We start from the raw sequence: 57,671 nt of genomic DNA on the forward strand, positions 1-57,671 counted from the left end.
ACGCTTTTCAGGAAGTCATCGGAAATCAGGTTAAAATCCTCAGAAATAAACCTCGTCGGCAAATTGACAGTTGTTAATTATTTGCCGGAAACTTGTAAAGATTCATGTTTGCTTATGCTTGCTCAGCTGCAAAGAATAAATAACCTTGCAGCAGAAACCTCGGGCCTTTCCATTATAACATTGACAGGGAGTTCTCTTGGAAAGAATCCGGATTATCCTGAGGAATTGGGAAAGCAGAACTGGGAAGTACAATTGGCAGATAAAGAGGAAGCAGCCAATGCATTTAGATTGCTGTTGGGACAGGAATCCGGCACAATAGAAAATAAATTGGTATTAATAGACAAGGAAGGTTTTACAAGGGGATTTTATAATGGAGCCGATCCGGAGGATGCAGATCGGCTGATGGCAGAAATTAAGATTTTACAGTACGAATACAAAAACAGTGCACACTGAAAATATGGCAACTTTGATTTTAGAAAAAAAACCAAAATACGAACGCATCATCAACATTCTGGCAATTGTAATTCCGGTTGCTGTTGCTATTTTGCTGGGTATCCGCCAGAAAATTGATCTGGGTACATGGACGAAAGTTTTACCGCATGTTATAGGCGTTATCAATACACTTACAGCCGTTTTACTGCTGGCCGGTTACTATTTTATCAAGCAAAGAAATCTGAATGCACACCGGCAAACAATGACCGCAGCATTTATTCTGGGCGCAGTTTTTCTGGTATGCTATATTTTATATCATATTTCAAATGATTCCACACCTTACGGAGGGCAGGGATTTATAAGGCCGGTATATTATTTTTTACTTATTTCACACATTGTATTGTCAGTAGTAGTCGTTTGGTTTGTGTTGAGAGCCGTTTATTTCGGATATACAAACCAATTAATTTTGCATAGAAAAGCAGTTAAATGGGCTTTGCCGATCTGGCTGTATGTAAGTATCAGTGGAGTTATTGTTTATCTGATGATCAGTCCTTATTACGTATGAAAAAAATATTGGTTATTACCGGTTTAATCATTTCATGCATTCTGACCAGTTCGAATGTATGGGCGCAATGCGCCATGTGCCGCGGTACAGTAGAAAGTTCAATGGGAAATGGTCGCAATAATGTAGGTGTCGGACTAAATACAGGAATTCTGTTTCTGTTTGTCATGCCTTATTTACTTGTAGCAGTTATTGGGTATTTATGGTACCGCAACAGCAGACGAAACATGCAGGAACGTCAGTTTGTAACTTCGCGCGTGAAGTCTGCATTCCAAAGCTGAGTTACTCACATTAATCTTTCTAAGAGCGAAGCCCACAGGGTTTCGCTTTTTTTATGTAAAATCAAATTAATAATTCCTGTTCAAAGCGTAGAAAAGTACATCCCGGACTTTAATCAGAAACCTGTATTATGCGATTTATACGTCTACTGCTGCTATTTATTATTTCAGTGCAACTGGATGCACAGACAGTTTCAACATCCAGGCCATGGACATATTGGTGGTGGATGGGAAATGCAGTTACTAAAAAAGATATTTCAGCTCAATTGGAATATTTTAAAAAAGCAGGAATTGGGGGTGTACACATCATTCCAATTTACGGAGCAAAGGGCTATGAATCCGGCTACATTCCTTTTCTAAGCCCCGAATGGATTGATGTAATGCAATATACCATTCAGGAAGGCAGCCGGATGGGAATTGGCGTAGACATGACAACGGGAACAGGCTGGCCATTCGGAGGACCAAATGTATCAATAGATCTGGCAGCAAAAAATATGAAGCCAGTAAATGGTAAGTTGGTTATCACGCCGACGCAACAAAAGGTAAAACGGGCCGCACCCGGCGGTGAAGGCTACGTGCTTGATCCTTTTCATTCTTCTGCTATGGCACAATACCTTTCAAGGTTTGATTCTGCATTTAGAACCGTAAAGTATTTGCCACGGTCCATGTACAATGATTCCTATGAAGCATATGGTGCCAACTGGACCGATGATTTTCCGGAAGAATTCAGAAAAAGAAGAGGGTACGAGATTGAAAAACAACAATCGCTTTTAATCGATTCAACAAATAACGAAGACGGAGTTCTTGTAAAAATAGATTATCATCAGACTTTGGCGGAGCTGCTGAGAGAAAGGTATGCTTTACCATGGACGCAGTGGAGCAAAGCGCATGGATTTCTGACGCGTTATCAGGCACACGGTTCTCCGGGCAATTTACTGGATCTTTATGAAACAGCAGATATTCCGGAAACCGAATCCTTTGGTACAAGCCGCTTTGCCATTCCCGGACTCCGCATTGATCCGGATTACAGTATTGATCAGTTTGGAACGCCAAACCCGCTTGCCATGAAGTTTGCTTCTTCAGCTGCCCATTTTTCAGGAAAAAAACTGGTGAGTTCCGAAACGGGAACTTGGCTTGCCAATCACTTCAAAGTTTCCCTGTCGCAGATTAAGCCGCAGATTGATGAGCTTTTTACAGCCGGAATCAATCACATTTTTTATCACGGAACAACTTATTCACCGGAGAACGAAGCGTATCCGGGCTGGCTTTTCTATGCTTCAACCAATTTCGGAAAGAACTCACATTTTGCTGAACACTTTCCTTTACTGAATGATTATGTACAGCGTACGCAGGAACGGCTTCAGAACAGTATTTCCGACAATGATATTCTGTTGTATTTCCCGATTCATGATCTTTGGGCAACGCCGGCCAAATCCGCCGGAAATGTGCATTTGCTTGAAGTGCATCATGTGGATCGCTGGCTTCTCGATTTGCCCTTCGGGCAACTTGCACAATGGCTCTGGAAAGAAGGCTTCACTTTCGATTACGTTTCCGATTTACAGCTCAGCAGATTGAAAGTTGATGAAAAAGGTAACCTTTTTACAGGAAAGACATCCTATAAGACGATTCTGATTCCGGCCGGCACCTTTATGCCCGAAGAGACACTGGCAGAGCTGAAAAGATTGTCAGCAGCGGGCGCCAGCATTATTTTTGATCAACATATTCCAGCCAAAGTAACCGGCTATCAGAACCATGAAAACAGGCAGAAAAGCTTTGCTGATGACCTTAGTCAGTTGGTGAAAAGCAATAAAATCACAGTTTCAGGTGATCTTACAAAAGACCTGACTGCAAGTGGCGCTATGCAGGAAGAGTTATCCAGAAAGGGACTTACGTTCATCCGGAAAAAAACCGCTGACGGAAAAACATTTTACTTTGTAGCCAATCTCGGAAGCACATTCAAAGAAGGCTGGATTGCAGTAAGTAAATCAGAAGTACTCTCAAAGTATGATCCATTGCGAGGTGAATCGTCATTGTCTTATCGAATCAGCAAAGACAAAAAGAAAGAAATATTCTTGTCTTTGCTTCCGGGCCAATCCTGCTTTTTACAGGAACCCGCAGGAAAGTCGGACACTTCGGTTGAAAATCGGAAATCAGAAGAATTTACAATAAAAGGAAACTGGGAACTGACGTTTCTGAAAGGCCGTCCAAATGTTCCTGCCGCTACGAAGTTGAATGAGATGAAATCATGGACAATGCTTCCGGATTCTGCAATTTATTTTTCAGGAACGGCATGCTATAAAATCACTTTTGATGTACCTCGGCAATTGCTTGGCAGCAAATCCGTATTACTTGATCTTGGCGACGTCAGAGAAGTGGCTACGGTTCGATTGAACGGGAAGTCTGTCGGAACGGCATGGAGCATTCCGTTTCAGCTTCCTTTGAGTAAAGACCTGAAAGAAAAAGGGAATATCCTGGAAATAGAAATAACCAATCTTTCAGCCAATTACATGCGCTTGCGCGATCAGCAGAAACCGGAATGGAAAAAGTTCAACGACATCAATATTGTTGATATAACCTATCAAAAATTTGACGCAGCAAAATGGGAACCCATGCCCTCGGGTTTGCTCGGACCGGTTAAACTGATTTATTACTGACCGGTTATTCCCAAAGCGGATAATGTTCAAGCTGTATCTGACGACCGAAAAAAATGTTTGTGGATTGCTCGAAAGACAGCGTGTAATCTGAAACATAAAACGCCCGTTTTCCTTCACCTTTTTCATTGACAAGATAATGCTGTTCAAGCCAGGCTCGCAATGAATTAGCAACGATTTCGGAAGTATCCAGTATTTCAACAAATTCACTGTAAAAATTACTGATCTGTTTTTTGATAAGCGGGTAATGCGTACAGCCCAGAATCAATGCTTCAATATCGGACAGAGATACATCTGAAAGATAACTTGCAATGATACTTTCACTGATGTTATTGTCAAAAAAACCTTCCTCGATCATAGGCGCAAGCAAAGGTGTTGCAAGGGATTTCAAATGAATGCTTTTTCCAATCGCGTCCACTTTCTTTTTGTAAACATTGGAAAGCACGGTCTGTTTGGTTCCGATCAGACCGATTGTTTTCCCTTCATAATGCTCTTTGATATAATCAACAACCGGATCAATTACATTCATGACTTTTGCCTTGCTTCCGACATATTCCCGGACAAGCTCGTAAGCTGCGGCCGAAGCTGAGTTGCATGCAATCAGGATCAGTTTACAATTTTGCTGTAAAAGCATATTGCATATTTTGATAGAATAAGCCTGAATGGCAGCAGTGGATTTATCCCCGTAAGGAAGATGCGCAGTATCGCCGAAGTAAATGGTATTTTCCTGAGGTAAAAGCCGGGTTACGGCGCTGGCGACAGTCATACCGCCAATACCGCTGTCAAAAATCCCGATAGGTGCTGATGAATCAAACATATTGAAATAAAAAAGGACTTTTCATGATTGTCAAATATATTGCTCAAAACTAAAAGAACGGGTTTAATAAAGTTTTTATATCTGAATAAATATAATCGGAAACGGGCAGCCAAAAAGCGGTAGTATCTAAGAGTCTATAAATGAATACCCTGCTCATTCGGAAAAAGAGATGTTTTAAAATAAAAAAATCTGTACTGAAAAAAAACGTAAAATTTTAATGCAGCATGCAACCTCGGGAATCGGAATAAGCATCTTGCTGTTGAAACCACCAAAATAAATGGGTCGACTTCTATCATTTTTCAGTAACGAAGCACAGCTTGTAAAGGCGCTCAGGAAAGACGATCCGAAAGCGCAGCGGCAAGTCTATGATAAATACAGCGCTCGCATGCTGGGTTTGTGCTTTCGTTATATATGCGATGATATGGCAGCCGAGGATGTAATGGTGGAAGGGTTTTTGAAGGTATTTGGTAAAATTGATCAGTATAGCGGCGAAGGGAGTTTTGAAGGATGGATCCGCAGGATTATGGTCAATGAAGCACTTGGTTATCTGAGAAGGCAAAAAAGGATACTTGAAGATACTTTATCCGAAGAGGCCGTTAACGTTCCGGATTACGCAAGTGCAGACCAGCAGCTGGAAGCGGAAGAACTGCTGAAACTGATTGAAGAGTTGCCGGTGGGTTACCGCACCGTTTTCAACCTGTACGCCATTGAAGGATATGCGCACATTGAAATAGCTCAGATGCTGGGGGTTACGGAAAGTACTTCCAAGTCACAGTTACACCGGGCAAGAGCGATGTTGCAGAAAATGGTTTCTGATTGGGATAATGATTTTAAAAAAAAAGTAGCATATGAAAAAGCATCCTGTTGATGATCTTTTTAAACAGAAGCTGTCGGAATGGGATAAAAAACCTTCTTCTTCGGCCTGGGAAAAGATTCAGAAGGAAAATAGAAACGATCGGAAAGTGATTATCTGGCCCTGGTATGCAGCTGCGAGTGTAATAATAACCTTGATTGCAGGATATGCAGTCTGGAAATACAATGGCCATGCAACGATACCGGATAAAAATACAAACAGGCTGGCAGTTACGGCCAGAAACATGCCTGCTGATGCGGTAGTCAGCCAAGTTGAACAAGACAGTTCTGATCATAAACTGGCTATTTCTGAAAAAAAGACAGAGATCAGAATAAGCAGAAAAGAGCCAAAGAGAATGCCGCATAAGGTTGATTTACCGCAAGAGTATCCAGGTGAAAAAGAAACTATTCTTGCCTTGAAAGAAGCGGAACCTGCCATTGTTGAACAGGAAATTGTTCGCGAAGAAATTACTGTAAACATAAAACCAGAAATCCAGCCTCTATCTGTTGAAGCTGTTGCAAGTCAACCGAAAACAAAAGAAAACGAGCCTTCAAGAACAATCGTAATAGCCGTTGAAGCCCAGAGTAATGAAGAAGACAAACCCAAGATTTCAAAGTTTTCACGTGTATTTCGCCAGCTGAAAAATGCGAGAGCCGGCGAACAGGTGAACTGGGAAGAAGTTGGTTTTAATCCTAAAAGTCTCGTTGCAAAAGTAGACGACCGCTTGCGCAACGGAGAAGAAAAATTGTCAGAAAAGTACCATCATCTTAAAGAAAAAACAAAATTGTAATCTGTATTGGCCATGAAAACGAAACGATATTTTACATTTATTCTAATCCTGTTTTTTATAAGCGTGAACGCCTATGCTGCAAACCGGCAAATGGACAGGCATTCTACGGAAAAGGACTCCATCATTGTCACATTCGGCGATAAAACACGTCTGATCATTTACGGAGAAAATAGAAAAGAGTTGGACAAAATCATGAAATATGATCTAAATGCCTTGCTGAGTGACCTGAAAATACGTCTGGATAGCACACAATCGGACACGACGTACTTGCGGGAAGAAGTTAATGGAAATAAATATCTGAAAGATAAAACAGACAACGATAAAGATTACGTACGGATTGGACTGCGGGGCATCCATATTAAAGACGGTGATACCGAAGTAACGATCAATGCAAAAGGCGTGGAAGTACATGATGATGGCAATTCCGTATCGACTGATTCGACTTACGAGCGAAAAGGAAAACGATTCTATAAAAAGAACTGGAATTCCAGTCCGCGTAAAGGTTTCAACATTGCCTTAGGCCTGAATACCTATGGAACAAATGAAACAACGACGGGTTACACAAAATCGGATTATGACCTGCGGCCATTCGGATCACGTTTTGTAAGCCTGGGTTATATTGCAAGTACAACCGTTATCCGTGGTAAAAATGCCAGATTACATCTTGATTTCGGAGTAGATTTTTCATGGTACAACCTGATGTTTGACGGCAACAACACCATTACAAAAGATGCTTCACGAGTATATTTTCCGTTGATCACCGATGATGAAGGAAATGAAATCAACATGAAAAAGAGCAAACTGACTGTTCCTTACGTCAATCTTTCCATTATGCCGACGCTGAGTTTTTCAAGGTCTTTTGTTTCTTACATCAGTGCAGGTGTTTATGGAGGTTATCGTTTGGGAAGTTATACCAAACTGCGACAGGAAGGAAGCAAAGATGTTGATCATGTTCGACAGAATTTCCATATAGAGGATTTGAGGTATGGATTGGGCGCTGAAATTGGTTTGAGGAATTTCCCGGATTTATTTGTGACTTATGATCTGAACAAGCTTTATGAGGAGAGCAAAGGCCCTTCAGTCAGAATGCTGAGCTTTGGAGTAAGGTTATTTTAAAAATAAAATAGTGCTTATAATGGCTGCAAACGGCATTTTTTGTTTGAGCCACTAATTTTATTTATTTTTTTTTCAAAAAGAATTTGAGAATTTAAGAAAAGGGTATAATTTTGCGACTCCAAAAGTGAAACAAGCGGTTTTCACGGTTGTGTTGAAATGTTGTCTGGGGGTGTACCAGAGTGGCCAAATGGGGCAGACTGTAAATCTGCTGGTGTATGCCTACGGTGGTTCGAATCCATCCGCCCCCACTGCCTATATGAAGTTGCTCCTGTTGATTACCAGTTCAGGAGAAGGCAAAACAAATGCGGAAGTAGCTCAGCTGGTAGAGCGATAGCCTTCCAAGCTATAGGTCGCGAGTTCGAACCTCGTCTTCCGCTCATATAGAAACACCATCGAAGCGATTAGCGAAAACATTCAATTGAAACTTTTTCGCTAATCGCTTTTTGGTTATAGTTTAATTTTGCCGTTGTAGCTCAGGGGTAGAGCACTTCCTTGGTAAGGAAGAGGTCGGGGGTTCAAATCCCCCCAATGGCTCAGAAAGGAGCATTTTTCTGATTGAAAATATCGGATTAAAAAAAGGTACGGTTTAAACCCGTTAAATGCCCCGGAGATTTTGGTTCTATGTATTTGGTGGTTGATTTGAAGCGCTTGGTATAATAAAGCTGAACAGAATCAATAATTAGTGTTTAATAAATTCGTAATAACTTTTAATTTTAAGCGTACTTAAGTCATGGCAAAAGAGACGTTTGACCGCTCGAAACCCCACGTAAATATCGGTACTATCGGGCACGTTGACCACGGTAAAACTACCCTTACAGCTGCTATCACAACTGTGTTGGCGAAAAAGGGTTTAGCAGTACTTCGTGATTTCTCATCAATTGATAATGCACCTGAAGAGAAAGAACGTGGTATTACAATTAACACATCCCACGTTGAGTACGCGACAGCAAACCGTCACTATGCTCACGTTGACTGTCCAGGTCACGCGGATTATGTAAAGAACATGGTAACTGGTGCTGCTCAGATGGACGGTGCTATCATCGTAGTTGCTGCGACAGATGGTCCAATGCCACAAACTCGTGAGCACATCCTTTTGGCTCGTCAGGTAGGTGTTCCTCAGCTTGTTGTATTCATGAATAAAGTGGATATGGTTGATGATCCTGAACTTCTTGAACTTGTTGAAATGGAAATTCGCGAGCTTTTGAGTTTCTATGATTACGATGGTGACAACATTCCAGTTATTCAGGGTTCTGCTCTGGGTGGACTGAATGGCGAAGAAAAATGGGTTAAAACGATAGAAGATTTGATGGATGCTGTTGACAGCTACATTCCAATTCCTCCACGTATGACAGATCTTCCTTTCCTTATGCCTGTAGAAGACGTATTCTCGATCACTGGTCGCGGTACTGTTGCAACTGGCCGTATTGAAAGAGGTGTTATTAACTCTGGTGATGCAGTTGATATTCTTGGTATGGGTGCAGAAGGTCTTAAATCTACCGTTACTGGTGTTGAGATGTTCCGCAAAATCCTTGACCGTGGAGAAGCTGGTGATAACGTAGGTCTTTTGCTTCGTGGTATCAACAAAGAAGATATCCGTCGTGGAATGGTAATTTGCAAGCCAGGTTCCGTTAAGCCACATGCTGCATTCAAAGGTGAGGTTTATGTTCTTTCAAAAGAAGAAGGTGGACGTCATACTCCATTCTTTAACAAATACCGCCCTCAGTTTTATTTCCGTACTACGGACGTAACTGGCGAAATTTCACTTCCTGCAGGTGTTGAAATGGTAATGCCAGGTGATAACATCACAATTGATGTGAAATTGATCAACAAGATTGCTATGGAAAAAGGTCTTCGTTTTGCGATTCGTGAAGGTGGACGTACCGTAGGTGCTGGTCAAGTAACTGAAATTCTAGATTAATTGCAATAAGAATATTAAACAAGTGCATTTCTTTAGAAATGCACTTGTTTTTTGTAAATATATTGTATCTTTGCAGCCCGAAACTTAGGGTTGTGTCAAACACGGGTGTAGTTCAAGGGTAGAATAGCGGTCTCCAAAACCGTTGATGGGAGTTCGAATCTCTCCACCCGTGCATATTTAAAAAGGAAAATGGAAAAATTTACTTCTTTTTTGAAAGCGTCTTGGGAAGAAATAACCCAGCATGTTACATGGCCTCCTTTTAACGAGCTTCAGGCTAATACAACTTTGGTGCTTGTGGGATCTCTTATTTTTGCCTTTGTGGTAGGTGTAATGGATTTCGTATTTGAAAATGCACTGAAGCTGTTTTACCAGTCTTTCTAAGGCTATTTATTGTAGCGGCAACCCCATAATAATATGAATAGTCTAAATTGGTTTGTATTGAGAGCAGTGTCTGGACAAGAGAAAAAAATCAAGTCCTACATTGAAAATGAAATAACACGGCAAAAGCTTAATGAATTTGTTCCGCAGATTCTGATTCCGTCTGAGAAGATATATGAAATGCGTAACGGAAAAAAGCGTGTTAGGGAAAAAAATTTCTTTCCAGGATACATAATCATTTCGGCGGATTTATCAAAAGGTGAAGTACTTCATATTATAACCAGCATTCCGGGTGTAATTGGCTTCTTGGGCAATGCAGAAGGCACTTCAAAAGTTCCGGTTCCACTCCGTCAGTCTGAAATTAACAGAATTTTAGGTAAAGTAGATGAAGCTGAGCAACATGAAGAAGCTCCAAGTATGTCATTTATAAAAGGGGAAACAGTAAAGGTTGTGGACGGGCCGTTCAGTGGATTTATCGGTCTGGTTGAAGAAGTATTTGATGAAAAGAAAAAACTCAATGTAGTTGTAAAAATATTCGGGCGTAATACACCCGTGGAACTCAGTTACGCACAAGTAGAAAAGGATAGTTGAAAAATTAGCGGGCAGGTAAGCTTCCACTTGCATGTGAGCCGTTAAAAGATCAATGAACCGACAAATTTTACAAAACAATGGCAAAAGAAATAGGTGGATACGTCAAACTTCAGGTAAAGGGTGGTCAAGCCAATCCTTCACCTCCGATTGGTCCTGCACTGGGATCTAAGGGTTTGAATATCATGGAGTTTTGCAAGCAATTCAATGGCCGTACCCAGGATAAAATGGGTGTGGTATTGCCGGTAGTTATTACATACTACAAGGATAAGTCTTTTGACTTTGTCATTAAGACTCCCCCGGCCGCTATTTTGCTTCTGGAAGCATCAAAAGTAAAAACAGGTTCGGCTCAGCCAAACCGTTTGAAAGTAGGTTCGGTATCATGGGATCAGGTTCGTACAATTGCTGAGACTAAAATGCCGGATTTAAACTGCTTTACAATTGATTCTGCAATGAAGATGATAGCGGGAACGGCTCGTAGTATGGGCATTACTGTAGCAGGCAAAGCCCCGTGGGAAGAAAACAACTGAGCGTAGATTGAATTAATACGCCAAAGAAAAAAAGAACATGGGAAAACTGACTAAAAAGCAAAAAGAAGCTCTTTCGAAATTCGATGCAAACCAAGCTTACTCTCTTGAGCAGGCAGCAGACGTTCTTAAGACGATTTCCTATACTAAATTTGATTCCTCTGTAGATATCGATGTCCGTTTGGGCGTTGATCCTCGTAAAGCTGATCAAATGGTACGCGGCGTGGTAACATTGCCGCACGGAACCGGAAAAGAAGTTCGTGTATTGGTTTTGTGTACTCCCGATAAGGAGGCAGAAGCGAAAGAAGCAGGCGCAGATTATGTTGGTCTTGACGAGTATATCCAAAAGATAGAACAAGGTTGGACAGACATCGACGTAATCATTACTATGCCTAGTGTAATGGCAAAAGTAGGACGGTTGGGTAAGGTTCTGGGTCCTCGCGGACTTATGCCAAACCCTAAATCAGGAACTGTAACTCCGGATGTAGCGAAAGCTGTTAAAGAAGTAAAAGCAGGTAAAATTGATTTCAAAGTTGATAAAACAGGAATCATTCATACAAGTGTAGGCAAAGTTTCCTTTGGAAATGATCAGCTTGTACAAAACGCTCAGGAAGTTATCAATACCTTGGTTCGCCTTAAACCATCTTCGGCAAAAGGAACTTATGTAAAAAGCATTCACTTGTCTAGTACGATGAGCCCGGGTGTTACTATTGATAAAAACACGATTCCAGGATTATAATATGACACGGGAAGAGAAAGCAGTAATTATAGACGAATTAAGTCAAAAATTCGCTAGCACTCCATACTTCTATATAACGAACGCAAGCGGCATGTCTGTTGGCGAAGTTAATGCACTAAGAAGCCTTTGCTTTGAACGCGGAATTGAGTATCGTGTTGTTAAGAATACATTGATTAAGAAAGCACTTGAAACATTAGATACGGATTATTCTTCGTTTGACGAAGTTCTGAAAGGATTTTCCGGAGTTATGTTTCACCCGGAGTCAGGTAAAGTTCCTGCACAATTGATCAAAGAATTCAAGAAGAAATCAGGTAGCGACAAACTTAAGTTCAAAGGAGCTTCTGTTGATTCATCCGTTTTCGTTGGTGAAAACCAGCTTGACATTCTGATCTCTCTGAAATCTAAACAAGAAATGATCGGAGAGGTTATCGGATTGCTGCAATCTCCTGCCAAAAATGTTATTTCTGCTCTTTCTAGCGGAGGAAACAAGTTGGCCGGTATTCTCAAAACTTTATCTGAGAAAGAAGACTAATATAAAAAGCCAGGCTGAGCTCTCCGGGTTAATGTAAATCAGAGCTTTTAAAACATCTTATTGTATAATCAAAAAATCAAAATAAAAATGGCAGATTTGAAAGCTTTCGCAGAACAGCTTGTTAACCTTACGGTTAAAGAAGTGAACGAATTGGCTGCAATTCTTAAAGATGAGTACGGTATTGAGCCTGCAGCTGCTGGTGCAGTTATGGTAGCAGGTCCTGCTGCTGGCGGTGGTTCAGATGCTCCTGCAGCTGAAGAAAAAACATCTTTTGATGTAATTCTTAAAGCAGCCGGTGCAAGTAAACTTGCTGTTGTTAAATTAGTAAAAGACCTTACCGGACTTGGACTGAAAGAAGCGAAAGAATTAGTTGATGGTGCTCCAAAACCTGTAAAAGAAGGAGTTGCGAAAGACGAAGCTGAAGCTTTGAAAAAACAACTTGAAGAAGCAGGTGCAGAAGTTGAAGTGAAATAATTTGCTTACAACATCAACCTATAACTTTTAAGGAATCAGGCCTGATTTTCATCAGGTCTTTTTCCTATTTTATATGTATACTAAACCAAAAACGTTTTTTTTGCGTTTATATAAAACAGCCTTTCTAATTTAGTAAGGTTGTATTTTCTCCTTATTGGGTAATTTGTCCGAAACACTTCTTTATTCGTAGAAAAGACAGAACAGGGACAGTTATTTATTCTTCTACGAGGCATTAGATTAGGTTTAAAACTAATTAATACCATTGCGTGCTGTAAAGGTTACTTCAACGCATTAGTTTGTCTACTAACCCAAATCAAACATAGCCTTGGCTACAATTAAAGCAACACCTAGAAAAAACTTTTCGAGGATTAATCAGATTATTGATTATCCGGATCTGTTGGGAATTCAGGTACAATCATTCCGGGATTTTTTCAGTTTGGATACATCTGTTGAAGATCGGTCCGGTGAAGGATTGTACAAAGTTTTTGCAGAAAACTTTCCAATTGCCGATTCACGCGACAATTTCGTGCTGGAATTCATTGATTATCTTCTTGAGCCACCGAAGTATTCCGTTGATGAATCCATTGACCGCGGTCTGACATATGCAGTTCCGCTTAAAGCAAAATTGCGGCTGATCTGTAATGATGCCGATCATGAAGAATTCGAGACCATTGAACAGGAAGTTTTCCTAGGAAATATTCCTTATATGACCGAGAGAGGCTCATTTGTGATCAATGGTGCTGAACGTGTTATTGTTTCACAGCTTCATCGTTCACCGGGTGTGTTTTTCTCTATGAGCAAACACACTAACGGATCCAAACTATATTCAGCGCGGATTATTCCGTTCAAAGGTTCATGGATTGAATTTTCTACGGACGTTAACAACGTCATGTACGCTTACATCGATCGTAAGAAGAAATTTCCGGTAACTACACTTCTGAGAGCCATAGGTTTCGGTTCAGATAAAGACATTCTGGATCTATTCGGATTATCTGAGGAAATCAGTGCGACACCTGCAAACCTTAAAAAGGCAGTTGGTCGTCGTTTGGCAGCAAGGGTACTTCGCACATGGACTGAAGACTTTGTGGATGAAGATACCGGTGAAGTTGTTTCGATTCAGCGTAATGAAGTATTGCTGGAACGTGATTCAACCATTTCTCCGGAAGATATTGAAGTGATTGTGGAATCCGGACAGAAGTCTGTTATTCTGCATAAAGAAGATATGAATGTAGCGGATTATAATATTATTTATAATACGTTGCAAAAAGATAGCTCCAACTCTGATAAAGAAGCGGTGGAGCAAATTTATCGTCAGCTGCGTAATGCCGAAGCACCGGATGAACAAACTGCTCGTGATGTAATCCAGAGCTTGTTCTTCAGTGATAAACGTTATGATTTGGGTGACGTTGGTCGTTACAGAATCAACAAGAAACTGGGTTCTGATACCAGCCTTGATGTTCGTGTCCTGACTACTGGTGATATTGTTTCTATAGTAAAGTATCTGATCGGTCTGATCAATGCAAAAGCGGTTGTTGATGATATTGATCACTTGTCAAACCGTCGTGTCCGTACCGTAGGCGAGCAGCTTTATGCTCAGTTCGGTGTTGGTCTTGCACGTATGGCACGTACCATTAAAGAGCGTATGAACGTACGTGATAACGAAGATTTCAAGCCTGTTGATTTGATCAATGCGCGTACGTTGTCTTCTGTTATCAACTCATTCTTTGGTACAAACCAGTTGTCTCAGTTTATGGATCAAACCAATCCATTGGCTGAAATTACCCATAAGCGCAGAATGTCCGCACTGGGGCCTGGCGGTCTTTCCCGTGAAAGAGCAGGTTTTGAGGTTCGTGACGTTCACTACACGCACTATGGCCGTCTTTGTACGATTGAAACGCCGGAAGGCCCTAACATCGGTCTGATTTCTTCGCTTTGTGTATTTGCAAAAGTGAATGGAATGGGCTTTATCGAAACACCATACCGTGTAATCGACGGTGCTGGTAAGCTGACCGATGAGCTTATATATATGACTGCGGAAGAAGAAGATTCCAAATACATTGCACAGGCTAATGCCTCTGTGGATGATAAAGGAAACTTTACCGTAGAAAAAATCAAGACCCGTTTTGAAGGTGACTTCCCGATGGTGGATCCTTCTCAGGCGTCTTATATGGACGTTGCTGCCAACCAGATCGTATCTGTTGCGGCTTCCCTGATTCCGTTCCTTGAGCACGATGATGCTAACCGTGCATTGATGGGATCAAACATGCAGCGCCAAGGTGTTCCATTGTTGCGTCCACAAGCGCCGATTGTTGGAACCGGTCTTGAAAAACGTGTTGCTATGGATTCAAGAGCGCTGGTTGTTGCCGAAGGCGATGGCGTTATTGAGTTTGTAGATGCCAAGAAAATTGTCGTTAAATACGACAGAACAGATGAAGAACGTCTCGTAAGCTTTATTGAAGACAGCGTTTCTTACGATCTTGTAAAATTCCGTCGTACTAACCAGGATACTTGCCTTAATCTTCAGCCGATGGTTTTAAAAGGCCAGAAAGTGAAGAAAGGAGAAGCGCTTTGCCAGGGCTACGGTACCGAAGGCGGCGAACTTGCACTGGGCCGCAATCTTTTGGTTGCATTCATGCCATGGCAGGGATATAACTTTGAGGATGCGATTGTAATTTCTGAAAAAGTAGTTCGTGAAGATATTTTCACTTCCATTCACATTGAAGAATTTGAACTGGAAGTCCGTGATACCAAGCGTGGAGAAGAGGAACTTACTGCTGAAATTCCAAACGTAAGCGAGGAAACGGTTAAAAATCTCGATGAAAATGGTATCGTTCAGGTTGGTACAGAAGTAAAAGAAGGAGATATTTTGATAGGCAAGATTACTCCGAAGGGGGAATCCGATCCGACTCCTGAAGAAAAACTGCTTCGTGCGATCTTTGGTGACAAAGCCGGTGATGTGAAAGATGCTTCCAAAAAAGCACCGCCATCCATGAAAGGGGTTGTTATCGATACAAAATTGTTCTCACGTCCAACAAAAGAGGAACGTGCAAAACATAAAGACGAGCTTCGCCTGCTTATGAAAAAATACAGCCGTGACCTGACTCAGCTTCGCGGACGTATTATCGAAAAGCTTGTGGAACTTGTTGACGGCAAAACGACACAAGGCGTTAAGCATAAATTTGGTGATGAGCTGATTTCAAAAGGAATGAAGTTTAACGTGAGAAATATCTCGGAAAACTTGTTCCCGGCAAACAACCCTTACCGTGACGAAAGCCAGTATGCAGTTGCAGAAGAAGTTAATTTGATTGGTGATGTTCTGACTGATTCTTGGACTGAAGATGCAGAAACAAACAGACAGGTTTCATTGGTTCTGAAGAACTATTTGAATGCGCGCAGTGAATTGATGGGCCGTTTCAAACGTGATCGTTTTGCGCTTGAAGTTGGAGACGAACTTCCTGCCGGAATCGTGAAACTGGCAAAAGTATATATTGCCAAGAAACGTAAATTGAAAGTTGGGGATAAAATGGCAGGTCGTCATGGTAACAAAGGGGTTGTTGCCCGTATTGTTCGTGATGAAGACATGCCTTTCCTGGAAGACGGAACGCCTGTTGATATCGTGTTGAACCCGCTTGGTGTACCTTCACGTATGAACATCGGCCAGATCTATGAAACAATTCTTGCTTGGGCAGGTTTAAAACTGGGCCGCAGGTATGCAACGCCAATTTTTGACGGTGCTACCGAAGCCGAAGTGGCAGCTGAGCTGAAAGAAGCAGGATTGCCTGACTGGGGACGTACTTATCTTTACAATGGATTAAGTGGTGAGCAATTTGATCAGCCGGTTACAGTTGGTCTGATGTACATGATGAAACTTGGTCACCTTGTTGATGATAAAATGCACGCCCGTTCTATCGGACCGTACTCGCTTATTACACAGCAGCCTTTGGGTGGTAAAGCACAATTCGGAGGCCAGCGTTTCGGAGAAATGGAAGTATGGGCACTTGAAGCATTCGGTGCATCGCATATTCTTCAGGAAATCCTTACCGTTAAATCCGATGACGTAGTGGGCCGTGCCAAAGCCTACGAAGCAATCGTAAAAGGTGAAAACCTTCCGAAACCAAATATTCCGGAGTCCTTCAACGTACTTGTTCACGAACTTCGTGGATTGGCTTTGGAGATTACGCTGGACTAATTTATAGTCGTAAGGAGAATTGTACGAAAGTACAGTTCTCCTTAGAAATGCAATAAAGATTGAGTTTCGACTTATAGACAAACGACTTTTTAATTATGTCTTTCAAAAAGAACAAAAAACTTAATAGTGATTTTTCCAGAATGACAATCAGTCTGGCTTCACCTGAATCAATTCTTGAGAGTTCTTTCGGTGAAGTAACACAGCCTGAAACCATCAATTACCGGACTTACAAGCCGGAAATGGGCGGGTTATTCTGCGAACGTATTTTCGGACCTGTAAAGGACTGGGAATGTCATTGTGGAAAATACAAACGTATTCGTTACAAAGGAATTATCTGCGACCGTTGCGGCGTAGAAGTTACGGAGAAAAAAGTACGTCGTGAGCGTATGGGCCATATTGAGCTTGTCGTTCCTGTTGCTCACATCTGGTATTTCCGCAGCTTGCCTAACAAAATAGGTTATCTGCTTGGATTGTCTACCAAAAGGCTGGATCAGATTATTTACTACGAGCGATATGCAGTAGTACAGCCGGGTATTAAAGAAGAGGACGGAGTTAGCTATCTTGACTTTCTGACCGAAGACGAATACCTGGATATCGTTGACAAATTGCCTCGCGAAAACCAGTTGCTTCCGGATACGGATCCAAATAAATTTATCGCGAAAATGGGCGCGGATGCACTTGAAATGCTTTTGAACCGGATCAAACTGGATGAGCTTTCATACGAACTCCGTCACCAGGCTGCAACGGATACTTCACAGCAACGTAAGGCAGAAGCATTAAAGCGTCTGAAAGTTGTTGAAGCATTCCGTGATGCCAATACGCGTATTGAAAACCGTCCGGAGTGGATGGTGATCAAAATGGTTCCGGTGATTCCACCAGAACTTCGTCCGCTTGTACCTCTGGACGGCGGTCGTTTTGCGACTTCCGATTTGAATGACCTTTATCGCCGCGTGATCATCCGGAATAACCGTTTGAAACGTCTGATCGAGATCAAAGCACCTGAGGTAATTTTGCGTAATGAAAAACGGATGTTGCAGGAAGCAGTTGACTCGCTTTTCGATAACAGCCGTAAAGTAAATGCCGTACGTTCCGAAGGTAACCGTGCATTGAAATCACTTTCTGACATGCTGAAAGGTAAGCAGGGACGTTTCCGTCAAAACTTGCTTGGTAAGCGTGTCGATTATTCAGGTCGTTCGGTAATCGTTGTCGGACCCGAATTGAAATTGCATGAGTGCGGTTTGCCGAAAGATATGGCTGCTGAGTTATTCAAGCCGTTTATTATCCGCAAGCTGATCGAACGCGGAATCGTTAAAACTGTAAAATCAGCCAAGAAGATTGTAGATCGTAAAGATCCTGTGATCTGGGATATCCTGGAAAACGTATTGAAAGGACATCCTGTTCTGCTGAACCGTGCCCCGACATTGCACCGTTTGGGTATCCAGGCATTCCAGCCCAAGCTGATCGAAGGAAAAGCGATCCAGTTGCACCCGTTGGTTTGTACTGCATTCAACGCTGACTTTGACGGTGACCAGATGGCTGTTCACGTGCCGCTTGGCCAGGAAGCCGTACTGGAAGCTTCCATGCTGATGCTTTCGTCACATAACATTCTTAACCCTGCCAATGGTGCGCCGATTACGGTTCCGTCACAGGACATGGTTTTGGGTCTGTATTATGTTACAAAAGGCCGTGTAAGTACGCCTGAATATCCTATTATGGGAGAAGGCAAGATTTTCTATGGCCCGGACGAAGTTGTTATTGCAATCAACGAAGGCAAACTTTCTAAACATGCCAATATCAAATGCCGTCTGCGTGTACGTAACGATGACGGAACATTTGAGACAAAACTGGTTGATACCGTAGCCGGACGTATTCTTTTCAATCAGGCTGTTCCTGAAGAAGTAGGATATATCAATGAATTGTTGACCAAGAAAAAGCTTCAGCAGATTATTGGTCTGGTGTTCAAAATGGCCGGCGTTGCCCGTACCGCTCAATTCCTTGATGAAATTAAAGAACTTGGTTTCCAGATGGCCTTCAAAGGCGGTTTGTCAATGGGATTGAACGACGTAATGGTTCCGGATGAAAAAGAGAAACTCATCGAGCAAGCCAAAGGTGACGTAGAGAACGTCTGGAGTAACTACCTGATGGGTCTTATCACTGAAAACGAACGTTACAATCAGGTTATCGATATCTGGACCCGTGTTAACTCACGTATCACAGAAACATTGATGAAGCAGCTGGAAACGGATCAGGGTGGATTCAACTCCATTTATATGATGATGCACTCAGGTGCACGTGGTTCGCGTGAGCAAATCCGTCAGCTGGGTGGAATGAGAGGTCTTATGGCCAAGCCTCAAAAAAATATTGCCGGTGGCGCAGGTGAAATCATCGAGAACCCGATTCTTTCAAACTTTAAAGAAGGTCTTGACGTTCTTGAATACTTTATCTCGACACACGGTGCACGTAAAGGTCTTGCCGATACGGCTTTGAAAACAGCGGATGCAGGTTACCTGACCCGTCGTTTGCATGACGTTGCACAGGATGTTGTCGTTGTGGAAGAAGACTGCGGATCACTTCGCGGAATTGCAATTTCTGCTTTGAAAGACAACGAAGACATTGTTGAGCCGCTTTCTGAGCGTATTCTTGGCCGTGTAAGCGTTCATGACGTGTTTGATCCGCTTTCCAATGAAATTATCCTTACTGCTGGTCAGGAAATAACAGAAGAAATCGCAGCACAGATTGACGAGACAAGCATTGAAACGGTTGAAATCCGTTCGGTACTGACTTGCGAAACACGTAATGGTGTTTGTGCGAAATGTTACGGACGTTCATTGGCTTCTGCACACATGGTGAACATTGGTGAAGCTGTTGGTGTAATTGCATCACAGTCGATCGGTGAGCCGGGAACGCAGCTGACACTCCGTACATTCCACGTCGGTGGTACGGCTTCCAACATTTCTGTTGAAGCAAATATCAAGGCGAAGTTCGACGGTGTAATTGAATTTGAAGACCTACGTCTTGTGCAGTCTGTGAACTCAGAAGGAGATGACATTACAGTAGTAATGGGACGTTCCGGTGAAGTGAAAATCATTCACCCTGAGACAAAACAGCTGCTTATTTCCAACAACGTGCCTTACGGTGCTACTTTGTTGGTAAAAGAAGGTGATACCGTGTTCAAAGGACAGGAACTTTGTACTTGGGACCCATACCACGCAGTAATCCTTTCCGAATTCACCGGAGCCGTTTCCTTCGATGCCATTGAAGAAGGCATTACATACCGTGAAGAATTTGATGAGCAGACCGGCTTCCAGGAATCAGTGATCATTGAAACACGTGATAAAACCAAAAACCCGGCTATCGTGGTAAAAGGTAAGTCAACGTTGCTGAAAGATCAGACTGAAAAAGGTTATAACCTTCCGGTTGGAGCACGTCTGGTTGTTAAAGCCGGAACGAACATCAAAGCTGGTCAGCCTCTGGCAAAAATCCCTCGTGTTGTTGGTAAAACCCGTGACATTACTGGAGGTCTGCCACGTGTAACCGAACTTTTTGAAGCGCGTAACCCGTCTAACCCTGCAACGGTTTCTGAAATCGACGGTGTGGTTTCTTACGGAGGTGTGAAACGCGGTAATCGTGAAATCCATATCGAATCAAGAGACGGAACACAACGTCGTTACATGGTTGCACTTTCCAAGCACATTCTTGTGCAGGATGGTGACTTTGTAAGAGCAGGTGATCCGTTATCTGATGGTGCCATTACACCGGCTGATATTCTTTCTATCAAAGGACCAACAGCGGTTCAGGAATATCTTGTAAACGAAATTCAGGAAGTATACCGTCTTCAGGGTGTAAAGATCAACGATAAGCATATCGAGTGTATCGTACGCCAGATGATGCAGAAAGTAGAGATTCTGGATGCAGGTGATACCAACTTCCTGGAAATGCAGCCGGTTGACCGTGTCGTATTCCGTGAAGAAAACGATAAGATCCTGGATATGAAAGTGGTTGAAGATGCAGGAAGCTCTGAAACGCTGAAACCGGGTATGATCATTTCTGTACGTCGTTTGCGTGATGAAAATTCAAGCTTGAAACGCCGTGACCTGAAACTGGTTGTTGCACGTGACGCACAGGCAGCTGTGGCAAAACCTACTTTGATGGGTATCACGCAAGCTTCTTTGGGTACCGAAAGTTTCGTTTCTGCAGCCTCGTTCCAGGAAACAACCAAAGTATTGAGCGAAGCAGCAGTAAGAGGAAAGCGCGACGAACTGAAAGGCTTGAAAGAAAACGTGATCGTAGGTCACTTGATCCCGGCCGGAACAGGTATGCGTCAGTACGAAAACCTGATCGTTGGATCGAAAGAAGAGTTTGATGCATTGACTGATTCGCGTGAAAAGCAATCACGCAAGAAGAAAGAGTTGGTATAAACATCATCTTTCATAAAAAAGAGCCGGTTCTGCTTATGCGGAACCGGCTCTTTGCTTTTTGATACTGTTTATTTTTAGTAATTTCCGGCTGCAAACCCAGTTAATGTTAAAAACCCTGAATCAGAAAAACTTACAAATGGAAGATAATAATAAAGAAAGCGAGCAACAGATAAATGTGGAGTTGTCCGAAGAAATGGCGGAAGGTGTGTATTCCAATCTTGCCATGATCGCTCACTCCAACAGTGAATTCATTCTGGACTTTATCCGGCTTATGCCAGGCGTTGCGCGTGCCAAGGTAAAAGCCCGCATTATCATTACGCCCGAACATGCCAAACGTCTGATTGCAGCTTTGACCGATAACATTCAAAAGTATGAAGATCAGTATGGAACCATCCCGAGTTCTCAGGACAATGAGCCTACATTCAATTTCCCGATAAGCTTTGGCGGCCCCGGAGGCGAGGCTTAGTGATTTATATGACAAAAGATAAAATATTTTTTACGTTACTTCATTATTTTTACTTGAATACCGGCTTCTTCAGGTATTATAATCCGGCTTTTGCAGTAATCCAGAATAACACCAATCGCCAGGGGCAGACAAGAAGATTTTTGTAATTTCAGAAATAACCATTACGCCGTTTCCTTTCGGTATAAACCTCTTGTAAATCTTACATTACTAATTATTTAGTCTGCTTTATACCGTTATAAAGCACGTATGTAACTTTAATATTTCATTATGGCGTCATTTAAACTTACAATCAACAATCGTGCATATGATGCAGATGTGGAGCAGGATACTCCGCTTTTGTGGGTCCTGCGCGACAATCTGGGACTGGTCGGTACCAAATACGGCTGCGGAATTGCGCAATGCGGCGCGTGTACCGTGCATCTGGATGGCAAGGCGGTACGTTCCTGCGTTCTTCCGGTATCGGCCGTAGGAAAAGCGAAAGTAACGACAATCGAAGGTTTATCGGAAAAAGGAGATCATCCGGTTCAGAAAGCCTGGGACGAAGTAGACGTGGCACAGTGCGGCTACTGCCAAGCCGGACAAATCATGACCGCAGCTGCATTGCTGAAAGAAAATCCAAAGCCATCGGACGAACAAATCGTTTCGACCATGAGCGGGAACATTTGCCGTTGCGGAACATATCACCGCATACGTGAAGCAGTAAAAGTAGCAGCATCTAAAACCAACTGATCATGCAGACATCAGAACAAACTTCCAGACGTAATTTTATTAAAATTGCGGCAGCCGCAGGCGGCGGATTATTCCTGGGCTTTAACTGGTTAAATTCATCTGCGCTTCCGGTGGTTGTAGACGCTAAAAAAGTCGCGGCAGGTTCGGTAAATTTCAATAGTTACCTGTCCATCGGAACGGATAATGTAATTACAATCATATCACCGAACCCGGAAATCGGTCAGGGAATAAAGACCGCTTTCCCGATGGTTGTGGCCGAGGAGCTGGATGCAGACTGGAAACAGGTAAAAACGGTGCAGGGAAATCTGGATACGGGCATTTATGAACGGCAGGTTACAGGCGGAAGCGGCGCTGTTCCGCATTCATGGGAACGCCTTCGCAAAGCCGGTGCTACTGCACGTTATTTGTTAGTGGAAGCAGCCGCAGCGCAGTGGAACGTTCCGGCATCAGAATGTACGACCGAGAACGGAAAAGTTTGGCACAGAACTTCCGGTAAATCCCTTTCTTACGGAGAACTGGCTGAGGCTGCTTCGAAAATGCCGGCTCCGACAGAGGTAAAACTGAAAAAGGAAAGCGATTTTAAACTGATCGGACAGTCGGTCCGGAATGTTGATAACAACAATATAGCAACAGGAAAACCGCTTTTCGGCCTTGATGTTTACAGGGAAGGCATGTTGTTTGCCATGATCCAGCGGCCAAAAGCATTCGGGCTAAAACTTAAATCTGTTAATTCGGAAGCTGCGAAAGCCATGCCGGGTATTGTGGATGTAGTAACGTTTGAGAACAGCGTGGCTGTCGTCGGGAAATCAACATGGCAGGTGAAAAAGGCCAAGGATGCACTGAAAATTGAATATGAAAAAGCAGCGGAACTGGAAAGTTCAGCGGATCATAACCGGATTTTTCAGCAGTTAATGGAAAACGGCGAAGCTACGGTTCGTCGTAAAAACGGTGATGTGGATACGGCATTTAAGAATGCGGCAAAGGTCATTAAATCAGAATACCAGTGTCCGTTTCTGCCGCATAGCCCTCTGGAACCTATGAACTTTTTTGCGCATGTGCGGGAAGATGGCGTGGAGCTAATCGGGCCTACGCAGACGCCGGAAAGAGCGCGTACTGAAGTTGCAAAACTGACCGGAATTGCTCCTGAAAAGATCACAGTAGAAATTACACGTCAGGGCGGAGGCTTCGGGCGGCGTCTGGCTGCGGATTTTGTTTTGGAAGCTGCAAATGTTTCCAAGCTGGTGAAAGCACCTGTAAAAGTAATCTGGACGCGTGAAGATGATATGACCGGCGGAATTTACCGTCCGGCTGTACGTTACCGTTTTGAAGCTGCGCTGGATAAAAGCGGGGAGCTGATCGGTTACAAGCTTCGGGGCGTAGGAATGAATTCCGGAAATTCCACACGCGAGGATAATTTTCCTTCAGGTTCTGTCGAAAACCTCTTGATTGATTCTGTTGAATATAAGTCGCCGATTACAACCGGCCCATGGCGCGCACCGATTACCAATTTCCTTGCTTATGCCGAACAGTCTTTTCTGGACGAAGTAGCAGAAGCAGCAGGAAAAGATCCGGTTGAATTCCGACTTGCATTGTTGGAAAAAGCCAAGAAATCGCCGGTCGGAGACATCAAGTATGATGTGGACCGCATGATAGATGTGATTAAACTTGCAGCGGAAAAAAGCAAATGGGGTAAAAAGAAAGGCGTTTATCAGGGATTCAGTGTTTATTTTTCTCACCGGTCCTACGTTGCGCAAGTTGGGGAAGTTGTTATGGAAAAAGGCAAACCTGTTCTGAAAAATGTTATTGCGGCAGTGGATTGCGGAATTGTAATCAATAAGAGCGGATCGTTGCAGCAGGTTAGAGGCGGCGTTGTAGACGGTCTCGGACATGCGATGTACGGTAACATGACGTTCAAGGACGGAGCACCGGACCAGCGTAATTTCAATGGTTTCAGACTGATCCGAATGAATGACATTCCGGAAGTTGACGTGCATTTTGTAGACAACGGCATTTCGCCGACAGGTCTTGGCGAGCCGGCTTTGCCGCCGGCGGGAGGCGCAGTTGCCAATGCATTTTACAAAGCAACCAAACAGCGATTGCGCAATCAGCCGTTTATCAACGAAGAAGCTTTCAAAGGCATTTCATAAATATTATTCTCATTCAATTCAAGACAGAAAGATAAAATGTAATATTACATTTTATCTTTCTGTCTTTTGTTTTACAACAGTATTGTCCAGAAGCCTTATTTACGTAAATTTTATTTGAAAGCACTTTAAAATACTTGCATAACCATTCGTTTTACCGTGCAACCGTAACCTTTAGCAATGATATGAAAAAGAAATTTGCTGTTATTTGCCTTCTGATTGGTCTGAGTCTTAGTGCTTTCCGTTTAGTTGAGTTTCCGGAAGCAACAATAGAGAATGGAATTGTACAGGCTAAACTGTATTTGCCGGATGCTTCTGCCGGATATTATCAGGGAACACGTTTTGACTGGGCAGGCGTTATTCCGAGTCTAGAATATAAAGGACATACTTACTTCGGACAATGGTTTTCCGATTATGACCCCAAACTTCACGACGCCATTATGGGCCCGGTTGAAGAATTTACACCTCTGAATTTTGATGAAGCCAAAACAGGAGAAGAATTCCTGAAAATAGGCGTTGGTACCTTGGTAAAACCGGATGATAAAAAATATTCATTTGCTACAAATTATACGGTTAAAAATTCAGGTAAATGGACTGTAAACAAGCAAAAAGATCATGTTGAATTTACGCATGTGTTGCAGGACGGAGCTGGTTTTTCCTATATCTATAAAAAAACCGTCAGGCTTGTAAAAGGAAAGCCTGAACTTGTTCTGGAGCATAGCCTTAAAAACACAGGTTCAAAGGAAATCAACACGAGTGTTTACAACCATAATTTCTTCATGATTGATAAGGAACCGTCCAATGAAAATATTAGGATCGTATTTCCTTTCAGGGTAAGCGGAGAAGGAAAAGGTTTTGGTACAATTATTAATGCTAAGGATAAAACACTCAGTTACACGCGTGAAGTTGTAAAAGGGGATCAGGTTTTTAGCAGCGGGCTGCAAGGTTTTGGTGATACTTCCAAAGATTATGATATCAGAATTGAAAATATAAAGACAGGTACCGGCGTCAGGATAACCGGCGACCGTGCTTTGGAAAAACTGGTGTACTGGGCTTGTCCGACAACATCTTGCCCGGAACCGTATGTCAGGCTTTCTGCAAAGCCCGATGAAGAAATCAAATGGAAAGTAAACTATGAATTTTACACATTTTAAACAGGTTGCAATTTTAAAGTACGCATTAATATTTCACTTATTATTTTAAATGGGCTCTCATAAACACCTTGATAAAGCCTCCGCTGCGGGTCTGCTGGTTGCATTAGGAATCATTTTCGGAGACATCGGTACTTCTCCGCTTTACGTAATGCAGGCAATTATCGGTACCAACCGCATTTCTGAGGAAGTAGTTTACGGCGCGGTTTCTTGTATTTTCTGGACGCTGACCCTTCAGACCACAGTAAAATACGTCATACTGATTCTCAGGGCCGACAACAAAGGGGAAGGCGGAATCCTCGCCTTGTATGCACTGGTAAGAAGAAATGCAGCCTGGCTTACGGTTCCGGCCATAATCGGTGCCAGTACGCTGCTTGCAGACGGAATTATTACGCCGCCAATTTCGGTTTCATCCGCTGTCGAAGGTCTCCGGATACTTTATCCGCATATTCAGACCATTCCGATTGTAATCGGCATTCTTACCTTGCTGTTTATCATTCAGGTTTTTGGGACCACAATTGTAGGAAGAGCATTCGGGCCGGTTATGATGATCTGGTTTCTGATGCTTGCAGTACTTGGCGTTTCGCAGGTTATCGGTCATCCTGAAATCCTCAAATCAATCAATCCGTATTACGGATACAAGCTGCTTGCACAGCATCCCGGCGGTTTCTGGATGCTTGGTTCTGTATTTCTGTGTACAACGGGTGCGGAAGCACTTTACAGCGATCTTGGCCATTGCGGAAGAGGAAATATCCGGATAAGCTGGATTTTTGTAAAAGTTTGTCTGCTGCTCAATTATTTCGGACAAGGCGCATGGCTGATCGTACATGCAGGAACGACACTGGGCGGCAGAAAACCATTTTACGAAATCATGCCCGAATGGTGGCTGCTACCCGGGATCTGTATTGCTACCATGGCAACCATTATTGCAAGCCAGGCATTGATCAGCGGCTCATTTACACTTATTTCAGAAGCGATCCGGCTGAATTTCTGGCCAAAGGTCAGGCTTATCTATCCGAGTGACAAAAAAGGACAGCTTTACGTTCCCAGCGTAAACTGGCTTCTGTGGGCAGGATGCGTCGGTATTGTGCTTTATTTCAAGGAATCGGCCCATATGGAAGCGGCTTACGGCCTTGCAATTACACTGACTATGATTATGACTACAATCCTGATGTCGGTTTATCTGTATTTCAACAGTGTAAGCAAATGGTTTATCGGTATCTTTCTGATTGTCTATCTTGCTATTGAAGGATCTTTCCTTGCAGCCAACCTTCTCAAATTCACGCACGGAGGCTGGGTTTCGCTTCTGCTGGCCACTATTATTGCACTTGTCATTACCGTCTGGTTAAAGGCCTATTATATCAAGCTGAGACTGACGGAATTTGAAAGTCTTGAAAAATACATTAGTCCGCTGAAAGAACTGAGTAATGACATCAGCATTCCCAAATACTCAACACACCTGATTTTCATGTCAAATGCAGCGCATGAATCAGAAATCGAGAACAAAATCATTTATTCGATTTTTTATAAGAGACCGAAGCGCGCAGACATTTACTGGTTTATACACGTGGAAACAACGGATGAGCCTTACACAATGGATTATCATGTCAATATCATTGCAGAAGATGACGTGATCAAAGTTACTTTCAGGCTCGGGTTCCGGATTGAACAGCGGATCAATTTGTTTTTCAGAAAAGTAGTGGAAGATATGGTTCTCAATAAGGAAGTAGATATTACAAGCCGCTACGAATCGCTGAACCGCCAGAATATTACCGGAGATTTCCGGTTTGTAGTGCTGGAACGCTACCTTTCCATAGAAAACAATTTACCTTTTATGGAAGAACTTATTATGAAAATCTATTTTACAATCAAAAGCATTACTACTTCCGAGGATAAATGGTTTGGTCTGGACAGTAGTTCTGTAAAGGTTGAAAAAGTGCCGCTTGTTTTAACACCTGCCGAAAAAATAAGAATGAGAAGGGTTTACAGTTAGAGAATTTCTGGTAATACTCTAAAATACAATGGCTGGTCCGCGCGATTGCATGGGTATACGAATACGCAGTTTGGGGACGGAAGTTTTAGATTAAAACAGACAAATCCTTGCTTTCCGGCTCATATGCGTGCTTAATGCGTTATACCCGGTTCGTCGAAAAGCCTTTTTCATAATATAGCCGAATCTGAAAGCTGGAATACTTTTGGATAGAAATGATCAGGAACCAGGGTTGGTTCCTGATCATCTGAAAACAGGCTGAAAATGAAAAATCTGAACGTACTTATCATAGCAGCATTGCTTGCATCGACCGGGATTACCTATGCGCAGACAACTGCGCCGCAATCCACTCCGGAACAAACGTCGGTTCCTACAACGCCTACAAGCGATAAGAAAGAAGAATTTGCAGCTCCGCAAACACCAGTAAGGCCGGGAAATACACCTGCTGAGGATACTTTGATTAAAGGACAAGTCAGTTCTGGTGCAATAATCAAAGATACGCTGATGCCTTCCGCAGTAAAAAACGACAAAATGAGCCGTCGTAAAAACAAGAAAAGAGGAATGAATGCAGATACAGCTTTAATCAATACGAGGACTGATTCTATAAGAAAACAGTAATGTAATTTTTTAAAGCCAAACCTCCGGCAATCTGCTTTGCCGGAGGTTTGGAATTTTTCAGACTAGTCAATTATTATTAAAGCTACTGCCGTTTTATGTGCTATACCCGGGCACTGCGCTGTGACACCGCTTCCAAATCTGTTTCCCAAAACGGTTGAGTAACAACTGCTTTATTTTCATTAATCCAGGTGCACCAGACTTTTCCGTTATAAGCTCTCTTGACAACCGGCATTGAAAGATTGCCGTTTTCAAAAGTTACAATTTCAACAATCTGATATTCATCAATTTGCATAAGTCTGGATCCGTTTTTCTCTTTTACCCAGTCATCTCTGACAAACTTCAACGTAACCATTAGTTAATTATATAGGTTTTAGTATTGATTTTGCAATGCAAATGTTATGCCATATTCAGGATTTGCCTCAAACCCTTACAATAACTAAAATAATGATAATAAATATATAGAAATAATATTACAATACTAATAATTTACTTTGTTAGTATCTTATTAAAATAATTTGAAATTTTTTCTTTCAAATACGACAATTATAATAACGACCATGTATATTAGTGTAGAAATTAACTGATTTTAAGCAACCTGTATGATTAACTAAATTTACGTGAACATGGTACATGATAAAAAAGGGCGTGTTGTTTTATCATTCAACAATGATAGTTTCAAACATTACTTGTTACTGAAGTATGTTAGCAAAGCTTCAGACCCGGAGTGGGAACAAGTAGGTTTTGTTACAGAAAAGTTGATTTCTCCGGAGTTTTGGATTCAGTTGCAGGATTATGCAAGGGCAGACGTAGAAAGTCAGGGAGGAAAGCTGATCGGTTACGAAGTGGTAAATGAAGAATTGGTAAGCCACGAAAAAATAAATTCTGACCTGTGGCCTACAAACTGGATGTGGGTTATTCAGAAGCAGAGTTTTCAGTAATACTTGTCTTCATCAGCAATTACTGTTAAGGACAGCTCTTGAAGCTGTCCTTTTATATTTGGCGGTAAATTATTCGGTATGATCTGTTTTCATCAGCAGCTTACGGATTGTCTGTATGCTTTTGCTGCGGTATTTGATACCAAGTACAAGCACTATAATGGCGATGCCCAGTAAAGTTACATATCCCAGATATTCGCTGTCAAACAGCTCGTTCAAAAGTTGTCCCAGCAAGAGGATCAGGGATATTACAACCATAAAAACAAGTACGGAAATCCAGGCGTAATAAGATGCAGGCGTAACCAGTTCGGCGATCCTGCCTTTTATTTCAACGGTAATGGCATGAAACTTGGCATCCAGAAAGCTGCTTGCCGTATCAATCAGGCTTTTCTTGTCATCTTTCGCTTTTTTTACGTCGCCAGAGTCATTCAGTGCCTGTTCGGATTTTGCATCAGGTGAATCCGGCGTTTGTATAACCTGTTCTCTTCTGATCATCAATACGGCATGCTCATTGGGAGAAATGCCGGTGCCATCCGTTTTTGCATAAACCTTTGTGAATTCGGCACCAAAGTATAAGATAATGGATGAGTAGTAAATCCATGTGAGCAGGATAACAATGGAAGCAGAAGTACCGTAAGATGCACCCAGATCCTGTTTTCCAAGATAAAAGCTGATCGCAAATTTACCGACAGCAAACAGAACAGAAGTAAAAGCAGCTCCAACCAGGCATTCTTTCCACCGTACATGGCCATCGGGAAGAATCTTGAAAATTACGGTAAACAGCGCCGTTATAATGGCAAGTACCAAAGCAATATTCAGTGCCGAAAAGATCACAACCGAAACTTCGGAAAAGTAACGTTCCAGTCTGTTGCTCAGCAAATCAACTGCTGTATTGACGCCCAGCGAAACAATCAGCAAAAATCCCAGGGTAATTATAATGGAAAATGAAAGTAGCCGGTTTTTAAGATACTGCAGCCAGCTCTTTTTGGGTTTTGATTTTATTGACCATATATAATTGATCGAATCCTGAATCTCGGCAAAAATCCCCGTGGCACCGATCAGCAAAGTAACAATGCCGATTGTTGCAGCCATGCCCGATTTGTTTGAAAGTTCAGCATTTTTGATAATTTCCTGCAATTGTGCCGCTGCCTGCTTTCCGACCAGCCCGCTTATTTGCCCGAAGAGCTCACCCTGAAATGCCTCTTTACCATATACGATGCTTACAATCGAAATGATGACAAGGAGCATGGGAGCCAGTGAAAATACAGTATAGTAGGATAAAGCAGCGCTTAATTTCATGCAATTATCCTCAACAAATTCGTTGGCACTGTCCTTTATCAGAGAAAGTATAAATTTTACCTTGGCCATATTTTCAGTTTTGATAGAAATTTGACTGTTCAAATGCGTTACCAAATCAACAATATTCATGCCAGATGGCTGAAACGATGCATTTTGTAGGGAAAGCTCGGGACATTGGCTTTGCGGATGATACTTTTTAAGGAAATTAATGGAATGTGTACTTTCCTGTATGCCTTGTCTGTAAAAAAATGGATGACTATTGCGCTGTAAATACCGGGTATGATTTTATATGCTGGTTTTTCTCATTAAATGTCATCAACCGTAAACGGAGAAAAAATGAAAAAGTTAAAAACCATTTTAGCCATTGTCTTTGGATTCGCAATCATAAATCTGAACGCATGCACGCCAAAATCTGATGATGAAAATAACAATCGTACAACAGATCCGGCAGTAGTTGGAAAAGATACCAATTCAGTTGAATTAAGGAAGAGTATTCCTCAAAGTGATCCCAATATCAACAGTACGCCTGCGGTAACAAAAGGCGGCCCGGATATGGATGCAGATTCCATTGCCAAAAAACGGGAACTTAAAGAAGGAAGAAATGAATAAAGCCGTATGCTGGACAAAAACATGCATACTTCCCGGATTGTAGTACGAAAGGAAATTACAATTCAAGATCCGGAAGTTTTGGAATGATTTTTAAAGCATGTAGCATATAATCAAGATTTCATTTTAATAAAAATCAGCAAGCATGAAAAAGATAGCAAGTATAATGATATTCATCCTGACAGTTTCAGGAGCAGCATTTGCACAGTCAACTACGAATTCGACCAATCCGAAACAAGCCGGAACTGCTAACGAAGGCAGTAACAATCAGGCTAATAACGGTACTGATACCCAAGGTACTACTCAGGGCGCCAATCATGAGAACAATAACAAGACAGCCACGCAGGCGGGCAGGGCTGGCCAGGTGAACGGATCAAATACAAGTGCCGGAACCGGTAAAAAAGGCAATGAATCACACGGCAATGAAGCAGGTTCAAAAGCGCCGGGTCCATTGCAAAGACCTTTGCAAAGAGGAAGCAATTCTTCCAATTCGGGTGAAAACGGAAGCAGCAAGAAGTCTGATGCATCTTCAAAAGCGAAAAAGAACTGATTTAGCTGCAAACAATTATATTTCAAACCCGCTGATTTTTATCAGCGGGTTTTCTTTTTTAACAACACTTTTTGAAATTCCTGTTTATCTGCCAGCAAGCAATTTTCTGTAACCGGTTCAACTGATATTTCTTGCAAATTTCTCTTCATCAATTGTTTAATTTTCCTGGTAGTTTTAAGCTGATTGTCATTGACTACTCCAGTGCAATTGATCAGAAAAGTATACATAAGCAATTAAAAAGCATAATTCCGGTATTGGAGCAATACATAATTTTGACAAAACGAATTGCGGGTTTCAATTAGAATAAAGTTGATTCCGGATTCCTGATTTTACAATTAGCGTATACTCAAAAATGCTGTTTTCAAATCTGAGTTACCCGGTTATTAATCAACTAACAGAAGAGGCCGTAATTGTGCTTCCGCTGGGAGCAACCGAACAGCACGGATTGCATCTGGCGGTTTCTACGGATTCCGATATTGTAACGCAACTGGCTTTGGCAACCGAAATGCGTTTTCCCGGACAGGTTCTTCTTTGTCCGACACTGCCTTTCGGGTCCAGTCATCATCATCTTTCATTTGGAGGTACCGTCAGTTTGAACCCGCTGTTATACACGCATGTGATTACAGATCTTGTAAAATCCTTTATCGAAAATGGGTTCAGGAAAATAGTGCTTTTAAATGGTCACGGCGGCAATATTACTCCGGTTAAACAGGCACTGGCCATGCTGAGCAGCAAGTACGATTTTTCTCTTCAGCCTGATATTGCGCTGGTAACCTACTGGGAATTAGCCGGGAAATCTTTTGCCGGCCAGTTTCCGATGCAAAGTCCGGCACTCAGTCATGCATGCGAGTATGAAACAAGTCTCATGCTGCATCTTTTTCCCGATAAAGTCCGAATGGAGAATGTAGAGCGCTCCGCCCGTCCGGAAAGTAATGGCTATGTAGCCTGGGAAGACGACGAGCCTTACAAAGGTGTTACATTTTTCAAGCAAACCGCGATTGTCTCCAGCAACGGTAACAGTGGAGAGCCGCAGTTGGCAACCTCGGAAAAAGGCAAAATCCTGTTTAACCAAGCAGTTCAGGCACTTGAAACATTTATTAGAGCATTTCAGAGCTGGCCGCTTCTGGAACGTATTGATAAAAAGGAGTGATACTTCCGACTGCATTATATAGTAAAAATGCTGCTGTAAATATCAGATGTTGAAAGTTAAAATAAGCTTCAGATGAAAATCAGTCATTATAAGAAAAAGCAAGTTTGATATGTTCAGGCAAGAAATTAAACATTCAGACAAAACCGTAAATACCGGAGCATATTCTGCTGGCGTATTGGTTGACAGAATGCTTTTCATCAGCGGACAAGGGCCGTTGGACCTGTCATCAGGCAAGGTAATACACGGTACAATCGAGGAAGAAACATGGCTGACGTTGTCTCATATCAGAAGGATTGTGGAGACAGCGGGCGGACAAATGGAAGATATCGTAAAATGTACTGTACACCTGAGTGAAATCAGTGATTTTGATCGGTTCGATGCTGCTTATGCCTCCGTTTTTACCGGAGTACGTCCTGCGCGGACAACTGTTCAATCGGTACTGGCAGATGGAATAAAGGTGGAAATTGATGCCATTGCCGTTCTTCCGGAGTAATAGGGCCATAATGGAAATCTGACTTCAGTTAAGTATGATGGGTAAAAAACAACGAATCGGGACGATAGGCCTCGGATTGATGGGAAGCAGCATTGCAACCTGTATCCTGGCCTCCGGACATGAAGTTACTTCTCTGGTGAAAAATCTTGGAGAAAAGGATAATGCACTGAAACGCATTTTTGGATTTTTGAGAGAAATGTATGCAGAGGGTTTGCTGAAAGAAATACCGGAAGCAATTATTCAAAGAATTACAATTACAGATAATGTGTCGTTGCTTGCAGGCCATGAAGTTGTTCTTGAATCCATCAATGAAAGTGTTCCGGATAAAAAGCAGGTTTATCAGTCCCTTGAAAATGTCATCTCACCAACGGCCATCATCGGAAGCAATACTTCTGCAATTCCGGTTTCGATTTTACAGAGTGATATGAAATATCCGCAGCGCTTGCTGGGCATTCATTGGGCTGAACCTGCCCATATAACCAGATTTATGGAGGTGATATGCGGCAAGGATTCAGATGTAAATTATGCACACCTGTTTATTAAACTGGCCGAAACCTGGGGCAAGGAGCCGTCCTTGCTTAAAAAGGATATCAGAGGGTTTATAACAAACCGGATCATGTATGCCATGCTCCGGGAAGCATTTTATCTGGTGGAAAATGAATATGCAACTGTTGAGGATGTAGACAGATCGCTACGAAACGATATGGGCTACTGGATGACATTTGCCGGTCCGTTCCGGTTTATGGATCTGACAGGCATTCCAGCTTATCTGACTGTCATGGAAGATCTTGTCCCGGATTTGAACAATGCGGCCAAATCACCGGAATTGCTGAAAAAAATGGTTGCCGACGGTGCAAAAGGAGTGAGCAATGCAAATGGATTTTATCCTTATACCGAAGAAAGTGCTGCCAGATGGGAAAAAAAATTCATTGAGTTTAGCTACGATATTAGAAAGTTGGCAGAAGAATATTCTCAAAGGGAAACGGAATGACAATCATAACCTCAATCAGAGCAACAGAAGTAATCGTACCTGCAAAACCCGGAAGTCTTAATTCAGAATCTGTATTTGATAACAATTCTGAATTTGCCAAGAAATTCCTGACGGGCGAAAGCTGGACAGATTTTGCCAATCAGCCCAAATGGATTATTGAGCTGGAACTTGAAAATGGATTGATTGGCATTGGCGAAACTTACAGAAATGCCTCTGCTGAGCATATCAGGGAAAGTATGAACACGTTTCTTGGCTCGGACATTCTGAAAATGAATTGGCGAAGACTTGCAATTGATGATCAGCGAATGTATGAAGCGTTTGAAAGCGCTGTTCTGGACCTTGTTGGAAAAATTTTAAAGGTGCCTGTTTATCAGCTTCTTGGAGGTCGTTACCGCGATTTTATCAATTGTACAGGCTGGACTGGCAGGCGAACACCGGAAGATGCTGCAGCAAAGGCTTTTGAAGCTATGAAAAAGGGTCATACCGTTTTTAAATTTAAATGCTCCGAGCAGGATCCGGTTAAGTTGTGGATTGAGGAAATAAAGAAAAAATGTGATCAGGGAATAAAAGTGCTGCTGGACCCCAATCAGCGCTGGAATGACAAGGAAACGACAATGAAGCTGATGAACGGTGTTGATCCCGACATGATGTTTGGTCTGGAAGATCCTGTACCGCATCACGATATAAAGGCGTTTAAATATCTGAAAGAGAATCTGGGAATTCCTTTATACAGACATATTTCGCTTCCATATACACAGGATATCAGGGATATAGTAGCATTTGTAAAAGCCGATGCTGCGGATGGCTATAACTTCAACGGATCTGCTTTCAATTGCATATTGCTTGCTGAAATTGCTCATCTGGAAGGTAAATCCTGCTGGCGCGGATCTGAAGTAGATCTTGGGATTTCTGAAACTATGGGCCTTCATATTGCAGCTGCAAGCATTAACTGCAGCATGCCATCAGATATTTTTGGTGAACTCGTGCGCGAGAATGATCTGATTGTTGATCCTGTAAATTTTCAAAACGGAACCGCACAAGTCCCGCAAGGGCACGGATTAGGAATAGAGCTTGATAAAGAAGCCGTTGAAAGGTACCAAACAGGCCAGCATATTTCCGTCAGCCGATGAAAAAAGCATTTCTGTCATGGATGATTCTTTTTGCCTGTAACCTGATCTGGTCATTTCAATTTACCTGTATCAAACTTACTCAGCAGCAAGTCGGGCCTTACTTTACAGTTTGGGCACCCATGTTAGTGGCTTCAATTCTGTTGGCACCTTTTGTAATACGAAACTTTCAAAAAGGTGATAAACAAGCAAAAGATATTCTTGTTTTCGTTCAGCTGGCAATTTTGGGCGCTTTTCCTTCTCAGGTTTTGATGACATGGGGAACCCAGTATTCTCTGGCCAGCAATGCTGCTATTCTTGCGCTTGCACTGCCTGTTGTCACAGCCGTATTTGCATTTCTGCTGTTAAATGAAAAAATGAATAAAATAAGGTGGCTGAGTTTCATTGTAGCAATTATCGGAGTGCTGCTTTGCTCTACAAATGACATCAAGAAAATGGACCTTAGCTCAGATTATGCTTTGGGGAACCTGCTTATTTTTCTGGCTATTGTAGGGAATGCTTATTACAATGTGGGCTGCAAACAGATTGCGGAAAAATACACTGAAGTGGAAATGGTTTTTTATACCTATCTCATAATGGTTATACTTCTTGCACCGCTTGTCGTATACTATGAACCGGAAATGTTTTTAAAGGTACCCCATTTTACTTCTCAAACATGGACCGGAATGATCGCGCTCACCTTGTTTCATAATTTTCTGTCCATGATTATGTTTTTCAAGGTGCTTAAGTTCCTGGATGCAACACAAGTTGCCTTGTCTAACTATCTGATCACCTTCATGGGTTTACCGATTGCGGCATTTATCCTTGGTGAATCGCTAAACAGTCAGGCAATAATTGGCGGTATTCTGGTGCTTGCCTCAACACTTATTTTAACGATCGTTGATAACAATGCGCAACAAAGGAAATTGATCAACTAATAACACAAGTCATGAATAAAAATTTTGAAAATGAGCTTTCCGGAGTTGTACCAATTGTTCCTACTCCTTTTAATGAAAAAGAAGAAATTGATGAAGATGCACTTCGCGGGCTCATTGATTTTGCTGTAATAAGCGGTGTAAAAGCGGTATGCCTGCCAGCCTATGCAAGTGAATTTTATAAATTGACCGATGATGAAAAATTGCAGGTTGTACGAATTGCAGTTGAGCAAGCAGCGGGCCAATTGAAAATTGTCGCACAATGCAATCACCCTTCTTTAAAAGTTGCAATCAGTTTGGCTCAGGCCAATGTTCATGCGGGAGCAAATGTGATTTCATTGGCAGTACCCAGGATTTTCAGCTTACCCGAAAACGCACTGAAGGAATATTTGACAGGATTTCTTGATTCCGTTCCTGATACACCGGTTCTTATCCAGGATTTTAATCCCGGCGGATCTTCCATCAGTGTGGAATTTATAAAAGATCTGATGAATGAGCATGCCAACTTTAAATACCTTAAACTGGAAGAACCTTTGTGTGCTCCGAAATTCGAAAATATCATCAAAGCGACAAACGGTAAAGTAGGTCTTTTTGAAGGTTGGGGCGGATTGTACATGCTGGAACTGATTCCGGTCGGGATTGCAGGTGTGATGCCCGGATTAGCAGTTGCTGATATCCTGCAAAATGTATTCAACCTTCGCACCAGTGGAGAACATGAAAAAGCATTTGACCTTTTTGAAAAAGTGATGCCGCAGATATTTTTTGCATTGCAAAACATGGAACTCTTCCATTATGCAGAAAAAGAACTGTTGACAGCAAGAGGAATTTTGAAAAACAGTATTTCACGAAAAGCAGCTTACATCCCGGATCCATCGTCAGTCAATTATATAAAGGAGCTTAACCAAAGGATTATCAGTATATTATAATTATAAACAAACTATAATACACTTTTAAATCCGACAACATTATTACAATTAAAGAGATACAATTATAATGGGCAATTTCAGCAAGCAAGTAGCAATCATTACAGGAGCAGCATCCGGATTAGGATTGGTTATTGCGCATAAACTGTTAAATGAAGGTGTACGTGCTGGCTTATTTGATATAAATGACAGCATACTGAACAATGAATTTGCAGGAAATGTACTGCAAAGAGAAATTATCGGGCTTGATGTTACAAAGGAAAATGAAGTTCGGGATGCAGTTTATAGAGTTGTTGACCGGTTTGGGGGTATAGACATTCTTATTAATTGCGTAGGAATTACAGGAATTACAAATATTAGAAGTCACGAAGTAAGTACCGAAAACCTGCAAAAAGTTTTTGATGTCAATTTCATGAGCTGCTTTTATACTTCGAAAATGGTTTTGCCGTATATGCTCGCTAACAACTACGGGCGTATTTTACATATTTCATCCATTGCAGGAAAAGAAGGCAATGCCGGCATGCTTGCTTATTCTGCTTCAAAGGCTGCTGTTATAGGCATGACGAAGGTTCAGGGAAAGGAATACGCAGAAAGCGGCATTACTGTAAATGCCCTGGCTCCGGCAGTAATACAAACTCCACTTGTTGATGCCATGCCTGAGATACAGGTTAAATACATGACGGACAAAATACCGATGAAACGTTGCGGCACATTGGAAGAGGTAGCAAACATGGCTGCTTTCATTGTTTCCAGGGAAAGCAGCTTTACTACAGGCTTTACTTTTGACCTTTCCGGCGGAAGAGCAACTTACTAATGCTTTAAAAATCAGCTTTACAGCTGGATTTTCAATAAATCAATTTTAAAAACAAGCGATGCCTGTTGTATATATAAATATAGCCAGGCATTGCTTTATGTTTTACAACTGGTTATTTAACAGATAGCCAGCTATTGATTTGCTTATTCATAGCCAGTTCATAAACGTGCATCCAGTCACTGTTACTGGTGCCATTAGCCAGCATATTGCCACTGTTTTGATCTCTGATGTAATCGTCCGGATTTTTAATAAAACGGGTTTTGGAAAATACATCTTCAAAAGATTCCCTTACCATTTTAAAACCAGCTACATATTCCCTGATTTCGTTTTGTACAATCTTCTTTTGAGCCTTGTCTGTGGCAATGTCATACTTGTTTAAAAGTAGAATTAATCTGGCAGGATACATCTGAAGTTCATTGATCTGTTTCAAAAGAGAAAGAGAGTAGTTGTTTCTTATTGCCAGCTTTTCAGCAGTTTCAATTTTTGATTTTATTGAATTATACCGGGAAAGTTCGCGTTGTGCCATTGTGATTTTCCAATTATGTGATTTACCCCATTTCCCTGATTGAAGAGAATCAGGAAGTTCCATCAAGTCAATTTCTTTAGGGTAGACAATTCGTCCCCCACGTCCACGATCCAGTTCAACGGGCTTGTCTAGCTTGATTAAAGCAGTATCCCAAAAAGAAAGAGCCTGTTCCAGATCATCTTGAAATTCAAATAAATCATCACTTAATGCAGGAGAGTAAAAGCGATGACGAAACAGAGCATGTGCGTCATTCACCTGAATATCTTCATAATTCCAGCTCAGCATTCCAAAATCATAAAGTCCTCTCCAGAACGTTTCAAAATGCGGAGAGGAATCCTCCCAGGTTGTACACAATATTCCATTCAGCTTTTTATCAATAGCAATTTTACAAAATTCCTTGATAGGCAAAAAGTTGGAATTATTACGTGGAAGCATTGGAGACATATCTTGAGCAGCCGTAGCAGCCATAACATTGAAATTACGGGATTTTAGCCAATCTATTGCTTTCAGGTTTCCCAATATGCCCGGCTCCCAGTAACTCCATCGCATGTACAAACACTCTTTTGGAAAGAGACTAACATTTTCCTGAAGTCTGTGTTCATTTTCCTTCCATACTTTTTCCACTTTTTCCTCAGGTATCGGATCCCGCATGGTGTTGTATAAACCTGATAATGAAAAAAGCATGTCATCCCAAAAAATAGGAATTCGGTTATGCTCAATGGCAAATTTACTTACCTTGTTCAACCAGTGCATTTGCAACTCGAAAGGTTTTAACCCAGACTTTTTGGAACGTTCGGACATTCCAAGATTGTAAACTTCATCACCGCCCACATGCAGGTATTTTCCATAAGGCGTTGCGGCCATAGCTTCTTCATAGAGCGAAAACTGCAACTTGTAAGTTTCCGGGTTTAAAGGATCAAAAACATAGTCTGACTTTGGATTGTCGCGCAGTTTCTTGTACATGCCGTGTTTCAATATGTAGGAAGCATGTCCTAATCCCTGAACCAGCGGACTAATTTCAATATGACGATCCTTGGCATATCTGCTGAGCGCAGCAAATTCTTCAATCGAAATGGCATGACTAGCTCCAACCAGCGGGTTCTTGCGGTATCGTAACTTGTCTTCGAACTCGACTATAATTGCATTAACCTTGATGTGAGAAAGTCTGTCAATCAGATCATAATAATAGTGTTCGGCATCCAGATGGTATTTCAGATCAAGGTGTACTGCTCGCCAGTCAAGATCCGGAAAGTCGGTAATTTTACAGGCAGGAATTAATACGTGCTGATCCCGAGCATCTTCTAACAGCTGAACAAGTGTCTGGCAACCATAAAAAATTCCTGCTTTTCCTTTCGACCTGATTGTAACCTGGCTTCCATTTATTTCAAGCATATAACCTTCGAGAGAAGTAGGTAGAGCGGGATCGGAAGATAACTCTAAGGTCAATGTTCCTTCTTCAACGGTGGCGTGCACCGGCAGCACAGCCAGCATTTCACCAAGTACAGGTTTTTCAGTAAATCCTTTCAGATTTAAAAACCTGAGATTATTAAAAGAATGCGGTTTTCCTTCACTAAACTCGATATTCTGTGGTTTTGGCAGTAATTTAAAATAATTTTTAAAGTCATCCTGTTGCAAGGCACGGGAATAAGTGCTTTGCAATAAGAATGTAAATAGAAAAAAATAAAAAACAGCCTTTTTCCGGTTCATCATCTGGCTAATGATTAATATCCAGGATTTTGTTTGATTTTCGATGGATTAACATCTATTTGAGCTTGCGGAATTGGAAACAGCCTATTATTGGCTCCGATCTGAATGATTGCTCCGTTTAGGGTTACTTCATTCTTTTTGAAATAATCATTCAATACAGATTCCAGATGGTCCGTTCTAAGCAAATCAAAAAAGCGTAGTCCTTCAAAACACAATTCCAACCGTCTTTCCCGTAAAATTTTTTCTCTTAAATCTGCCTGGCCGGATACGTAAGTGGAAGTTGCTGTCTGATCCGTTGATTGAAAATTATGCGAGTTATTCCCGAATGCCCGTTCTCTGACCTGATTAATATATGGCAATGCAAGTGCTGGAGTGCCGGCTTCATTCAGACATTCTGCGTACATTAATAAGATATCAGCATATCTTAAAATTGGATAATCCGTGCCATCTTCAGCCCTTAGAAGCACACTTTTATTGATGAATTTGTTAACATATGCCATCTTGTTGGCATCGGTTGTAAATGCAATAGAAATATCTCTTCTCAAGTCGCCTTTTTCATATGCATTATAAATGTCCATCGTAGGCTGATTGGCATTTGAACCAAATAATGGAACATCCGCACCTGCTATTGGTCCGAAAGTAGATGTTGGAGGAGAGCCTTGTCCGCTAACCACTGCGTTGGGCGTATACTGTACGGCGAAAAGTATTTCCTTATTATTTCCGTTGTCATACCTGAACACGTCTGCATAGTTTGGGAGCAGCTCATATTTTGCTTCACTTTTTTCAGAAATAACATTGTTTAAAAGAGGAGCTGCCTGTGAGAATTTCTTTTGGTAAATCAGAACTCTGGCCAGCATTCCTTTTGCGGCTCCGCTTGTTGCCCTGCCCAGTTCAGCAGCCGGATAACTGGCAGGCAGGAGAGGGATAGCATCGGCAAAGTCTTTTTCTATTTGTGCATAGATGTTTGCAGCTGGCTCACGTCCATATATATACGCTTCATCTGGCGTTTTCAATTCTTTTAAAATCAATGGCACATCGCCATATACCTTTACAAGATTAAAGTAGTAATATGCCCTGAGAAATTTTGTTTCACCTATAATTCGGTTCTTCAAATTATTATCCATCGAAATGGATTTAATTCTTTCGAGCAGAATATTGGCACGGCTTATACCTTTATAAGCATCATTCCAACGACTACTGATTGGTGCTGTCGACGTGGGGTTCAATGTAAAATTGTCAAAATCGGCATGATCCGGATAGCCTGGTACAGCTCTGGCATCATCCGTAGCTATATCGCCATAAAAGAATTCAGCAGAAGCAGCCGCATTGGTCCTCAGCATATAATAAATGCCGTTGAGTGCATTAATCATATCATCGCTTGTTTTGTAAAAAGTCTCTGTTGTGGGAGTGCTTACGGGAACAAGATCTATAATATCCTCTTTGCAGCCTGCCACAAACAAAAGTAGTACTGTATATAATTTATATGATTTCATCGCTTAATGATTAAATGTGATTACAGGCCAAGATTAACTCCAAAGGTGAATGTGCGTGCTAATGGATACGTGGCAAAGTCGTTCCCGGGCAATGTAACGCTTTCTCCATTGACGCTTACGTCAGGATTATATCCGATATATTTACTGAATGTATGAAGGTTTTGTGCACTTGCATATATTCTTAAAGAGCTGATGTGCAGCTTTCTAGTTAGCAAAGAGGGTAGGTTATATCCAAATGTGACATTTCGTATTCGCAGGTATGATCCGCTGCGAAGAAACCGGTCAGACTGTGTTTCTGCATTTCCTACTGCTGCAATAGGGCCTTCTGCTCTTGCATATATGCCATTTCCGGGCTCAGAAGGTGATTTCCACCGGTTCAACACACTTTCGGTCAATTGATTCCATACCAGTGTATTTGAACCAATGTATCTGGCAGTTATAAACTGAATATCATTTCCCTGAACACCCTGAATTTGGATGTCCAGATCAAACGCTTTGTAAGTAAACTGGTTTGTAAATCCATAAGTAAAATCCGGATTGGGGTCGCCAATTTCAGTTCTGTCATCAGTAGTAATTAGGCCGTCTCCGTTGGTATCAACAATTTTACTGTCTCCGGGTGCTCCCAGTAACTCGCCGGTTGCACTTTTCCGGCGCATTTCAGGATGTGCATCTACATCCTGCTGATCCCTGAAGATTCCTCCTAGTTTGTAACCGTAAAAATAAGAAAGCGGTTTTCCTACTTCCATTCGCTGCATGGAGTAATTTCCTGCTGAAAATGAAGTAATAGGCAGATTATCCTTTCCCAAGCGCAGAACAATATTTTTATTTCTTGAAAAATTAAGGCTGCTTGTCCACTGGAAACTTTCCTTGCTGATGTTAACGGTATTTAAAGATAGTTCAAAACCTTTATTTTCAATTTTTCCGATATTGGCAAATACACTGGTAAAACCTGATAACGAAGGAATAGGTAGATTATATAATAAATTGTCGGTAATCCTTCGATAAATATCCAGGCTGATATTTAAACGATTCTTAAAAAGACCCAGATCAATACCGGCATCTATTGAAGTATTGGTTTCCCAGCTAAGATCTTCATTGGCAAGGCTCTGAGGGGCATACCCGACTGCTAATGCACCGCCCAGATTATAATTATCAGATGTTAGTTGCGGAATGGATGAGTAATTCCCGATGTTGAAATTACCTGTTTTTCCATATCCAACCCGCAACTTTAATTCATTCAGGTTAGTAACTGATTTCATAAACGGTTCTTCAGTTACCCGCCAGCCAACAGATGCAGCTGGGAAAATGGCAAACCTGTTATTCTTTCCAAATCGGCTTGATCCATCTCTTCTCACGCTGGCGGATAAAAGATATTTATCCTTGTAAGAATAATTTATTCTGCTCAGATAGCTTAGTAAATTCCATTCTGACTTTGCCGCATTACCGTTAATTGTAGCTGCTCCGGTGACATACTGAACAGCATCGTTCTGGTAAGTTCCTGCTGCTCCAGTAAGACTTGATGTTTCATTAATACCTTTCTGATAGGAGTATCCTGCCAGAATATTTAGATCATGAGCTTCCATAAAAGTCTTTTGCCATGTCAGCGTGTTGTTCCATGAAAAAGTAAGATCCTGAAGATTCTGCTGAGATGATCTGATTGTAATGGCTTTAGCCAATGGCTGATAACGCATTTTAACCTGATTCGGATAATTAGATACCGTTGATGGACGGTATTTGTTTGTAACTCCATCAATTCTGTCCAGTCCAAAGTCAGTGCGGAATACCAGTCCTTTTATGGGTTCTAGTTCAGCATAAGTAATTCCTGTTACCCTTGCCTTTTCGTCAGCAAATTTATAATTTGGATCTTCAAGCGGCTGCAAAGGATTATTAGCAGCGGCCCATCCAACAGAAGTATAAGGCGTATTAATTCCTCCGCCGGTTCCATCATAAAGTCCTTCAGGTGTTTTTGGAGCAATACTGGAAGGAAGCACCATAGCCGTCATAGTAGCAGATGCATCACCATCCGGACTGTCGATATATCCGTCACTCCATCTTCTGTTTTCCAATACGTAAGAAGGAGAAACATTTACGCCAACACGTAAGTATTTATTAACAGTTGCATCCAGATTAATTCTTGCTGTATATCTTTTCCAGTCAGTTGCTTTTAAAACGCCGTCACCCTTAAAGTAATTTCCTGAAACAAAGTACTGCAATTTGTCAGTTCCTCCACGAACCGATAATTGGTAGTTGGAAGTTGGAGCAGTCCTGAATATTTCTTTTTGCCAGTTTGTATTTGGCAGGCTGGATGGATTGTCATATTCAGGAAGATAATTAATAAACTTCTTGGAGCCGTCTGGCGCAACTCTTGAACCATTGGGAACGTTTGGATCTCCGCCCATTGCAGCCCACAACGCTGCACTGGTTTCCTTCCAGTATTGTATTTCCTGATCGCGGTCAAGGACGTCTATCAATTTGGGAACATTCTGAAAACCGGTGTAATAGTTAAACTCAATTCTTGATTGGCCGGCTTTACCTTTCTTTGTTGTAATCAGCACAACTCCGTTAGATCCACGTGAACCATAGATCGCCTGCGAAGATGCGTCTTTGAGAACGTCCATTGTTTCTATATCATTTGGATTAATCGTGTTAATATCACTGCCTGACCCCAACGGCAATCCGTCAACTACATATAAAGGCTCATTTCCCGCGCTTATTGAACCTGAACCACGAACACGAATTACCGGAGCTGCTCCCGGTCTTCCGGTTGATGCAGTAACCTGAACTCCAGCAATTTGTCCTGCTATACCTTCCAGAACATTCTTGGTAATCTGATTTTTTACATCTCTTGAACTGATTGATGAAACTGCTCCAGTCAGTGATACTTTCTTTTGAGTACCATAACCAACCACAACTACTTCATTAAGGTTATTACTTTGTGGTTTAAGCTTGATTTGCATTGGGGCATTTTCATTAGCAACCACTTCCTGCATTTCATATCCAATAAAAGAGAATATCAATGTTTCTCCTTTCGATGCTGTAATTGAAAAAGCTCCGTTAACATCTGTAATGGATCCTACGGATGAGTTCTTTATTCTAATTGAGACCCCTGGTAAAAGTATGTTCTCGTTAGAATCTGATACTGTTCCGCTAACTGTAATATTCTGTGAAAAGGCAATTGTGTTATAAAACAGAAGCCATAAGAGTAAACAGGTACTCTTTCGTTCATAAATAAAAAGTAATACAGAGTGTCGCATAGTTTATGGGTTAAATTGAGATAATATGGCAAACAATTTTCTTTACCACTGTTTTGAACTATCATTAATATACGTATTGGCTAATGTGCAATTCTTATCTTCATGAGCCTATACTTGTGAGCAAAGAAGTAAATCCCTGAAACTGCAGTTGCTGATATTTTTGGAGTAAACTAGTATCGGTATGATCCTTTGCACATTGAGCCCAATCTGCAGGGTCAAAAGGGTCTTCTACATCAAAAGCTGGTATTCCTAATGACTTGTAACCCCAAGTTGGCAAGCTTCCAGCTGTGCAGTAAAAGACGATTTCTTCTTTTTTAGGTTCATTCAAGTTCATTCCTTTCCAATAGGGGCGGGCAATTTTGTAGCACAGGTTAACATATCCCTTGTCGTTAACAGCATCCTTTGAGCCCAGTAAAGTGCCGCCGGCAATACTTGCCAGAAAATGAAATGAAAATAAAGCTGCTGGTTTTGTCTGCTTTATATAATTCATAATTGCAGTAGTTTCACTTTCACTGGCCGGGTACTGCCCACGATATGTATATCCTTGAGGATCATCAGTTGAATATCCGTAATTCTGTTCAGTCTTTTCCCAGTCAGTTGGGAAGTTTCTGTTGATATCAACAAGATTGGCATTTCTTCTTATGTACCAAGGATTACCAAATGCTAATTTGTCACGCATATCAGGGTTTGCCGAAGGGATAGCAATGACTGAGACTTTCTTTAAAAGATCCTTATGCTTTTCAAGCAATTTCTTCAATACATACATGATCAGTTCAGGCCCTGCTTCTCCGGCGTGAACAGCCCCGATCAGTGCAATGCACTTTTCAGCTTGGCCAGCTTTAATTGCTGTTATCGACCTGCGATTTGCTGTAAAGCCAATTTGTTGAACTTGTATATAATCAGGATATGCATTTTTAAGAAAATCAATTTTAGCCTTAACTTTTTCAAAAGTCCACCAAACATCCGGATCCCTAACTTTAACCGGAAGAGGACCTTCCGGTTCGCCGGTGGATGATGCAATCCAATAACAGTATACCGCTCCTGTTTTTACATTTTCATCTGTAAAGCTGAATTTACTTTGAAGAGCCGGTTCAACTGGACCCTGAAAAACAAGGTCAGCTTTTTTATAATCCAATGCACGAAAGTACTCTTCATAATCAGTTCCGAATGTAAAATCTGGGCATTCTGTGTGAAAAATCCGGATTTCTTTATACAGGTCATTATGTACAGGTTTTGAAAAACGCATAGCTTTGAAAGCACTGACAAAAACCTGATTGTTCTTACAGAAAACATGTCCATCACGAAACGTTCTGTATTCCTCTATCAGATTATTAGTCTTTTTGGCGTATAACTTGTTTTTGTCTAAGGATGATAATATTTCAGACACTGTGAAACTTGCAAGTCCTAGAAACTTGCGGCGGTTCAAAATCCGCTTTGATAAATTTGTAATCGAAACTTCTTTTTTCATCAATAACATAAGCTCACATCAATGGAAAATGATAAATTTCAATTTTCTGATATTTCAATGATTTCCTGGTTATAAGCAGAAAGTGCCAATGACAATGCTCCATTAATCAGATCTTTTCCTTTGTAAAGTCCTTTGTCTGTTTTGTCAAAGCATAACCTGAGTTTGTATGTCTTTTCGGGTAAAACCCATGGGATGTTTATTTTTCTGGAATTTGCTCCTTTGCTGCCTCTCAGAACAACTACTGCACCTTCTCCCTTTTCATTTAATTTGCCCCACCAATGCCAATCTGTATCAGTAGGCACCGGAACACCGCTGAATTGAAAATTTTCGTAAATACTGTATTTGGCGTTTAAGTTTTCCAGCAAATCAAAACATTCACGGTACGTTCTTATATTTTCCTCTGTTAGGGAAGCTAAATCTCCTGAAAATACAGAGGGTACACCCATCAACCAGCTGCAAACCTGTCTTTGTTGAATATGTGGCGTAAGACTGCCTTTGTAGTTGAGGGTAGCTGCTCCATAGTATTCAATAGATTGTAACGGAAGGCCGCGATGTTTGTACAATTCTTTTCTGGCGTTAAAACAACCTTCAATCAACTTGGCCTTCAAACTATCCGAACGGTAATTCCAGTTAATATTATATCGTTGGCCGGGATTACCCACACCAGAATAATCATTTGGTGGAATATGATAAGCGTAAACATGTTTAAGCGCTGCAAGATCGCAAGGTACACCCGGAGTTCCCCAGTATATCTCATGTGTTATATCCATCAATACGGCTGGGGACGCATGGTTGATTTCATCCATCGTTGCAAGTAAAGAGCGTAATCCGCGTAAAAGCGATTCCTTTTGTGTCCTGCTTTCATGACCTTTAGCAACATCTCCAAACTTGATGTTAGTCAAATCCTGTTTAAAATAACTTACACCGTACTTGTCATGTAAAAAGGATATATCATTCGCATAGTAATGCCGCCATTGACTTGCAAAGCTCATTGCAAGGCCGCCGTCTCTTTTTACTAATGGAATACTGAACCCATTTTCAATACTTTTAAAATCGGCTGCCAGTTTAGGGTTCCGGTAGCATGAAATCCATAGTCCCAGCTTCATACCCTTTTCTGTAATGTAGGATGCTGTTTGTGAGAAGTAAGGAAATTTATTTTTATCAGGAACGGTGCTCGACGTAGCCCAAGCACCCGGACTTTCACTTTGTGCCCAGCCTGCATCAAGCAACATACATTTAAAACCAGCCTTTGAAGCTATATCTGCCATTTGACAGACATTCTCATGAGAAATGTATGGACCGAAATTTGACCATGAACACCATTGTGGTACAAAAGTTTGTAAGCTGGTTTTTTTCAGCCCAACAACTGTGTAAAGAAACTTTTTATAGATTCCTTCAACTGTTCTGTCTAAACTGCTGGATGTTGCAGAGGCAGTTTGAATACTATTTCCACTGTAAGCATATATAAATACGGGTTCTGATACAAATTTCTCAGCAGGGCCAATTACCCATTCAAAGAGTTTCGGAGCATATCCTGTTTTACCATGGTTATTAATAAATCTCAATGCCGACGGCACTTCACTTCCTATTATGACACCTGCTGAATGATCGGCTGTACCAAAACTGATAATGCTTGAAGTTGCGCCACGTTCTGATGGCGTAAGTTCAGTAATGTTTCTGTACTTGTCGGAAATTACGGTATTGTCAAGATTTAAATTGTCAACTTTTAACCATTTAGGACTATTGTTTGAAATTTCAATCCATTTACGAATAGCAGAATGGCCTTGATAAATTTCATAGAAAATATTAATTGTGACATTAGCGAGTTGTGCTTTCTCAATTGCTCTTACACGTAAGTTAAGCCTTTTAATACCGCTGGCGGGCTCACTCAATACATAATTTACATGATCAAAAACATTGGTCCAGTGATCTGCTTGTAAATCACATGCCTTAATCCATGAGATATTTTGTACAACTTCTGAATTGGCTTCAGAAACTTTCAGGATATCTGTTGCATTTTCCTTTTGTGCCAATTGACTTATTTTATTATTCAGCGTATCCGTTATTCCCTCAGGTGCTTTATTAGGGATGGCATAATGAAAAGAAAGTGAAAGCTCGTTGGATTCCGGATCAGAAATAATATTGTTATTAATACTGATATTTTCAGTCTTCACAGAAAACTGATCAATTGATAATACTTTTTGAATAATCCCTGCTTGAATAGTTATTTTGTTTTTATCCGCTCTGATATAAAATTTGTTCTGGCCGTAACCAACCAGATTAAACCATAAAAAACAAGCTGAAAACAAGAATACTTTCATACAATGATATTAATTTAAAGTCTCCTGCAACTGCATACAGCAGTAATCTTATTGGAACTTCAGTTGTTTAAAACACTCTTAATTTTAGAACCCGCATAAGTTATAATAGTAGCCATAAGCCATAAACAATTATAATCAAGCTTATAGACGTTTTGTAATATATAAATTTGTGTCTAATGAAACCGATTTGAATTTGTCAAAATTATACATTCGGCCCATGCTGTAGTTATGCTATTTAATTACTTGTTTATACTTTTTTAACAAAGATGTTATTTGTTCCGTTGAGGATTTTTCTTATTGCTTATAGGCCGATACTAAAAAATACGTGACAATAATTCTTATTTAAGCTAAATAATTGTAATACTATTCAGCCTTTGAACTTGAAGTATGTCTTCTGATTATCTGTATTATATGAGGCAAATACAGACCTGAAAAGTAATGTATTGACCGTATAATAATTCAAATTAACCGATGGCAAGGTAATCTAAAAAAAACCTATTTGGTCTTAGTAGCTTAAATACGTAAATGACTTAAACAAGTTAATCTTCCGAGATTTATATGATTATGAAACCGCAACTACACAGTTTAATACCTCCTGGAAGCACATCGTTTCTTTATGAAACATGGCAGTGCAACTACTTTGATAAACCCTGGCATTTTCATAAAGAATATGAGTTAGTTATGATTGAAAAAGGAAGAGGAATAAAGTACATTGGAGACCACGTAAGTGCGTTTGATGAAGGCGACCTTTCCCTGATCGGATCAAACATTCCGCATTTGTTCAGGAACAGTGACGAATATTATTTGAGAAATGGTGAACTGGAAGCAAAGTCCGTTTTTATTCACTTTAAAGAAGATTTCCTTGGATCGGGCTTTTTTGAAATACCAGAAATGAATTCGGTCAGAAGACTTCTTGATAATTCATCGCTGGCACTTGAAATCCAGGGTAAAACGAAGAGAAGTATCATAAGGCAGCTTAATCAGATTAATGAAGAAAATGGCACAAGGCGTATATTAAGCCTGTTGTCAATTTTAGTAGAATTATCTGAAAGTAAAGAATTAAAGCCTTTGCTATCCAATAGCGTTTCTGTGCGTAGAAGTTCTGATACTGAGAAGATCAGCAAGATTTTCGAATTCATTCAGAAAAATTATACGCAGGAAATCTATGTGGAGGAAGTTGCGACTTTGTTAAATATGAGCCCTGCTTCTTTTTCAAGATATTTCCGACATCATACACTAAAAACATTCTCAGATTGTGTAACGGAAATTCGTGTAAGCCATGCCTGTAAACTACTGATGCAAAATAATCATAGCGTATCCCAGATCAGTTATATGAGCGGATTTGAAAATATTTCAAATTTTTACAGACACTTTAAAAGAATTACAGGTGTGAAACCAAAATATTACAGAGACAGATTTATTAATTCTTGTAAGTGAATTGGAGTTCAGTTGATATAGTTACTTGTTTGATAACAATTATGTTTTGATAATGCTTCAAATTTAATTAAATAAGAAATTGTCATACAACAAATAAAGACAGGCAAATGCCTGTCTTTATTTGTTTAATTCAGATAGGATTAGCGCCAATCTTTGTTATTTGAGAAAGCAGTTACAATCATATAAAGCGCGGAAAATATTAGGAATAAAAGTAAAGGAGCAGCTGGAATCCATAGAATTATATTTGCAATTACAAGTTTACCCGTTAATTTTAAGCTGAAAGCAGTTGCAATGATTATTATAAGTGCCAAGCCAAGAAAATTTAGTGTGCCGTTGATACTGTTGTATTTATCACTTAGTGTGACTATGTCATAAATAGCGTTGGCTATTACCAATAAAATTCCAATACCATTAATGATAACTCCTGCTTTAAACCAAAACATAAATGTATTTCAATATCGGTCAATTTGATGCTTTAATGCTTATAAAGTAAGGTAAAATTTGTTTTTAACAAACAGCAGAGTTTATAAACACATCTATATTAATATAAATAATAAACTAAATGTATTATAAATTATCGATCGGCTATTTTAAATTATTGTTCGGCTGATTTATGATAAGATTAGGAGTATTTACATGTAATTCATCCTGTTTTTCCGATTGGTAGCTGAGGCATGTCATGTGGTAATTGTGCTTTCTTACTATTAAAAGTTAATCTTTCCTTTGTGCTTAATAAAGCTATTAACAAAATATTAAAATTTATACAAATGATGCTTCCATTCTCTTCCAAAGGTATGTTGTGTCTGCGTGGTTCTTTAAGCAGTCGCTATAATTCAAGGCAATTTGATCCATAAACATAGATTGTTTATCCTGCGGCTGTGAAAGACTTTATTAAAGCAGGAAATTTTCAGGTTGGCGGATACATGTTCTCTGCTTGATAATGGTTTTTCCTTTCGTTATTCAAATTATCATTTTGTGAAATATACTGGGTTATGAATGTTTGTTTATTTAAAATAATTAGTGCACATACTATCAAAATTTAACTTTAATTTATATGAGTCAGCAACTGGATTTTTTATTAATTGACGACAGCTCTTTTGTATTGATGACCTATGAAGTACTTCTTGAAAGAAGTGGAATGGCTAAGTCCGTAAAAGCTTTTAACGTTCCCAGAAATGCATTGAAATACATCAAAAAGCATGGAGAACAACTTGTAGAAACGGTTATACTGCTGGATTTGCAAATGCCGGATATGGACGGATTTGAATTCATAGAAGGTTTTGAAACACTGCCTGAAACAATTCGGAATAAAATAAAAATTTTTATGATTACATCAAGCATGGATCCGCAGCACATCGAACAGGCAAAAGCAAATCCGCTTATTATGGGGCTTTTTGCCAAACCTCTGGAAATGGATACATTAAAGTTAATATTGTCCATGTAACCTGACAGTTTAAGCATGAAATTGAATTACTTAGGTTCAGTACTTTTTATTTGTCTGATTTTTCTTTCGGGTAATGCAGCGAGTCAGGTGGTTTCAAAGAAGATTCCTTATCATGTCGATCAGCGATCTGAACCCAAAGGATCCGGATTTAATACATTGATTCCCGAAAAAGTCGGTGATTTCATCCGTATGGAATATCAGGATCCGAAGCCCGGACAGGATGGTGAGGCTCTGTACAAAAGTAAAGATGGCGAAGTATTTATGTTGTTCAGCCGTCAGGATAATCCGGATGATGTAAAGGAAGTAATGAAGGTTATTATGGATGAAGTTCATATGCATATTGCGCATGCCATATCTCAAATTAACCTGGAAACTGATCCTGCATATATTCATTTAATTGGACCCAAGATTGCTTTCTTTGCCTGGAACCGTGGATTATATTGTTTCTCTGCCGATAGTACAAGCGGGAATGAATCAGTGCTGAATAAATTCATGGATTCATTTCCTTATTAGAAAGTCCGATTTTTGGTTAAATAGATTTTCATGCTGTAATATCCGAAGTGAATTACCTTTTGGTAATTGATGGTTTACTTTAAATCATTGCTTTCCTGAAAGTAAAATAGTGATTGTAATATTTACTATGCTCTTTCAAGGCATCTGTAAAGGTTCATCGTTATTATCACAATAAAGATCAGATGAAGGCAATATTCCGCTTTTGTATTTTCCCGGTTATTTTCATGGGTGTATTACTGATCACTGCTGAATGTCTGCTTTTTGACCATAATCCTAATGTCAAAAATTTTGATTCGGTAAATAATAAGTACAGCAAAGATTCATTTGTTCCGGAAAATGCTGTGGTACATAACCTGATTGAAAGTGAACATAATGTGGCCTTCAATGAGAAACCATCTGAAATTTCTGATCTTAAACATAATACCCAAACTTATTACAAACCTGAAAAGCAGGCTCTTCAAAACAATTTAAACCTGAATAGCCAATATGTCAGATATTATTGGATAAATAAAAGGACTATAAATGATGATAAAGAAGTATATCGCAGTAAGCAAAAGTCAGTAAGGAATAAGGACACTGTGCTGCCGGTTGATCATGAAGATTTTACAGGAAAATACGTGAGTAATCAAGACGGCATTTGTCAGGATTCTATATTCCGGTTTGTGCATGAGGAAACGGATACTTCCGATGAATCACAGGTGAATTTGGATACGGTGATTAATGCCGGAAAAGCATCCGTGACGCAGTCTTGTCAAAAACATTTTACGCCATTATCCAAAGATGTCTTTGACAATATGCTCAATACGGTAAGGAATAGAGTAAGTGCTTCTTTGACCATTTCTTTGTTTCCCAATCCTGTTTCCGACAAGCTCATTATTGTCGAACAGGATTGGAGAAACATGAAGAGCATTCAGCTTTTTACTATTTATGGAAAATCAGTATACAAATCCGAGCTGCCTCAAAGTGAGATTGATGTTGGAAGTTTTGCAAATGGAATGTACGTGCTGATTATTACCGATAACGACGGATCACAATACTCGCAAAAAGTAATGATCAACACAGAATAACCAAAGCAAGCCAGTCACTTATTAATATTTAATTATGGTATGAAAAAAGTTTCCTTTTTAGCATCCGCCTTTTTGTCATTGTGCCTTCATTCCAACGTAAAGGCACAGTTTAATTCAGGCAGCCTGTTTATTTCGGGCACAACTGCGGTTTCTATTGACGGACTTGTTCTTGTTCCGGACAACGATCTGTTGTTATCTAATAAAATTCTGACCCGCGAGCCACAAGCTGTAACAGAATCTTTGTTCAGCAGTATCAAAAGGGTTTATTCGTTTAATGAAGAATTTAGTTTTACCGGAAAAGCCGGCCTAATTTACCTGCCGTCAGAACTGAACAGCAATGTAGAGGCCACGCTCAAAATGGTTTACTGGAATCTTGCCGAAGGTTATGTAATTACTTCCGGAAATACGGTGGAAACGGGTGCTCATCTTGTTTTCAACATTTTCCAGAACCGGAATTTGCAAAAAATAACAGCCGCCGGTGACATTGATCCGGGCAATGGAAATCCCGGCGATGGCGATCCTGAAAACCCGCTTCCGGATAATAATCCGGACGGGCCATTTACTGCAGGCCATTTTTTTATTGCAAAGGCAACTCCTGTTTCTCTCGACGGACTGGTCATTATTCCTAGTGCAGATTTGCTACTGGATAACAAAACCTTGACAAGAACGTCCAAAGCAGTGCCGGGAACGCCGACAAACAGTATTAACAGGGTTTATACATTCAATGAAACAGTCCCTTTCAGTGGAAAGGCAGGAATTATTTACAACACATCGGAGCTGAACGGAAACACGGAAGCAATTTTACAGATCATTCACAAAGCTGCTGAAGATTATGTAACTACATCCGGCAGTATGGTTGATCCGGGCTTGCATTATGTTTCCAACAATTTTGCGAATCTTGATCTTTACAGAATGACAGCAGGCGATGGCAACAGCGCATATCCAGTTACGCTTGTAGGCTTTACAGCAAGAAAAAATGAGAATAACGCTGAGCTGCTATGGAGTACTGCCGAAGAAACCAACAGCGATTATTTTGAAGTACAGCACAGTACAAATAGCAAGAAATGGCATCCGCTTGGACAAGTGGAGGCAAACGGCGAAAGTAAAACGTTAAAGTCTTATGCATTCCTGCACTTTGGCCCTGTTGCCGGTGAGAATTTGTACAGGCTAAAAATGGTTGACAATGACGGCACTTTTGCATTCAGTAAAATAAGAAATCTGCATTTTGACAGCGATGAAGAACTAAACGTTTATCCTAATCCGGTTATCGGAAAAATGGTTATTAAAACCGACGACTGGACAAAAATAAAGCGTGTAGATATTTACAATGCTTCCGGCAAATCTCAGTTTGTACCAATGCAATCCATTAATGAAAACCAGCGGGAAAAAGAATTTAATTTACAAAATCTGCCTTCCGGCATTTACCTGATTAAAACCACCCGAACGGATGGAATTATTGTGACGAAGAAAGTAATGAAGAAGTAAGTGCTGCTTTACGAAAGTAAATTGAGGCAGTACTTGAATAAAGTATTTCAAGCAAAAAGCCCGGATTGTTAAAAATAAAACCGGGCTTTAACATTCATTGAACCTATGTTTTAAACTTTATTTGTTAGTCTAGTTTTATTACTAATCTTCCATTGAAGTAGGCGTCTTCATCACCTGTTTTAAGCTTTGATGTAGGTTGGGAGCCGGTTGGTGATATTTTACAAAATATAGAAACAAGATCACCAGGCCATAATTCAATGTCTTTGCTTATTGCTAATGGAGCTGAGCCAATAATTAAATCCGCTAGATCATCTTCTCGGGCTAGCTGAATAGTTACATGAGATTCATTAAATGTGTTATTGGATCGCTTGACTTGTAAATAAATGTTTAGAGAATTAATAGGTGTGATTCCATCTTCAAAAGCGACCATAGCATCAAAGTGATAAATCCCATGGTAAGGTGCATTAAAATTACTAATTGGTTGTACCTGAGGAAATTCTATTGCAGCATTGTAGTTGTTGTTTAAATCATACTGTGGTGTATGAAAGTGTACAGTTCTGCCAGTACCGTCAATTACCTGACTACCATTACTGAATACTCCTTTAACCGAAAAAGCAACATTCGGCAAACTTCCACCACCATTTCCCGGAGCTTGCCATGAGGCATTGCCGTTTGCATCCGAAGTAAGTACTTTGCCGGCTCCTTCTCCGTTATTTTGCAGCCTTATTTTTCCTTTTACGTTTAATGCATTTCCTGTGGCACTAACCGCATAAACTCCGGTGCCGGATTCACTTTCACCGTAAATAGCAGCTCCGCTTTTGCTTTCTCCATAAACGCCAACACCCGAGGAAGTAGAGATTCCATGAATGGCACCGGAAAGATTAGCTGAATTGCTGTTTTTAATTTTAAATAAGGATCCCGAATTGTTACCTGCTCTGCTAAAAGGAAGATGGAGGTCACCAAGCTTGCGCCAAAAAGGGTTTGCATCATTACCATTGCCTTCACCACCACTATTATAATAAAGTCCAGGACCATCTAAATTATCTGCATTATGAAAAATTATTAAATTCTTTGCTGGATTTTTAAAATATGGGTCTGGAGTGCCATAAGATTGTAAAGTATAAGTTGGCAATAAGATTCCTTTAGCAGATTTATCCACCCCGATAGTCTCAACTTGCCGAATATCCAGCAACGCGCTTGGATGGGGCGTAATCGTGTTAATACCTACATTCTGGGCATGTAGCCAATGGCTGCAGGCAAAAGTGGCTGCAAGCAATACAAGTCTTTTCATAAGAAAAAGAGCGTTAAATTTTGTTCGTTTATGAATCACCAAAGATGATTTTATTGGCTGTCAATTCGGAAAAGAATTAGCCGGAGGTATAAACGGTTGAGTTAAAGGCTTGACAGTGCTAAATAAATCTTGCTTCGTGTAATTATAATGACTGGTATGCAGTTGCACAGTAATTGACTTTTCAGATTGTATTTTACTGATGCTATACCTGCATCAACCGAATATTCCTTAATACCTGCCACTGGGTAATTTCACACACGGAAATATCAAAGCCCTGTCTATACTTACATCGGCAGCGCAATGGCCAAGTTCATATTCCGTCATTTTTAGATTCAATAAATATGAAGCACACTTACAAACCTGTTTTTGTTTTGATATTTGCCATGGCTGCATTGGCCGTGATTTATGCAGGCAAGGATTATTCATTTGTCAAACCTGTTGATCCGGCACCTGAAACCAACCTGAAAAACAAGCTTTTTACAAAAACGCTGCAAGTGCCGGAAGGTGCAAACGGGAAGATACAGCAGGAACTTGCAAAAAGGGAATATTACATTTCCAGAGATGCTGCCAAAGGATTACTTCAAAGTCCGAATCGGAGGCAAAATCTGAGGGCATATTACAAGCCAGGCGAGTTAACCGTTCAGAACCGCGTTGATTCTGCAGGCCATAATTTTAGGTTAAAGCTGATCAACAAAGGTATTTATGCAGATGGAAGAAAATTTCTGCAGCCCCAATCTGATGCATGGACGGAAAGTATTGAAAATAAACTGCAAATCAGACATAAAGGCTTTGTTGAAGAATATATCAACAGCAAGGAAGGCGTGCGTCAGAACTTTATTATTTATGCAGCACCGGAAAAAACCAGAGAGTTGCAGGTAAAATTGTCGGTTGAAGGGCTGAAAGTAAAAGAAGCAGAAAATAACGAATTGCATTTGTTCCGTGAGGCAACAGCAGTAATCAACAAAGAACAATTAATTTACAACGACCTTAAATGCTGGGATGCCAAAGGCAATGCGCTGGATGCTATGCTGGCCATTGCCAATAAAGATATTGTGATTTCAGTGGATGTGCAAAATGCAGTTTACCCTGTCACCATTGATCCCATTATAACAAACGGAGACCCGACCAATGCCAATGCAACGCTGGAAGTTAATCAGGATGAAGCAGGAATGGGCGCTTCGGTAGCCAGTGCCGGCGATGTGAATGGTGACGGATTCAGCGATGTGATTGTGGGAGCACCATATTATGACATCAACGGATTAACAAATGTAGGTGCTGCATTTCTGTATTACGGATCTCCAATGGGAATTACAACAACCGGATTGGTGACATTACATTGTAATCAGTCGGAATCTTTAATGGGCATTTCCGTCGCCAGTGCTGGCGATGTAAATGATGACGGGTTTAGCGATGTCATTGTCGGCGCTCCATTTTATGAAAGTGATCCCGTTCAGCATGAAGAAGGTGCCGCATTTATTTACCTAGGTTCAGCATCTGGGCTTG

The 57,671-nt window shown here is 40.9% G+C and carries 48 protein-coding genes and 4 tRNA genes (1 of these 52 cut by a window edge); 42 read left to right on the plus strand and 10 right to left on the minus strand.

Features of this window, described 5'->3' with window-relative positions; all coding sequences use genetic code 11:
* Window positions 1–114 precede the first annotated feature (114 nt).
* The 4 genes from FEM33_RS00570 to FEM33_RS00585 all read left to right on the plus strand — a co-directional run bounded on the left by FEM33_RS00570 (window position 115) and on the right by FEM33_RS00585 (window position 3,926).
* Window positions 115–453 (plus strand): hypothetical protein, encoded by a 339-nt coding sequence (locus FEM33_RS00570; protein WP_139010181.1) that lies wholly within the window; start codon window positions 115–117, stop codon window positions 451–453.
* Window positions 454–457: 4 nt separating this feature from the next.
* Window positions 458–997 (plus strand): DUF420 domain-containing protein, encoded by a 540-nt coding sequence (locus FEM33_RS00575; RefSeq protein WP_139010182.1) that lies wholly within the window; start codon window positions 458–460, stop codon window positions 995–997.
* A complete protein-coding gene (locus FEM33_RS00580) occupies window positions 994–1,275 on the plus strand; it encodes a CAMCR motif-containing small membrane protein (RefSeq protein WP_139010183.1) in 282 nt (93 codons plus the stop codon). The genes FEM33_RS00575 and FEM33_RS00580 overlap by 4 nt, the downstream gene beginning before the upstream one ends.
* Window positions 1,276–1,403: 128 nt before the next feature.
* On the plus strand, window positions 1,404–3,926 hold the full coding sequence (locus tag FEM33_RS00585; protein WP_139010184.1) for a glycosyl hydrolase: 2,523 nt from the start codon (window positions 1,404–1,406) through the stop codon (window positions 3,924–3,926).
* Between the two features lie 4 nt (window positions 3,927–3,930).
* Here the strand turns inward: FEM33_RS00585 and murI are convergent, their stop codons facing one another.
* Window positions 3,931–4,740, minus strand: a complete 810-nt coding sequence (gene murI / locus FEM33_RS00590; RefSeq protein ID WP_139010185.1) for a glutamate racemase — start codon at window positions 4,738–4,740, stop codon at window positions 3,931–3,933.
* Window positions 4,741–5,017: 277 nt separating this feature from the next.
* On the opposite strand from murI, the gene FEM33_RS00595 reads away from it, so the two are divergent.
* The 22 genes from FEM33_RS00595 (at window position 5,018) to FEM33_RS00700 (ending at window position 28,360) form a co-directional block, all read left to right on the plus strand.
* The gene (locus FEM33_RS00595; protein WP_139010186.1) at window positions 5,018–5,608 is read left to right on the plus strand and encodes an RNA polymerase sigma factor; all 591 of its coding nucleotides are present in this window, start codon (window positions 5,018–5,020) and stop codon (window positions 5,606–5,608) included.
* Window positions 5,609–5,747: 139 nt separating this feature from the next.
* Window positions 5,748–6,383: a hypothetical protein gene (locus FEM33_RS00600; protein ID WP_139010187.1), complete on the plus strand. Its 636-nt coding sequence runs from the start codon at window positions 5,748–5,750 to the stop codon at window positions 6,381–6,383.
* A gap of 12 nt (window positions 6,384–6,395) precedes the next feature.
* Window positions 6,396–7,499: an outer membrane beta-barrel protein gene (locus tag FEM33_RS00605; protein ID WP_139010188.1), complete on the plus strand. Its 1,104-nt coding sequence runs from the start codon at window positions 6,396–6,398 to the stop codon at window positions 7,497–7,499.
* Window positions 7,500–7,664: 165 nt separating this feature from the next.
* A tRNA-Tyr gene (locus tag FEM33_RS00610) sits at window positions 7,665–7,747 on the plus strand.
* Between the two features lie 56 nt (window positions 7,748–7,803).
* A tRNA-Gly gene (locus FEM33_RS00615) sits at window positions 7,804–7,876 on the plus strand.
* An 85-nt stretch (window positions 7,877–7,961) separates the two neighbouring features.
* A tRNA-Thr gene (locus FEM33_RS00620) sits at window positions 7,962–8,033 on the plus strand.
* Window positions 8,034–8,229: 196 nt separating this feature from the next.
* Window positions 8,230–9,417 carry an elongation factor Tu gene (gene tuf, locus FEM33_RS00625; RefSeq protein ID WP_139010189.1) on the plus strand — a complete coding sequence of 396 codons (1,188 nt, stop codon included), beginning with the start codon at window positions 8,230–8,232 and terminating at the stop codon, window positions 9,415–9,417.
* 101 nt (window positions 9,418–9,518) lie between these two features.
* A tRNA-Trp gene (locus tag FEM33_RS00630) sits at window positions 9,519–9,589 on the plus strand.
* A 17-nt stretch (window positions 9,590–9,606) separates the two neighbouring features.
* On the plus strand, window positions 9,607–9,798 hold the full coding sequence (secE, locus tag FEM33_RS00635) for a preprotein translocase subunit SecE (protein WP_031528323.1): 192 nt from the start codon (window positions 9,607–9,609) through the stop codon (window positions 9,796–9,798).
* A gap of 33 nt (window positions 9,799–9,831) precedes the next feature.
* A complete protein-coding gene (nusG, locus tag FEM33_RS00640; RefSeq protein WP_139010190.1) occupies window positions 9,832–10,386 on the plus strand; it encodes a transcription termination/antitermination protein NusG in 555 nt (184 codons plus the stop codon).
* Window positions 10,387–10,463: 77 nt separating this feature from the next.
* The gene (rplK, locus tag FEM33_RS00645) at window positions 10,464–10,913 is read left to right on the plus strand and encodes a 50S ribosomal protein L11 (protein ID WP_026631777.1); all 450 of its coding nucleotides are present in this window, start codon (window positions 10,464–10,466) and stop codon (window positions 10,911–10,913) included.
* Window positions 10,914–10,950: 37 nt separating this feature from the next.
* Window positions 10,951–11,649, plus strand: coding sequence for a 50S ribosomal protein L1 (gene rplA / locus FEM33_RS00650; RefSeq protein ID WP_139010191.1), 699 nt, complete (start codon window positions 10,951–10,953; stop codon window positions 11,647–11,649).
* 1 nt (window position 11,650) lies between these two features.
* A complete protein-coding gene (rplJ, locus tag FEM33_RS00655; RefSeq protein ID WP_139010192.1) occupies window positions 11,651–12,181 on the plus strand; it encodes a 50S ribosomal protein L10 in 531 nt (176 codons plus the stop codon).
* A gap of 87 nt (window positions 12,182–12,268) precedes the next feature.
* Entirely contained in the window at window positions 12,269–12,655 is a 387-nt protein-coding gene (gene rplL / locus FEM33_RS00660; RefSeq protein ID WP_138283194.1) for a 50S ribosomal protein L7/L12, read from the plus strand.
* Window positions 12,656–12,980: 325 nt separating this feature from the next.
* A complete protein-coding gene (gene rpoB / locus FEM33_RS00665; protein ID WP_138283193.1) occupies window positions 12,981–16,844 on the plus strand; it encodes a DNA-directed RNA polymerase subunit beta in 3,864 nt (1,287 codons plus the stop codon).
* 95 nt (window positions 16,845–16,939) lie between these two features.
* Window positions 16,940–21,262: a DNA-directed RNA polymerase subunit beta' gene (rpoC, locus tag FEM33_RS00670; RefSeq protein WP_139010193.1), complete on the plus strand. Its 4,323-nt coding sequence runs from the start codon at window positions 16,940–16,942 to the stop codon at window positions 21,260–21,262.
* Window positions 21,263–21,398: 136 nt separating this feature from the next.
* Entirely contained in the window at window positions 21,399–21,728 is a 330-nt protein-coding gene (locus tag FEM33_RS00675) for a DUF3467 domain-containing protein (RefSeq protein WP_139010194.1), read from the plus strand.
* 267 nt (window positions 21,729–21,995) lie between these two features.
* Complete coding sequence (locus tag FEM33_RS00680; RefSeq protein WP_139010195.1) at window positions 21,996–22,457, plus strand: (2Fe-2S)-binding protein; 462 nt, start codon at window positions 21,996–21,998, stop codon at window positions 22,455–22,457.
* 2 nt (window positions 22,458–22,459) lie between these two features.
* Entirely contained in the window at window positions 22,460–24,604 is a 2,145-nt protein-coding gene (locus FEM33_RS00685; RefSeq protein ID WP_139010196.1) for a xanthine dehydrogenase family protein molybdopterin-binding subunit, read from the plus strand.
* A 182-nt stretch (window positions 24,605–24,786) separates the two neighbouring features.
* Window positions 24,787–25,755 carry a hypothetical protein gene (locus FEM33_RS00690; protein ID WP_139010197.1) on the plus strand — a complete coding sequence of 323 codons (969 nt, stop codon included), beginning with the start codon at window positions 24,787–24,789 and terminating at the stop codon, window positions 25,753–25,755.
* 49 nt (window positions 25,756–25,804) lie between these two features.
* Entirely contained in the window at window positions 25,805–27,745 is a 1,941-nt protein-coding gene (locus FEM33_RS00695) for a KUP/HAK/KT family potassium transporter (protein WP_139010198.1), read from the plus strand.
* Between the two features lie 261 nt (window positions 27,746–28,006).
* Complete coding sequence (locus FEM33_RS00700; protein ID WP_139010199.1) at window positions 28,007–28,360, plus strand: hypothetical protein; 354 nt, start codon at window positions 28,007–28,009, stop codon at window positions 28,358–28,360.
* Between the two features lie 100 nt (window positions 28,361–28,460).
* Here the strand turns inward: FEM33_RS00700 and FEM33_RS00705 are convergent, their stop codons facing one another.
* Window positions 28,461–28,652 carry a hypothetical protein gene (locus tag FEM33_RS00705; protein ID WP_229209350.1) on the minus strand — a complete coding sequence of 64 codons (192 nt, stop codon included), beginning with the start codon at window positions 28,650–28,652 and terminating at the stop codon, window positions 28,461–28,463.
* Window positions 28,653–28,977: 325 nt separating this feature from the next.
* On the opposite strand from FEM33_RS00705, the gene FEM33_RS00710 reads away from it, so the two are divergent.
* Entirely contained in the window at window positions 28,978–29,298 is a 321-nt protein-coding gene (locus FEM33_RS00710; protein ID WP_139010200.1) for a hypothetical protein, read from the plus strand.
* A 69-nt stretch (window positions 29,299–29,367) separates the two neighbouring features.
* On the opposite strand, the gene FEM33_RS00715 is transcribed toward FEM33_RS00710, so the two are convergent.
* A complete protein-coding gene (locus FEM33_RS00715) occupies window positions 29,368–30,663 on the minus strand; it encodes a YihY/virulence factor BrkB family protein (RefSeq protein ID WP_139010201.1) in 1,296 nt (431 codons plus the stop codon).
* A gap of 267 nt (window positions 30,664–30,930) precedes the next feature.
* Here FEM33_RS00715 and FEM33_RS00720 point away from each other — a divergent pair, with 267 nt between their 5' ends.
* The 9 genes from FEM33_RS00720 (at window position 30,931) to FEM33_RS00760 (ending at window position 38,162) form a co-directional block, all read left to right on the plus strand.
* The gene (locus FEM33_RS00720) at window positions 30,931–31,203 is read left to right on the plus strand and encodes a hypothetical protein (protein WP_139010202.1); all 273 of its coding nucleotides are present in this window, start codon (window positions 30,931–30,933) and stop codon (window positions 31,201–31,203) included.
* A 142-nt stretch (window positions 31,204–31,345) separates the two neighbouring features.
* Window positions 31,346–31,750, plus strand: a complete 405-nt coding sequence (locus FEM33_RS00725; protein WP_139010203.1) for a hypothetical protein — start codon at window positions 31,346–31,348, stop codon at window positions 31,748–31,750.
* A 352-nt stretch (window positions 31,751–32,102) separates the two neighbouring features.
* On the plus strand, window positions 32,103–32,900 hold the full coding sequence (locus tag FEM33_RS00730) for a creatininase family protein (RefSeq protein ID WP_139010204.1): 798 nt from the start codon (window positions 32,103–32,105) through the stop codon (window positions 32,898–32,900).
* Between the two features lie 109 nt (window positions 32,901–33,009).
* A complete protein-coding gene (locus tag FEM33_RS00735) occupies window positions 33,010–33,393 on the plus strand; it encodes a RidA family protein (protein ID WP_139010205.1) in 384 nt (127 codons plus the stop codon).
* A gap of 34 nt (window positions 33,394–33,427) precedes the next feature.
* On the plus strand, window positions 33,428–34,384 hold the full coding sequence (locus FEM33_RS00740; protein ID WP_310588798.1) for a 3-hydroxyacyl-CoA dehydrogenase family protein: 957 nt from the start codon (window positions 33,428–33,430) through the stop codon (window positions 34,382–34,384).
* On the plus strand, window positions 34,381–35,514 hold the full coding sequence (locus tag FEM33_RS00745; protein ID WP_139010206.1) for a mandelate racemase/muconate lactonizing enzyme family protein: 1,134 nt from the start codon (window positions 34,381–34,383) through the stop codon (window positions 35,512–35,514). The genes FEM33_RS00740 and FEM33_RS00745 overlap by 4 nt, the downstream gene beginning before the upstream one ends.
* On the plus strand, window positions 35,511–36,428 hold the full coding sequence (locus FEM33_RS00750) for a DMT family transporter (RefSeq protein ID WP_139010207.1): 918 nt from the start codon (window positions 35,511–35,513) through the stop codon (window positions 36,426–36,428). The genes FEM33_RS00745 and FEM33_RS00750 overlap by 4 nt, the downstream gene beginning before the upstream one ends.
* Window positions 36,429–36,439: 11 nt before the next feature.
* Entirely contained in the window at window positions 36,440–37,351 is a 912-nt protein-coding gene (locus FEM33_RS00755; protein WP_139010208.1) for a dihydrodipicolinate synthase family protein, read from the plus strand.
* 67 nt (window positions 37,352–37,418) lie between these two features.
* Window positions 37,419–38,162: an SDR family NAD(P)-dependent oxidoreductase gene (locus FEM33_RS00760; RefSeq protein WP_139010209.1), complete on the plus strand. Its 744-nt coding sequence runs from the start codon at window positions 37,419–37,421 to the stop codon at window positions 38,160–38,162.
* Window positions 38,163–38,274: 112 nt separating this feature from the next.
* Here FEM33_RS00760 and FEM33_RS00765 read toward each other — a convergent pair whose 3' ends face one another.
* The 5 genes from FEM33_RS00765 to FEM33_RS00785 form a co-directional block, all read right to left on the minus strand.
* A complete protein-coding gene (locus tag FEM33_RS00765) occupies window positions 38,275–40,398 on the minus strand; it encodes a glycoside hydrolase family 20 zincin-like fold domain-containing protein (RefSeq protein WP_139010210.1) in 2,124 nt (707 codons plus the stop codon).
* A gap of 11 nt (window positions 40,399–40,409) precedes the next feature.
* On the minus strand, window positions 40,410–41,888 hold the full coding sequence (locus FEM33_RS00770) for a RagB/SusD family nutrient uptake outer membrane protein (RefSeq protein WP_139010211.1): 1,479 nt from the start codon (window positions 41,886–41,888) through the stop codon (window positions 40,410–40,412).
* Window positions 41,889–41,908: 20 nt separating this feature from the next.
* Window positions 41,909–45,142: a SusC/RagA family TonB-linked outer membrane protein gene (locus FEM33_RS00775; RefSeq protein WP_139010212.1), complete on the minus strand. Its 3,234-nt coding sequence runs from the start codon at window positions 45,140–45,142 to the stop codon at window positions 41,909–41,911.
* A 100-nt stretch (window positions 45,143–45,242) separates the two neighbouring features.
* A complete protein-coding gene (locus FEM33_RS00780) occupies window positions 45,243–46,610 on the minus strand; it encodes a M14 family metallopeptidase (protein WP_161597044.1) in 1,368 nt (455 codons plus the stop codon).
* Between the two features lie 38 nt (window positions 46,611–46,648).
* A complete protein-coding gene (locus FEM33_RS00785) occupies window positions 46,649–48,931 on the minus strand; it encodes an alpha-amylase family protein (RefSeq protein ID WP_139010214.1) in 2,283 nt (760 codons plus the stop codon).
* Window positions 48,932–49,495: 564 nt separating this feature from the next.
* On the opposite strand from FEM33_RS00785, the gene FEM33_RS00790 reads away from it, so the two are divergent.
* A complete protein-coding gene (locus tag FEM33_RS00790) occupies window positions 49,496–50,368 on the plus strand; it encodes an AraC family transcriptional regulator (RefSeq protein ID WP_139010215.1) in 873 nt (290 codons plus the stop codon).
* A gap of 140 nt (window positions 50,369–50,508) precedes the next feature.
* On the opposite strand, the gene FEM33_RS00795 is transcribed toward FEM33_RS00790, so the two are convergent.
* Window positions 50,509–50,811, minus strand: a complete 303-nt coding sequence (locus tag FEM33_RS00795; protein ID WP_139010216.1) for a hypothetical protein — start codon at window positions 50,809–50,811, stop codon at window positions 50,509–50,511.
* Window positions 50,812–51,422: 611 nt separating this feature from the next.
* Between FEM33_RS00795 and FEM33_RS00800 the strand changes: the two genes are divergently transcribed.
* The 4 genes from FEM33_RS00800 to FEM33_RS00815 all read left to right on the plus strand — a co-directional run bounded on the left by FEM33_RS00800 (window position 51,423) and on the right by FEM33_RS00815 (window position 54,877).
* A complete protein-coding gene (locus FEM33_RS00800; RefSeq protein ID WP_139010217.1) occupies window positions 51,423–51,812 on the plus strand; it encodes a response regulator in 390 nt (129 codons plus the stop codon).
* Window positions 51,813–51,827: 15 nt separating this feature from the next.
* A complete protein-coding gene (locus FEM33_RS00805) occupies window positions 51,828–52,325 on the plus strand; it encodes a hypothetical protein (protein WP_139010218.1) in 498 nt (165 codons plus the stop codon).
* A gap of 617 nt (window positions 52,326–52,942) precedes the next feature.
* Window positions 52,943–53,392, plus strand: coding sequence for a T9SS type A sorting domain-containing protein (locus FEM33_RS26240; protein ID WP_161597045.1), 450 nt, complete (start codon window positions 52,943–52,945; stop codon window positions 53,390–53,392).
* A gap of 39 nt (window positions 53,393–53,431) precedes the next feature.
* Window positions 53,432–54,877 carry a T9SS type A sorting domain-containing protein gene (locus FEM33_RS00815; protein WP_139010220.1) on the plus strand — a complete coding sequence of 482 codons (1,446 nt, stop codon included), beginning with the start codon at window positions 53,432–53,434 and terminating at the stop codon, window positions 54,875–54,877.
* 124 nt (window positions 54,878–55,001) lie between these two features.
* On the opposite strand, the gene FEM33_RS00820 is transcribed toward FEM33_RS00815, so the two are convergent.
* Window positions 55,002–56,168, minus strand: coding sequence for a phage tail-like protein (locus FEM33_RS00820; RefSeq protein WP_139010221.1), 1,167 nt, complete (start codon window positions 56,166–56,168; stop codon window positions 55,002–55,004).
* A 341-nt stretch (window positions 56,169–56,509) separates the two neighbouring features.
* On the opposite strand from FEM33_RS00820, the gene FEM33_RS00825 reads away from it, so the two are divergent.
* A protein-coding gene (locus FEM33_RS00825; RefSeq protein WP_161597046.1) for a T9SS type A sorting domain-containing protein crosses the window boundary here: on the plus strand, window positions 56,510–57,671 show its 5' portion. 3,134 nt of this gene lie beyond the right edge of the window; 1,162 of the gene's 4,296 nt are visible here — the first part of the coding sequence; it begins with the start codon at window positions 56,510–56,512; the stop codon falls past the right edge of the window.

Source organism: Dyadobacter flavalbus, from assembly GCF_006149045.1.
In the GTDB taxonomy this organism is placed as follows: domain Bacteria; phylum Bacteroidota; class Bacteroidia; order Cytophagales; family Spirosomataceae; genus Dyadobacter; species Dyadobacter flavalbus.

What these genes read in the sequence shown, in the direction of transcription:
- tuf (WP_139010189.1), top strand. Translation starts at nt 8,230, where the DNA reads ATGGCAAAAGAGACGTTTGACCGCTCGAAACCCCACGTAAATATCGGT.
- secE (WP_031528323.1), top strand. Translation starts at nt 9,607, where the DNA reads ATGGAAAAATTTACTTCTTTTTTGAAAGCGTCTTGGGAAGAAATAACC.
- FEM33_RS00720 (WP_139010202.1), top strand. Translation starts at nt 30,931, where the DNA reads ATGAAAAAGTTAAAAACCATTTTAGCCATTGTCTTTGGATTCGCAATC.
- rplK (WP_026631777.1), top strand. Translation starts at nt 10,464, where the DNA reads ATGGCAAAAGAAATAGGTGGATACGTCAAACTTCAGGTAAAGGGTGGT.
- FEM33_RS00775 (WP_139010212.1), bottom strand. Translation starts at nt 45,142, where the DNA reads ATGCGACACTCTGTATTACTTTTTATTTATGAACGAAAGAGTACCTGT.
- FEM33_RS00575 (WP_139010182.1), top strand. Translation starts at nt 458, where the DNA reads ATGGCAACTTTGATTTTAGAAAAAAAACCAAAATACGAACGCATCATC.
- FEM33_RS00770 (WP_139010211.1), bottom strand. Translation starts at nt 41,888, where the DNA reads ATGAAATCATATAAATTATATACAGTACTACTTTTGTTTGTGGCAGGC.
- FEM33_RS00700 (WP_139010199.1), top strand. Translation starts at nt 28,007, where the DNA reads ATGAAAAATCTGAACGTACTTATCATAGCAGCATTGCTTGCATCGACC.
- FEM33_RS00820 (WP_139010221.1), bottom strand. Translation starts at nt 56,168, where the DNA reads ATGAAAAGACTTGTATTGCTTGCAGCCACTTTTGCCTGCAGCCATTGG.
- FEM33_RS00595 (WP_139010186.1), top strand. Translation starts at nt 5,018, where the DNA reads ATGGGTCGACTTCTATCATTTTTCAGTAACGAAGCACAGCTTGTAAAG.
- FEM33_RS00695 (WP_139010198.1), top strand. Translation starts at nt 25,805, where the DNA reads ATGGGCTCTCATAAACACCTTGATAAAGCCTCCGCTGCGGGTCTGCTG.
- FEM33_RS00680 (WP_139010195.1), top strand. Translation starts at nt 21,996, where the DNA reads ATGGCGTCATTTAAACTTACAATCAACAATCGTGCATATGATGCAGAT.
- FEM33_RS00740 (WP_310588798.1), top strand. Translation starts at nt 33,428, where the DNA reads ATGATGGGTAAAAAACAACGAATCGGGACGATAGGCCTCGGATTGATG.
- FEM33_RS00705 (WP_229209350.1), bottom strand. Translation starts at nt 28,652, where the DNA reads ATGCAAATTGATGAATATCAGATTGTTGAAATTGTAACTTTTGAAAAC.
- FEM33_RS00675 (WP_139010194.1), top strand. Translation starts at nt 21,399, where the DNA reads ATGGAAGATAATAATAAAGAAAGCGAGCAACAGATAAATGTGGAGTTG.
- nusG (WP_139010190.1), top strand. Translation starts at nt 9,832, where the DNA reads ATGAATAGTCTAAATTGGTTTGTATTGAGAGCAGTGTCTGGACAAGAG.
- FEM33_RS00760 (WP_139010209.1), top strand. Translation starts at nt 37,419, where the DNA reads ATGGGCAATTTCAGCAAGCAAGTAGCAATCATTACAGGAGCAGCATCC.
- FEM33_RS00605 (WP_139010188.1), top strand. Translation starts at nt 6,396, where the DNA reads ATGAAAACGAAACGATATTTTACATTTATTCTAATCCTGTTTTTTATA.
- FEM33_RS00690 (WP_139010197.1), top strand. Translation starts at nt 24,787, where the DNA reads ATGAAAAAGAAATTTGCTGTTATTTGCCTTCTGATTGGTCTGAGTCTT.
- FEM33_RS00780 (WP_161597044.1), bottom strand. Translation starts at nt 46,610, where the DNA reads ATGAAAAAAGAAGTTTCGATTACAAATTTATCAAAGCGGATTTTGAAC.
- FEM33_RS00735 (WP_139010205.1), top strand. Translation starts at nt 33,010, where the DNA reads ATGTTCAGGCAAGAAATTAAACATTCAGACAAAACCGTAAATACCGGA.
- FEM33_RS00790 (WP_139010215.1), top strand. Translation starts at nt 49,496, where the DNA reads ATGAAACCGCAACTACACAGTTTAATACCTCCTGGAAGCACATCGTTT.
- FEM33_RS00570 (WP_139010181.1), top strand. Translation starts at nt 115, where the DNA reads ATGCTTGCTCAGCTGCAAAGAATAAATAACCTTGCAGCAGAAACCTCG.
- FEM33_RS00755 (WP_139010208.1), top strand. Translation starts at nt 36,440, where the DNA reads ATGAATAAAAATTTTGAAAATGAGCTTTCCGGAGTTGTACCAATTGTT.
- FEM33_RS00785 (WP_139010214.1), bottom strand. Translation starts at nt 48,931, where the DNA reads ATGAAAGTATTCTTGTTTTCAGCTTGTTTTTTATGGTTTAATCTGGTT.
- murI (WP_139010185.1), bottom strand. Translation starts at nt 4,740, where the DNA reads ATGTTTGATTCATCAGCACCTATCGGGATTTTTGACAGCGGTATTGGC.
- FEM33_RS00730 (WP_139010204.1), top strand. Translation starts at nt 32,103, where the DNA reads ATGCTGTTTTCAAATCTGAGTTACCCGGTTATTAATCAACTAACAGAA.
- FEM33_RS00815 (WP_139010220.1), top strand. Translation starts at nt 53,432, where the DNA reads ATGAAAAAAGTTTCCTTTTTAGCATCCGCCTTTTTGTCATTGTGCCTT.
- rplJ (WP_139010192.1), top strand. Translation starts at nt 11,651, where the DNA reads ATGACACGGGAAGAGAAAGCAGTAATTATAGACGAATTAAGTCAAAAA.
- rpoC (WP_139010193.1), top strand. Translation starts at nt 16,940, where the DNA reads ATGTCTTTCAAAAAGAACAAAAAACTTAATAGTGATTTTTCCAGAATG.
- FEM33_RS00725 (WP_139010203.1), top strand. Translation starts at nt 31,346, where the DNA reads ATGAAAAAGATAGCAAGTATAATGATATTCATCCTGACAGTTTCAGGA.
- FEM33_RS00795 (WP_139010216.1), bottom strand. Translation starts at nt 50,811, where the DNA reads ATGTTTTGGTTTAAAGCAGGAGTTATCATTAATGGTATTGGAATTTTA.
- rplA (WP_139010191.1), top strand. Translation starts at nt 10,951, where the DNA reads ATGGGAAAACTGACTAAAAAGCAAAAAGAAGCTCTTTCGAAATTCGAT.
- FEM33_RS00685 (WP_139010196.1), top strand. Translation starts at nt 22,460, where the DNA reads ATGCAGACATCAGAACAAACTTCCAGACGTAATTTTATTAAAATTGCG.
- FEM33_RS00585 (WP_139010184.1), top strand. Translation starts at nt 1,404, where the DNA reads ATGCGATTTATACGTCTACTGCTGCTATTTATTATTTCAGTGCAACTG.
- FEM33_RS00715 (WP_139010201.1), bottom strand. Translation starts at nt 30,663, where the DNA reads ATGGCCAAGGTAAAATTTATACTTTCTCTGATAAAGGACAGTGCCAAC.
- FEM33_RS00765 (WP_139010210.1), bottom strand. Translation starts at nt 40,398, where the DNA reads ATGATGAACCGGAAAAAGGCTGTTTTTTATTTTTTTCTATTTACATTC.
- FEM33_RS00800 (WP_139010217.1), top strand. Translation starts at nt 51,423, where the DNA reads ATGAGTCAGCAACTGGATTTTTTATTAATTGACGACAGCTCTTTTGTA.
- FEM33_RS00750 (WP_139010207.1), top strand. Translation starts at nt 35,511, where the DNA reads ATGAAAAAAGCATTTCTGTCATGGATGATTCTTTTTGCCTGTAACCTG.
- FEM33_RS00805 (WP_139010218.1), top strand. Translation starts at nt 51,828, where the DNA reads ATGAAATTGAATTACTTAGGTTCAGTACTTTTTATTTGTCTGATTTTT.
- FEM33_RS00580 (WP_139010183.1), top strand. Translation starts at nt 994, where the DNA reads ATGAAAAAAATATTGGTTATTACCGGTTTAATCATTTCATGCATTCTG.
- FEM33_RS00745 (WP_139010206.1), top strand. Translation starts at nt 34,381, where the DNA reads ATGACAATCATAACCTCAATCAGAGCAACAGAAGTAATCGTACCTGCA.
- rplL (WP_138283194.1), top strand. Translation starts at nt 12,269, where the DNA reads ATGGCAGATTTGAAAGCTTTCGCAGAACAGCTTGTTAACCTTACGGTT.